Origin of the sequence: Parvibaculum sp., assembly GCF_049671045.1 — a bacterium.
Lineage (GTDB): Bacteria > Pseudomonadota > Alphaproteobacteria > Parvibaculales > Parvibaculaceae > Parvibaculum.
Genome location: NZ_JBATUH010000085.1, coordinates 1 through 42,005, shown reverse-complemented (window position 1 = coordinate 42,005; position 42,005 = coordinate 1). Strand labels below are relative to the sequence as shown.

The following is a 42,005-nucleotide window of genomic DNA, read 5'->3' as shown; positions in this document are numbered from 1 at the left end:
GTCCGGTTCCGTCGCGTCCGTCTGCGGGGCGGGCTGAGGGGCCGGGGCCTGCGCCATGGCTGCGAGCGGCGCGCCATCGGCGGACGGCGTGTCCGATTTCGTTTCGTTCGTCGAGGCGGAGGCGTCGTCGGACTTCTTCGCGCTGCGGCTGGCATCGCTGCGCTGGCGCTGATCGTCGCGGGCCGCCGATGCGCGTTCGGCCGGGCTTTCCGTGTTCCGGCGCGCATCGGCCAGATGGCGCTGGAAAGCGCCCGCATTGCCGGCGCCGGACGTGGCGGAGGCGGCGGGGGCGAGCATCGAGCCGGGATCGACCTGGCTCGAGCGGAAATTGACGGAAGATGACAGACCCATAGCGCGTGAAACCTCCGGGAGATTGACCCGCCAGAACGAAAGCAATTGGCGGGCCATGCCGGAGCGGCCGGAAGGCCAAGCAAATTCAATGGTTTGCCTATTGATATTTGGAGGCGTGCCCCGATATTCCTGCCGGGCGGGGCAAAAAATGCCGGGCATGCGGCGCCTTATCGCGCTTGCTGCCCGCGCGGCCTTGCCTATGATGCGAGCCTTCCCGCGGGCGTTGCGACCGGCTTCGATGGAAGCCCCGGCCGCCCTCGATTGCAAACCCAGAGACATGGTCATGCGTGCGAGTTTCGACGAGGCGACCGGCCTCAACAGTCTCGATCTTCCCGGGCGCCCGGAGGATACGCGGGTCGTCGTCGCCATGTCGGGCGGCGTCGATTCCTCGGTCACGGCCGCGCTCCTGAAAGAGCAGGGTTATGACGTCGTCGGCATCACCATGCAGCTTTACGATCACGGGCAGGCGGTGAAGCGGAAGGGCGCGTGCTGCGCGGGCCAGGACATTCACGATGCGCGCCGCGTCGCCGACCAGATCGGCATTCCCCATTACGTGCTCGACTATGAGGAGCGCTTCCGGCGCTCGGTGATGGAGGATTTCGCCTCCTCCTATGCGGCGGGCGAGACGCCGATCCCCTGCGTGCGCTGCAATGAGCGCGTGAAGTTCCGCGACCTTCTCGACACGGCGCGCGATCTCGGCGCGGCGGCGCTCGCCACCGGACACTACATCGCCAGCAGGCAGGGCACGCAGGGCCGCGAGCTTCACCGCCCCCGCGACGCGGATCGCGACCAGAGCTATTTTCTCTTCACGACGACGCGCGCCCAGCTCGATTTCCTGCGCTTTCCGCTCGGCGATCTGACGAAGCCGCAGACGCGCGCGATTGCCGAGCGCATGGGCCTCGCCGTCGCGGAGAAGCCCGACAGCCAGGACATCTGCTTCGTGCCCACGGGCCGCTATACGGGTGTCGTGGAGAGGCTGAAGCCCGGAGCCTCGGAGGAAGGCGACATCGTCGATCTCGAGGGGCGCGTGCTCGGCCGCCACAAGGGCATCATTCACTACACGATCGGCCAGCGCCGGGGCCTCGGGCTCGGCGCGAGCGAGCCGGATTCGCAGCCGCTTTTCGTCGTGAAGCTCGATGCGGCGCGGCGCGAGGTCGTGGTGGGGCCCAAGGCGGCGCTCGAGACGCATCGTCTCGTGCTGCGCGAGGTGAACTGGATCGGCGATGGCGCCTTCGAGGCATTGCCGGCCGAGGGACTTCGGATCATGGTGCGCGTGCGCTCGACATCGGCTGCCGTTCCGGCCCGTCTGCGGCCCATGGCCGGGGGTCGGGCGGAGGTCGAGTTCGAGGCGGGCGAGGACGGCGTCGCGCCGGGTCAGGCTTGCGTCTTTTATGACGGAAATGGCGGCAGCCGGGTTCTGGGCGGTGGTTTCATCGCCGAGGCGCATGGCCGGCCGCTCGCCCGGGCGGCGTCCGTCGCCTGAGCAGCAGACTGCGGCCGGAGTTTGACCGGGGTGGAAAATTTTCCCGGTCGGGCCGGAATAAAACGCTTGCGGGCGGACATGGGTGCTCGCAAATTGAGATTTGTCAGGCGAATGCGGGAGAATGAGTTGAACGGCATAGCGCGCATCGACGAACAGTCGGTTCTCAAGGCATATGCGCGCTGGGCGCCGGTCTATGACTGGTCGTTCGGCCCCATTGCCGATTTCGGGCGGAAAAGCGCGATCGACATCATTAACGGGCGCGAGGGATCGCTGCTCGAAGTGGGCGTTGGCACCGGCGTCGCCCTGCCGCGCTATGCGCCGCATCTCACCATCACAGGCATCGACCTCTCGCCCGACATGCTGCGCAAGGCGCGCTCGCGCGTGCGGGAGCGCAAGCTGCGCAACATCGCCGGCCTCTACGAAATGGACGCCTCGGAGCTTCGCTTCGACGATGCGGCCTTCGATACGGTCGTCGCCATGTATGTCATGACCGTGGTGCCGGACCCGGTGAAGGTGCTGGCCGAACTCGAGCGCGTCTGCAAGCCGGGCGGCGAGGTCATCATCGTCAATCACTTCGCGCAGGATCACGGCCTGCGGAGCGTGATCGAGCGCTGGATGACGCCGGCGGCCCGCGCGCTCGGCTGGCACCCCGATTTCCGGATCGAGACGATCACGCATATGACGAAGCTTGACCTCATCGAGACGCGGTCGCTGAAGCCGATGGGCCTCTTCACCATGCTGCGCTTCCGCAAGCCGCTGGAAGCCCGCGAGGCGCCGTCGCCCAAGGGCGCGGACAATCCGCCCTCCTGCTGCTGCTGAGGCGGGGTTCCGGCCTCGCGCAGGAGCAAATCTCACTTATTTTGCCGATGGTTGGGTCGGGCTGCTTGACAGGCTTTCGGCGCCGCCCTTATATCCCGGTCTCTTTCGAGGCGGGGCGCAAACAGCCCCCCGCTTCCTCGTCTTCCGGCCCTCGAGGCCCGGAACCGGGGCGGAGTAGCTCAGCTGGCTAGAGCAGCGGAATCATAATCCGCGTGTCGGGGGTTCGAGTCCCTCCTCCGCTACCATCCATCATTGATCTTCTTGTGACATTTGGCCTCGATCGCGGACCTTCTCGCGCGAAGAAGAAGCTCGTGGGCAGACGCTGCTCGCGAGGTCGAGTAACCTTCATTGATGCGTCGCGCCGCGGCGTGCTCCAACGGCCCCAGTCACGGCGACCAGGTATCGATATGCCTTTTTCTCTCCGCCGGCTTTCTTTGGATGAGATGGATCGCGTGGCCGTCATCCTCCGGACGGCCTTTGACGAGCGGCTTCCCTGGCTGGCGGGTCTTCATACGCCGGAAGAGGATCGGAATTTTTTCCGAGGTCATGTCTTCGCGCATTGCGAGGTATGGGGTGCAGTCGATGGCGACATCATTGGCTTTGTCGCGTTTCGTGAGGGCTGGATCGACCATCTCTATGTCCTGCCGGAGCAGCAAGGAAAAGGAGCTGGCGATGCGCTCCTGCAAGTCGCCAAGTCATCCCGGACGAGCCTTCAGCTTTGGACGTTCCGGAAGAACCTTGTCGCGCGGGCTTTCTACGAGAAGCGCGGTTTCGTTGCGGTCAGGGAGACAGACGGCAGCGACAATGAAGAGCATGAGCCAGACATTCTCTATAGATGGCAGATGATCGAGTGAAGCGGCGACCCGCGTAAAATCGCCTTTATGGCCGCGCTCTCACTCTCGCATCGAATTTTAACGCGCCCCGGGGCTAGCCTTTCTCCCGACAACAGGCCTCGCGCCTTCCGCGGGCATTCGGCCTTGCGATGCGGCGCGACTGGCAATTTCTGTGGTCGGGAACGATCATGTGCAGCAAGACAATCGGATGGATCCGCGGCGCCATGAGCGCCAGTTTCGCCTATGTCATCATGGCGCTGCTGCTTTTTCTCCTGGCGCTGATGATCGACATGTATCACGGGCGCGCATGACCGCCTGCGCCGGGCGGCACGGCTCTTGCCTCGCACCGGCACGAAACATTCGGCGCGGGGCGTTTTATCCCATTCCTGCGCCGAAACGGGTCATGTGTGTTGCAGGGTGGGACGGATGAAGATGTTTCCTTTCGGCCGCAAGGTTTCGCGCCGCTGGATAATGTTTGGAGGCGCGCTCGGGATCACGGGCGCGGCGCTTCTCTACGCCTTCGCCACCGCGACGCCGGCTCTTGCCTGCGCGCCGGGCGATTCAGGATCGGGCGGCGGAAGCTGGAACTGGAATTTCAACGGCAATTGGAACAGCAACTCGAACAGCAATTCCAATGGCAACTCCAATTCCAACAGCAACAGCAATTCGGTTTCGCTGCGTGTGAATGCCGGCTGACGCTGCCCGCTAGAACGGACATTCGACGGTGAATTTCATCGGCCGGCCATCGGCTGGATGCGCGAAGGCGAGCGTCTCGGCATGAAGCTGCAGGCGGTCGGCGGCGGCGAAGGCTTCGTCATGCGCATAGAAATTGTCGCCGAGGATCGGGTGGCCGAGGCTCAGCATGTGCACGCGCAACTGATGCGAGCGGCCCGTCGCCGGACGCAGGCGGAGCCGCGTCGCATGTCTCTCGCGCGCGATCACTTCCCAATCGGTCTGCGCCGATCTTCCGTTTTCGTGATCCACTCTCTGCCTCGGGCGATTCGGCCAGTCGCAGGCGATGGGAAGATCGACATGGCCGCTCTCGCCCTGGACCGAGCCCCAGACGCGGGCGATATAGGACTTCTCAGTCTTCCGCGTCTCGAATTGCAGGCTCAGATGCGCATGCGCCGTGCGATTGAGCCCCATCACGATGACGCCTGACGTGTCCTTGTCGAGACGGTGAACAATCATCGCGCCGGGAAAGGCATCTTGCGCGCGCGCCTCGAGGCAGTCGGCATGTTCGGCGGGCTTGCCCGGCACGCAGAGAAGGCCGCTCTGCTTTGCGAGCACGAGAATGTCGTCATCGCGATGGACGACGGCAAGCCATGGCTCCGTCGGCGGAGCGTAGTGGAAGGGACGAAGCGGCGCGCTTTCCATGCGGCGTATCAACAATGCGGCGGCATCAATAATGCGGGGGCGGGGGCTCGACGGGCTGGGGCCCCTGCGGCCGCTCCTCGATCGTCTGGAGGCGGAGGACGAGCGCCTTGAGGCTGCGGCCGAGCCTTTCGATCTCGGCGGATTGCGCCTGGATGGTTTCGTTCAGATCCTCGATCGCCTGATCCTGGTGGGCGATGTGCATCTCCAGCCTGTCGATGCGGTCGCTCAGGGCTTTGCTGTCTGACATGTGCTTTCAACGAGTTTGCGTTTGGCTTCTGGCGAGAGCTTCTTGATCGCGTGTTCCGCCTTCAGCGCCTCCGAGCGGCTGGGCCAGCGCTCGACGAAGAGGATGCGGAGCGGCGGAAAGCTGCGCGTGAACTTGGCGCCGCGCCCCTCCGCATGCGCTTTGTAGCGCGCGGAAACATCGACGGTGACGCCTGTATAGAGGCGGCCGCCCGCACATTCCAGCATGTAGAGGTACCAGGGCTTCGGCATCCGTTCCGGCCGGGGAATCTCCCCGTCTCGCGCGCTCGTGACTTGAACCGCGGAGCATAGCAGAGTTCCGCCGCCGGATCCTTCCGGCTGCCGCTACGTCAAATCGGAGCCTATGGCGGACCGCTCCGCCAGCCGCTAGATTTCCACGGGCAAGGGCGCTGCCCCGACAGGAAAACATGACCCGGCACGGGATCGAATAACTCCCGGAAGCCGCGCGCAGGACAAGCAGGCAGGAGACGCGAAATGACCGATTTCAAGCTGTTGATCGGCGGCAAGCTCGTCGCAGGCGATCAGACGATGGACGTCATCAACCCGGCGACGGAGGAAGTGCTGGCGAAGTGTCCGCGCGCCTCGAAGGCGCAGCTCGATCAGGCGGTGGCGGCTGCGAAGGCTGCCTTCCCGGCCTGGAGCGCGACGCCGATCGCCGAGCGCAAGAAGGCGCTCAACGCGATTGCCGACATCATCGAAAAGAACGCAGGCGAGCTTGCGCGTCTTCTCACGCAGGAACAGGGCAAGCCCATCGGCGATGCCACGGGCGAGGTTTATGGCACGGCCGCCTTCTTCCGCTATTTCACCGCGCTCGATCTGCCGGTGAAGGTGCTCGATGACAGCGAGGGCCGCCGCGTCGAGGCACACCGGAAGCCGCTCGGCGTCATTGGCGCCATCGTGCCGTGGAACTTCCCGCTCATTCTCATGGCCTTCAAGGTGCCGCCGGCGCTTCTCGCGGGCAACACCATTGTCATCAAGCCCGCGCCGACGACGCCGCTCACCACGCTGAAGCTCGGCGAGCTCATCCGCGACGTTCTTCCGGCGGGCGTTGTCAACGTCATCACCGATGCGAACGATCTCGGCGCGGCGCTCACCGCGCACCCCGATGTGCGCAAGATTTCCTTCACCGGCTCGACGGCAACAGGCGCCAAGGTGATGGCGGGTGCGGCGGCAATGCTGAAGCGAATCACGCTCGAGCTTGGCGGCAACGATGCCGGCATCGTTCTCGATGACGTGAACCCGAAAGAGGCGGCGCCGAAGCTCTTCCAGAGCGCCTTCCAGAATAACGGCCAGGTCTGCATCGCCATGAAGCGGCTCTATGTGCATGAGTCGATCTATGACGAGATGTGCGCGGAGCTGGCAAAGATCGCCGATGCCGCCATTGTCGGCGACGGCCTCAAGCAGGGCACGCAGCTCGGGCCGCTTCAGAACAGGATGCAGTTCGAGAAGGTGAAGGAGCTGATCGACGAGGCGCGCAAGGACGGCAAGGTGATCGCGGGCGGCACGCTGCCCGAGCAGTCCGGCTATTTCATCCGCCCGACCATCGTGCGCGACATCACCGACGGCGCGCGGCTCGTCGACGAGGAGCAGTTCGGCCCGGTGCTGCCGGTCATCAAGTATTCGGACCCGGAGGATGCCGTGGCGCGCGCCAATGCCTCGCCCTATGGGCTCGGCGGCTCGATCTGGTCGTCCAATCCCGATCGCGCCTATGCACTCGCCGACAAGATGGAATCGGGCACCGTCTGGGTGAACAAGCATGCCGAGCTTGCGCCGAACATTCCCTTCGGCGGCGCGAAGCAATCGGGCCTCGGCACAGAGCTTGGCGAGGAAGGGCTCGCGGAATTCACGCAGCTCAAGATCATCAACATCGCGCGTTGATTGCGGCGGCCGCTCCCGGCATCGGGGGCGGCCGTTCCTGCTTCATGAAATGAAGGCCGAAGGGCCTGCTCAGGGAGATGAGACATGCAAGTGACTGCCGCCGTCGCGCGCGCGGCCGATGCGCCTTTCACCATCGAGACGGTCGAACTGGAAGATCCGAGAGCGGATGAAATCCTCGTTCGCGTCGTCGGCGTGGGGCTCTGCCACACGGACCTCGTTTTCAAGGCGGCGGGCGTCATTGCGCTTCCGGCCGTCTTCGGGCATGAGGGTTCGGGCATCGTCGAGAAGGTCGGCGCGAACGTCACCAAGGTGAAGCAGGGCGACCGGGTGGCCATCACCTTCCGCTCCTGTGGCGCCTGCGACCGCTGCGAGAAGGGGCAGCCCGCCTATTGCCGCACCATGCCGATGCTCAACTATATCGGTATGCGGCCCGATGGTACGAAGGCCATTCAGGTGGGCGAGGAAAAGATCTCCAGCAACTTCTTCGGCCAATCCTCCCTCGCCACCCATTGCCTGACCTATGAGCGCAATGTCGTGAAGGTGCCGGAGGGCGTTCCGCTCGAACTCGTCGGCCCGCTCGGCTGCGGCGTGCAGACGGGCGCGGGCGGCATCATGCGCTCGCTCGCCTGCGAGGCAGGTTCGTCGGTTCTCATTCTCGGCGGCGGAGCGGTCGGCCTCAGCGCCGTCATGGGCGCGGTCGTGCAGGGCTGCAAGACGATCATCGTGCTCGAGCCGCATGAGGCGCGCCGCGCACTGGCGCTCGAACTCGGCGCCACCCATGCGATCGATCCTGCGGCCGCGCCCGATCTCGGCGCCGCCGTGCGAGCGATCCTGCCAAATGGCGTCGACTACGCCTTCGACACGACGGGCATTCCCGCCGTGCTGCAGGCGACGATGGCCTGCCTCGGCTCCCACGGCGTCTTCGGCATTGTCGGGGTCTGCCCGCCCGGCACGCCCGTTCCCGGCGATCTTTCGAGCGTCATCACCTATGGGCACACGATCAAGGGCATCATCGAAGGAGACAGCGATCCGGATGTCTTCATTCCCGAGATGATCGAGCTCTACCGGCAGGGGCGTTTGCCCTTCGACAAGCTCATCCGCACCTATCCGCTGAGCGAGATCAACCAGGCCATCGCCGACCAGCATCACGGCGACTGCGTCAAGGTCGTGCTCCTGACAGGGCAATGAAACCCGCGCCTGGCGCGGCGGAAGCCGCCCCGGCAGGCCACCATCAACACGCATCACAGACATTGGCAAACAGGGAATACACACGATGAAGGAAGCATGGATCATCGACGCGGCACGCACGCCGCGCGGCGTCGGCAAGATCGGCAAGGGCGCTCTCGCGGACGTTCACCCGCAGCGCATTCTCTCGACGGTGCTGAAGGCGCTGGGCGAGCGCAACAATCTCGACAGCGACGACATTGACGACGTCATCGCCGGTTGCGGCACGCAATCGGGCAAGCAGGGCGCCTGCATCGCCCGCATGGCGGCGCTCGATGCCGGCTGGAAGAACACGGCGCCGGGCTTCTCGCTCGACCGTTTCTGCGGCTCGGGCCTCACGGCGGTCAACCTCGCCGCCATGGGCATCATGTCCGGCATGCAGAACCTCGTCGTCGCGGGCGGCGTCGAATCCATGTCGCATGGCTCGACGCTTCCGCGCACCGGCGGCGCGACCATCGACAGCCACAATCTGCATCTGCGCGAGATCCATCCGCAGCCGCATCAGGGCATCTGCGCCGACCTCATCGCGACGCTCGAAGGCTTCAGCCGCGAGGAGACGGACAAGCTCGCGCTCGAAAGCCAGCGCCGCGCCGACAATGCGATCAGGAACGGCTATTTCGCGAAGAGCCTCATCCCCGTCTATCACGAGGACGGGCGCGTCGCGCTCGACCGCGAGGAGTTTCCGCGCCCCGAGACGACGCTCGAAGGGCTCGCCTCGCTGAAGCCCGCCTTCGCCGCCATGTATCAGGCGCCGCTCGATGAGGAGGGCCTCACCTACAAGAAGCTGGTGCAGAAGACCTATCCCGATATCGAGATCACCCACATCCACCATGCGGGCAATTCGTCCGGCGTGGTCGATGGCGCGGGCGCCGTCATCATTGCCTCGCCCGAATATGCCAAGGCGCATGGCCTCAAGCCGCGGGCGCGCATTCGCGCGGTCACGACGGCGGGCGACAGCCCCGAACTCATGCTCAACGCGCCCGTTCCCGCGGCGAAGAAGGCGCTGGAGATCGCGGGCATGACGCTCAAGGACATCGACCTCATCGAGATCAACGAGGCCTTCGCCGTCGTCCCGCTCAAATTCATGCGCGACCTCGACATCGACCCGGCCATCGTCAACGTGAATGGCGGCGCCATGGCGCTCGGCCATCCGATCGGTGCGACGGGCGCGATCATTCTCGGAACGCTGCTCGACGAGATGGAGCGCCGCGATCTCAATGTCGGGCTTGCGACGCTCTGCGCCGCGGGTGGCATGGCGCCGGCGACGATCATCGAGCGCATCTGATCCGCATCGCGGATTTTTGAGGCGGGGCCGTTCCCTCGGGAGCGGCCCTTGACGTTTCAGTGACCATAGCCAGGCTTGCGGCTTTCCCTTACCCTCGCCGCAAAAGCATTGCGGGAGGTTGTTTCATGGATTTTTCGCTCAGCGCCGATCAGCAGCAGATCCGCGATGCCATCTTCAGGCTCTGCGAGCCCTTTGATGACGAATACTGGCTGAAGCAGGACCGGAAAGGCGGCTTCCCGGAAGACTTCTATGCCGCCGTCGCCGCGCAGGGCTGGCTTGGGATCGCCATGCCGGAGGCCGTGGGCGGCGCGGGACTCGGCATCACCGAGGCCGCGCTCATGATGCAGGCGATCTCGGAATCGGGCGCGGGCCTCAGCGGCGCTTCCGCCGTTCATCTCAACATATTCGGCCTCAATCCCGTTGTCGTCTTCGGCACCGAGGAACAGAAGCAGCGCATGTTGCCGCCGCTCATCAGGGGTGAGGAGAAGGCTTGCTTTGCCGTTACCGAGCCCGATGCCGGATTGAACACGACAGGGCTCAAGACCTATGCCGAGCGCCGGGGCGACAAATATGTCGTCCGTGGGCAGAAGATATGGATCACGACGGCGCAGGTCGCAACGAAGATGCTGCTGCTCGCGCGCACAACGCCCTACGATCAGGTCAAGAAAAAGACCGATGGCCTCAGCCTTTTCTATACGGATTTCGACCGCACCAAGGTCGAGGTGCGCGAGATACCGAAGATGGGCCGTTCGTCGGTCGATTCGAACATGCTGTTCTTCGACGGCATGGAAATCCCTGTCGAGAACCGCGTCGGCGAGGAGGGGAAGGGCTTCCAGCTCATCCTGCACGGGCTCAATCCCGAGCGCGTGCTCATCGCCGCCGAGGCGGTCGGGCTTGGCCGCGCCGCGCTCCGCAAGGCGGCAGCCTATGCGCGCGAGCGCAATGTCTTCGGAAGGCCCATTGGCCAGAACCAGGGCATCCAGCATCCTCTGGCGAAATGCTGGGCGGAACTCGAGGCCGCCAATCTCATGGTGATGAAGGCTGCATCCCTCTACGACAAGGGCGAGGAATGCGGCGCGGAGGCCAACGCGGCGAAATATCTCGCGGCGGAAGCGGCCTATCATGCCTGCGAGACGGCGATCCTCACTCATGGCGGCATGGGCTACGCCAAGGAATATCATGTCGAGCGCTACATGCGCGAAAGCTGGATTCCGCGCATCGCGCCGGTGAGCCGGGAACTGATTTTGAGCTTCATTGCCGAGAAGGTTCTCGGGCAACCCAAATCCTATTGAGATCGAGGAGAGAGAAATGGCGGGTCTTTGGTTCGAGGAATTCGAGGTCGGGCAGATCATCGAGCATGCGATCACGCGCTCGGTGACGGAGGCGGACAACATCCTCTTTTCCACCATGACGATGAACCCGCAGCCGCTGCATATAGACTTCGACTTCGCGTCCAAGACGGAATTCGGCAAGCCGCTGGTGAACAGCCTGTTCACGCTGGGGCTGATGATCGGCATTTCGGTGCATGAGACGACGCTCGGCACCACGGTCGCCAATCTCGGCATGAGCGATGTGCGCTTCCCCAAGCCCGTCTTTCATGGCGACACGCTGCGCGTGACGACGACGGTCGAGGGCAAGCGCGAAAGCTCGTCGCGCCCGACGGCTGGCATCGTCGAGTTCACGCATCGCGCCTTCAACCAGCGCGGCGAAGAGGTCGCGATCTGCAAGCGCTCGGCGCTCATGCACAAGCGGCCGGCGAAATAGCGCCTGCCCCGGCCGCGGCCGCTGCGGGCGGCAGCCCCCTCATCGAGATTAGAAGCTCCCGGTTCCTGCTTGCCTGCCCCCAAGGCGGGTAGCGGGGGCGGCTCAACTTTTTGCGAATAGTTCGCAAAAAAGCCTTGAACGCCTGCCTGAAATCGCTAATAAGAACGATTATTAATAGCAGCTGGTCAGGGGGACCTACCAAGTGATCGAGCAAGACCTCGCCGGGAACCGCACCCGCGCCACAACTTCACGCTGCCTTTTCGCCACCACGGCGATCGGTCTTTTCATCGGCATCACGCCGCTCCATGCCGCGGAAGCGGGCACCGAGGCCGCTCCCGCTGTCGCGCAGGAGGATGGCGCGGCTGCCGAGCTGCCGGCGATCTCCGTCGAGGGGGAGAGCGGCGATGAATACAAGGTCGATACCGCCTCATCGCCCAAATTCACCGCGCCGCTTCTCGATACGCCGAAATCCGTGACCGTCGTTCCGGAGGCCGTCATCCGGGAGACGGGCGCGACGACGCTCACCGATGCGTTGAGGACGACGCCCGGCATCACGCTCGGCATGGGCGAAGGCGGCGTGCCCTTTGGCGACCGCTTCATGATCCGCGGCTTCAATGCCGAGAGCGACACTTTCGTCGACGGCATTCGCGATCCGGGTTCGCAGACGCGCGAGATCTTCGATCTGGAAGAAGTCGATGTGGTGAAGGGGCCGGGCTCGGCCTTCACGGGCGCAGGCTCGACCGGCGGCAGCATCAATCTCGTCACCAAGGCGCCGAAGGGCGAGAATTTCGCGGCCGGAAGCGTCGTCCTCGGAACCGATCATACGAGGCGCGTGACGGGCGACGTGAACTACGTGATCGACGACAGCGTGGCGCTCAGGCTCAACGCCATGTATCACGACGCGGATGTGGCGGGACGCGATGCCATCTTCATCAACCGCTGGGGTTTCGCGCCTTCGATCGTGTTCGGCCGCAAGGGGCCGACGCGCGTCACGCTCGACTACTATCATCTCCAGACGGACGATCTGCCCGATTACGGCATTCCCTATAACAAGGTCTATACGGGTGCGCCGGGCTGCACGCCGACCACAACCACCTGTTACGACTACACGGGCGCGCCGGCGGATGTCGACCGCGACAATTTCTATGGTCTCGTCAACCGCGACTTCCGCAAGACGCAGGCCGATATCGGCACGGTGCGGATCGAGCATTATTTCAGCGACGATCTCACGATCCGCAATACGACGCGCTACAGCGTCACGTCCAACGACTATGTCGTGACCAATCCCGACGACAACAACAACAACGTCGCCTGGGGCATGGTCTGGCGCAACACCAAGAGCCGCAATTCGCAGACGCAGAACCTGACGAACCAGACCGACCTCACGGGCCGGTTCGCAACGGGCTTCATCGGCCATGAATTCGCGACGGGTGTCGAGTTCAGCCATTACGAAACCACGAACAGGCCCTATACGGTCACGACAGGCGCGACGGTGACGGGGCCGCGCTGCCTCGATTACGGGCTCGGCGCACCCTATAACTGCACCGACCTCCAAAACCCCAATCCCTACGATCCCTGGGCCGGAACGATCGCGTCATCCGCTACGCTCACCACGACGAAGACGACGACGCAGTCGATCTATGCACTCGATACGCTGACGCTCACGCCGCAATGGCTTCTCAATCTCGGCCTGCGTTACGACCACTACAACGTCAAGCAGACGACGAGCCCCGTCTCGGTCAATGATGGCGAGAACGATTCCGGCTTCCTCAACTATCAGGCGGGCGTCGTCTACAAGCCGGTTGCCAATGGCAGCATCTACATCTCCTATGCGACATCGTCCAATCCATCGGGCGAAACGGGCGGCGATGGCGGCAGCAATCTCATCGCTACCAATATCAATCTCGATCCGGAGGAGAATGTCAGCTACGAGATCGGAACCAAGTGGGATGTGCTGAAGGAGAAGCTGTCGCTCACCGCGGCAATCTTCCGCACCGAGAAGACCAATGCGCGCGTGTCCCTGCCGGACGGTTCGCTCCAGCTAGTCGGCGAGCAGCGCGTCAACGGCTTCGAGCTTGGAATTTCGGGGCAGATCACCGAGAAATGGCGTGCCTTCGGCGGTTACACATTCCTCGATGCGACCATCGTCGATGACGGCACCTGCGCGACCTGCGTCAATGATGGCAATCGCTTCCCGAACGTGCCCCGGAGTAGCATCAGCCTGTGGACGGCTTATGACGTGACGGAGGATGTGACGGTCGGCGGCGGCGCGCAATATGTGTCGAAGGTCTATGGCAACGAGGCCAACACGCTTTATGTGCCTGCATATTGGCGCTTCGACGCGATGGCGGCCTACAAGCTCACGTCGAATGTGGACCTTCAGCTCAATGTCCTCAATATCTTCGACAAGCGCTATTTCGACCGGGCCTACAGAAACCATATGGCAACGGTGGCGCCGGGGCGCTCAGCCTTGCTGACGACGAATATCCGGTTCTGATCGCCGATCCGGACCGCGTAAGGAACCGCCCCGCCCATGCAATATGGGCGGGGCTTCGCCTTGAGAGCAGGACGGAGACGGAACGATGATGCTGCGCATAGAGAACATTCTGACCAAGGAGGAGGTCCGGCAGTTCCGCGAACTCATGGACAAGGCGGAATGGGTGGATGGAAATGCGACGGCCGGCACGCAATCCTCGCTCGCCAAGCGCAACATGCAATTGCCGGAAGCATCTCCCCTCGCGCGCCAGCTTGGCGATGCCATCCTCGAGGCGCTGACGCGCAACAACACCTTTCTTTCCGCCGCGCTGCCGGCCAAGATCTTCCCGCCGCTCTTCAATCGCTATGAGGGCGGGCAGGGCTTCGGCAATCATGTCGACAATTCGATCCGGCAGATCAGGGGCACGGCGCACCGCATCCGCACCGATCTTTCCATGACGCTCTTTCTCAGCGAGCCGGAAGACTATGACGGCGGCGAACTCGTCGTCGAAGATACCTATGGCACGCATGTGGTGAAGCTGCCGGCGGGCGATATGGTGCTCTATCCCTCGACGAGCCTCCATCGCGTGACGCCGGTCACGCGGGGGGCCCGCGTCGCCTCCTTCTTCTGGCTACAGAGCATGGTGCGCGACGAGGGCGAACGCACGCTCCTCTTTCAGCTCGACAATTCGATCCAGAAGCTTGCCGCCGAGCGCGGCCTCAAGGATGAGGCCGTGATCGAACTCACTGGCGTCTATCACAATCTCCTGCGCCGCTGGGCCGAAGCCTGAGACACGGCGCGACGGCCCGGCGCCGCGGCCCGGCCTCAGGAAGCCGGGACCTCGGCGAGTTTGCGTTCGAGCTCGCTCGCCTGCTTGCGGCGGCGCAGCCACATGAGCGTTCCTGTCACGGCGAGGACCGCAGGCAGAATGCCGCCCGCGAAGATCACCGCCTGCCAGGCGAGCCCCATTTCCGTGCCGTCGTGAAGCTGGCGCATGAGGCGGCTGAACCTGTCGCCGCTTGCCGCGCTCGCGCCAGGGCGTGCATTGCCGCCTCGCAGCTCGCCGCTCCTGTCATCGAACGTGACGGTGCGCGTCTCGCCGCCAAGCGCCAGTTGCACCCGCCATGCCGGATTGGGGCCGGAGGGGAAGATCAGTGCCGAAAGGCGCGCATCGGGCATCGCGGCGAGCGCGGCGCCGATCACCTCCTCGGGCGTGCGGGTGACGGGGGCGGGGAGGGCGCCGGGCCCGCCGGGTCCGCGCTGGGGCTGCGGGCTCACCTCGGCAAAGAGGCCGACGACGGACCGCGCGGTCTGCGGAAAGGAGATATAGGCGCCGGTGAAGGAGAGAATGGCGAGCGGCAGCGAAATCCAGAAACCCAGCGTGTAGTGGAGATTGCCGTTGGTGGTCGGTTGCCGCCGCCAGCGCAGCGCCTTGAGAAGGGTGCCGTTTCGCGGCCACCAGAGATAGAGGCCGGTGAGCGACGAGATGAGCATGGCGACGCCGAGCCAGCCGACGATCTGGCGGCCCTTGCCCGGTATCATCAGGCTGCCATGCAGGCGGTGCATCAGCGTCATGAAGGAGCCCCCCTGATCGGCGACATCGAGGATGCTCGCCGTGGGCGGATCGAGATAGACGGTCATCGTCAGCGGCAGGCCGCCTTCCGGGTTGGCGCCGCGCGCCGTAACGGTCACGGGGTTCCCGGGCTCGCCGGGCAGCCGCAGCGCGGTGGGCTTGAGTCCGGCCGGAAGGGCGGCCCTGGCGGCATCGAGATAGGCGGAGGGCTGCATATCGGCCGGGCCCGCGGACACGGCATGGCGGGCGGGATGGGCGAGCCTTTCGATGTCGTCGTGCCAGACGAGGATGCTTCCCGTCAGGCCCAGCAGAATCAGCGGAAGACCCAATCCGACGCCGATCCAGAGGTGAAGACTGCGCCAGAAATGCCTGAGATTGCGTCGATCGGGTGTGACCATTGGACTCTTGCCGGATAAGCCAAAACGTGGCAAAAGCTATCGCCAATGTTACTGATAATCAATCGCAATAGCGACGGCCCTTCATCCTGCCGCCGCGGGACGGAGAAAGACCTTGGTTTCCCCTTTTCTGAAACGTTATCGGGCAACGGGCTTCTGGTCGGCGGCACTCGGGCCCGCATTCTTCGCATTGCCGGCGCTCGCTGAAGGCATCGAAGCCGCGCCCGCGCAGGAAATGGTCCCCGGGGCCGCAGCGGCCGTTCCGGCGGATAGGCCGCTCGGCGTCCTGCCGGCCGACCTTTCGCCATGGTCGATGTTTCTCAATGCCGACAGCGTGGTGAAGGCCGTTCTCATCGGGCTCGTCATCGCCTCGATCCTTACCTGGACGGTATGGCTGGCGAAGTCGATCGAGCTTGCGAGTGCGCGCAGGCGCATGCGCGGGGCGCTCGCGTCGCTGCGCAATATTGCCGGCCTTTCGGAAGCGTCCGCCGCGCTTCAGCGCACGGATGGCGAGATGCAGGCTCTCGTTCAGGCGGCCGAGGTGGAGATTCGCCTCTCGGCGGATGTGTCGGCGACCGACAAGGACGGCATCAAGGAGCGCGTCGTCTCGCGCCTCGAGCGCATCGAGGCGGCGGCCGGGCGGCGCATGTCGGCGGGAACCGGCATCCTCGCCACCATCGGCGCGACGGCGCCCTTTGTCGGCCTTTTCGGCACGGTCTGGGGCATCATGAACAGCTTCATCGGCATTTCGCAGTCGCAGACCACCAATCTCGCCGTGGTCGCGCCGGGCATCGCCGAGGCGCTGCTCGCCACCGCCATCGGCCTCGTTGCCGCCATTCCGGCCGTCATCATCTACAACATGTTCGCCCGTTCGATCGCGGGCTACAGGGCGCTTGTCGGCGATGGCGCGGCGGAAGTGCTGCGTCTCGTCTCGCGCGAACTCGATCGCCAGGACAGGCAGGACAGGGGCGAGACGGTGAAGCTCGTCAGCAAGGCCGCGGACTAGAAAGATGGCGATCCGTCTCAAGCACGCCAGCGACGATCTCGCGGAGAATCACGAGATCAACGTCACGCCCTTCATCGACGTGATGCTCGTTCTGCTCATCATCTTCATGGTGGCGGCGCCGCTTGCAACCGTCGATGTGCCGGTCGATCTGCCGGCCTCCACGGCGGAGCAGCAGCCGCGCCCGCAGAAACCGATAATCGTCACGCTGAAGCAGGATCTTTCGCTCGCCCTCGGCAATGACATGATCGCGCGCGACGCGCTCGGCGCCGCGCTCGACGGCGCGGCAGGCGGCGACAAGACGCAGCGGATTTTCCTGCGCGCCGACAAGTCCGTCGACTATGGCGATCTGATGAATGTGATGAACGACCTGCGGGCGGCGGGCTATCTCAAGGTCGCGCTGCTCGGTCTGGAAGCCATGCCGGGCAGATGAGCGTCGCATTCGCATCGGAATTTCCTGATACGGACGGCGCGGGCGCGAGCCGGCGCTGGGGCACGAGTTTCGTGGCCGTGGCCGCGTTTCATATCGGCCTCGGCGCGGCGATGGTGATGTGGCATCCCGTGGCCGAAATGCCCGAGGCGCCGCAGCCCGCATTGTTCATCGACATGATGCCCGTTCCGGCCGCGGTGCCGGAGCAGCTGGCAACAAAGGTTGAGGAGCCGCCCAGGGTTCAGGAGCCGCCGAAAATCGAGAAGGCCGAGGTCGCGCTGCATCGGAAGAAGCTGAAACCGGAAAAACCAAAGCCGGTGAGCGAGCCGCGAAAGACCGAACAACCGGCGGCGCAACAGCAGCCCGACAGGCCAGTGGCAGCGGCCTCGCGTCCGGCCGGTCCGAGCGCGGCCCAGATCGCGGCGAAGCAGAATTATATCTCCCATCTCTTTGGGCATCTGGAGCGCTACAAGCGCTATCCGGCCGCCGCGCGCCGCCGTCATCAGGAAGGCACGGTCCATCTCCGCTTCGCGATGAATGCGCGCGGGTATGTCACTTCGGCGCGCATCGAGAAGGGCTCCGGCTTTTCCGCGCTCGATCGCGAAGTCATAGAAATGATCCGCCGGGCTGAGCCGCTGCCACCGCCGCCGCCCGAAATGCCTTCGGAATATGTCCTGCCTCTGACCTTCGTGCTGAAGTGATCAGCCGAAGCGGCCGGTCACATAGTCGCGCGTGCGGACGTTCGAGGGATTGGTGAAGATCTTTTCCGACGTGTCGAACTCGATCAGCTCGCCGAGATACATGAAGGCCGTGTAGTCCGACGCCCGCGCGGCCTGCTGCATGTTGTGGGTCACGATGACGATGCAGAATTCCTCGCGCAGCTTTTCGATCAATTCCTCGAGCTTTGCGGTCGAAATCGGATCGAGGGCCGAGGCGGGCTCGTCCATGAGCAGGATTTCCGGTTTCACGGCAATCGCGCGCGCGATGCAGAGGCGCTGCTGCTGGCCGCCCGAAAGGCCGGTGCCGAGCTGGTGGAGCTTGTCCTTCACCTCGTCCCAGAGCGCCGCCTGCGAAAGCGCCCAGTGAACGCGCTCCTCCATATCGGTATGCGAGAGGCGCTCATAAAGCCGTATGCCGAAGGCGACATTCTCGAAGATCGACATGGGGAAGGGCGTGGGCTTCTGGAAGACCATGCCGATTTTTGTGCGCAGCCTGGTCAGGTCGAGCGTGCGGTCGAGAATGTTGTCGCCATCGACCATGACCTGCCCGGTCGCGCGCTGGCCGGGATAGATTTCGTAAATGCGGTTGAGAACGCGCAGCAAGGTCGATTTTCCGCAGCCGGAAGGCCCGATGAAGGCCGTCACGCGGCGGTCGGGAATCGAGATGTTGATGCCCTTCAGCGCCTCGTAATTTCCGTAATAGAAATGCAGATCCCTGACGCCGATCTTTTCGGGATGGCTTTCGACGGCTTCGCCGCGCAACGCTTCTGTCAGCGAGGGGGTGAGCGGCTGGTGCGTGGTCACGAGCGGCGTGTCCTTTTCTTGGTCAGTACGCGGGCGACGATGTTGAGTGCGAGCACCGTCGCGGTGATGAGAAGCGCCCCGCCCCATGCAAGCTCGCGCCAGTCGGCATAGGGGCTCATGGCGAACTGGAAGATGACGACAGGCAGGTTCGCCATCGGCGCGTTGAGGTCGGAACTCCAGAACTGGTTGTTGAGCGCCGTGAAGAGAAGCGGCGCCGTTTCGCCGCTCACACGCGCGACCGCCAGCAGAACGCCCGTCAATATGCCCTGGAAGGCGGCGCGATAGCTGACCTTGACGATGATCTTCCATTTCGGCGCGCCGAGGGCTGCGGCCGCCTCGCGCAGCGCGTCCGGGATCAGGGACAGCATGTCCTCGGTGGTGCGCACGATGATGGGCAGCGCGATGATCGCAAGGGCGACGATGCCGGCAAAGGCCGAGAAATGCCCCATGCGCAGGACGACGATGCCATAGACGAAGAGGCCGATGATGATCGAGGGCGCGCTGAGAAGCACGTCGTTGATGAAGCGCACGAAGCTCGCGATCCGGCTTCCGCGCCCATATTCCGACAGATAGGTGCCGGCAAGGACGCCGACCGGCGTGGCCGCGAGAATGGCGAGCGCGGTCATGACGGCGCTGCCATAAATGGCGTTCAGAAGGCCGCCCGCGCTTCCCGGCGGCGGCGTGCTTTCGGTGAAAAGCGAGGGCTTCATCGCCTTGAGGCCGTTGCTCACCAGCGTCCAGAGAATCGCGCCAAGGACGAAAAGAATGATCGCCGTGGCCGCGAGAGAGATCGCGGTCATGGCGATGTTGACGAGGCGGCGGGACTGTACGCGCGTCATCACCGGCCTCCGCTCTTTGCCCGCTCGGCGCGAAGCAGAAGCCGCCGGCCGACCGCCAGAACGACGAAGGTGAGAAGGAAGAGGACGAGGCCGAGCGCGACGAGGGCCGATGTGTAGGTGTCGCTCACCGCCTCGGTGAACTCATTGGCGAGCGCGGCGGAGATCGTCGTCGCCGGATCGAAGAGCGAGGTCGGCAGGCGGTGCGAATTCCCGATCACGAAGGTGACGGCCATGGTCTCGCCCAGCGCGCGGCCAAGGCCCAGCATGATCGCGCCGACGACGCCCGTGCGGCAGTAGGGAAGGACCACCTTCCAGACAACCTCCCAGCGTGTGGCGCCAAGGCCGTAGGCGCTTTCGCGCAGTACGGTGGGCACGCTCTCGAAGACGTCGCGCATGACGGCGGTGATGAAGGGCAGGATCATCAGCGCGAGGATGAGGCCCGCAAGCAGGATGCCGATGCCGATCTGCGGGCCGGAAAAAAGAGCGCCGATGATGGGGAGCGGGCCGAGCCAGTCGGCGAGCGCGGGCTCCACATGCGACTGGAAGAGGGGAGCGGCGACGAAAAGGCCCCAGATGCCGTAGATGATGCTCGGAATGGCGGCGAGAAGCTCGATGGCGATGCTGAGCGGCGCGCGGAGGCGGTAGGGACAAAGCTCGGTCAGGAAGAAGGCGACCGCGAAGCTGCATGGAACGCCGATGGCAAGCGCGACGGCGGAGGTCACGAGCGTGCCGACGAGCGGCACGAGCGCGCCATACTGGTCGGTCACCGGGTTCCATTTGGCGGTGATGAGGAAGTCGAAGCCGAAAAGCTTGAGCGCGGGCGCCGCCCCCTGAACCAGCACCACGATGACGCCGCCGAGAACCAGAAGCACCAGCGCCATCGAGGCCCAAGTGATGACCCGGAAGGCGCCGTCGCCAATGGCGGCCTGCCTGATGCGGCGAAGGCGGGTCAGGTCTGGAACGTCGGTGAGCGCCATGTCGATCGAACTCTCGGCTATCGCAAATAGGGCGGCGTGCCACACCTCGGCGCGCCCTGGGTGGTGTTGCCGCTCCCGGAAGGAGAGCGATGGGATGAACTAGAGAACGGGTTTGCCCGAACCGTCCACGATCTCTTTCCAGCTTTCCCTGACGAGTTTTACGACACTCTCCGGAAGGGGAACATAATCCAGTTCCTTCGCCATCGGGCCGCCATGCTCGTAAGCCCAGTCGAAGAATTTCAGGACTTCCTTCGCGCGCTCGGGTTTCGCCTGCGTCTTGTGAACGAGAATGAAGGTCGCCGCCGTCATCGGCCAGCTATCGGCGCCCGGCTGATTGGCGAGGATGAGGTGGAACCCCGGCGCGTTCTTCCAGTTGGCATTTGCCGCGGCCGCCTGGAAGGCTTCATAGCTCGGCGCCACGAACTTGCCGTCCTTGTTCTGCATTTCGGCGTAGGTGAGGTTGTTCTGGAGCGCGTAGGCATATTCCACATAGCCGATCGAGCCTTTCGTCTGCCCGACCATGGCCGCCACGCCTTCATTGCCCTTGCCGCCAAGTCCGGCGGGCCATTCGACCGCGGTGCTGACGCCGACCGCGCCCCAGGCGGGCTCCACGGCGTTGAGATAGTAAGTGAAGTTGTAGGTCGTGCCGGAGCCGTCTGAGCGGTGGACGACGGCGATGGAACTATCGGGAAGCTTCAGATCCTTGTTGTCGGCGGCAATGGCGGGATCGCTCCATTTCTTGATCTCGCCGAGATAGATTTTCGCCAGTACGGGGCCGGTCAGTTTGAGTTCGCCGGGTTTAAGGCCGGGAATGTTGACCACCGGCACTACCCCGCCCATGACGGTCGGAAACTGGACGAGATCGGCTTTCGCAAGTTCCTCGGAGGTCAGCGGCTTGTCGGAAGCGCCGAAATCGACCGTTCTGGCGCCGATCTGCTTGATGCCGCCGCCGGAGCCGATCGACTGATAATTCATGCTTATGCCGGCCTGCTGCTTGTAGGCTTCGGCCCATTTTGCATAGACGGGGTAGGGGAAGGTCGCGCCCGCGCCTGAAATGTCGGCTGCTTCGGCGGTCGCGGCGAGGGCCAGCGTGGAGAGTGCGAGAAGGCTCGCGCGGCCCAGCTTTCCGAGAGATTCCATCATGGCTTCGTGCTCCCTTTTCCAGCCTTGCGGAACTGCGCCATCTGACTACGACGGTTTAGTAACAGTTTTATGACGCCGGGGGTAATGGATATCCGGGGTGACCCATGCCCCCGAAGCGGGTATGAAGCACGATTCTCAGGGCTTTTCCGGGATCGAGTGCCTCCTCCACGCGCGGAGGCGGTCTTTTTGCGCATATAATGCCGGTCTTCTTGGCGGTTCATGGGAGGCGCTGGGATGAAGGGAATTTTGCGCCCCGCGATCGGGGGCTTGGCACTTCTCGCGAGTCTCGCGCTTGCGGCCAATGCGGTTTCGGAGACGAGGCAGCCCGTGCCGAGCGCATCGGGTCGCGCCGCATTCGCCGTCGCCAGCCGGTCCGTTGCCGATGGCGCGCGACTCGCCACGCTGAGGCATGTCTATGACAAGCATGGCTGCGGCGGGGCGAATGTCTCGCCGGAGATTTCGTGGTCGGGCGCGCCCATCGGCACGCGCAGCTATGCCGTGACGCTTTTCGATCCGGATGCGCGGGCGGGCAAGGGCTGGTGGCACTGGATCGTCGTCAATATTCCGGCCTCGGTCACGCATCTCGCGGAGGGCGCGAGCGGACACGGCATGCCGGATGGCGCCGCGGAGGGCACAACCGATTTCGGCACGCCCGGCTATCAGGGGCCATGCCCCCCGCCCGGCGATGGGATGCATCATTATGTGCTGACGGTTCACGCGCTGGGCGAGACGTCGCTGCCGGTCGATCGGGCGATGCCGGTGGCAGAGGCCGCGCTCGCCATTCGCGATCATGCGCTGGCCAGCGCGTCCCTCACATTTCTCTATGGGCGCCACACGGCAGAATAGGTCTAGCGCTTGCCGTTGCGATAGGTCCAGGCGAGCCACAGGACGACGAGCGCCGCCATGACGCCAGCGAAAAGGAGGAGCGGCCACCAGCCTTCCTCCTGGTCGATCATCTTCCATGCCGAGACGGCGAATATGCCGGGAAGCGTGAGCATGGGGGCCCAGATCAGCGCCGAGGCGATATTGGCGATCCAGAAGCGATGCGCCGGCATGCCCATCATGCCCGCGACGAGCGGGACGACGGCGCGGACGGGGCCGAAGAAGCGGCCGATGAAGATGCTCTTGCCGCCATGGCGGGCGAAGAATTCATGGCCCGATCGCAGCAATTCGGGGCGTTTGGAGAAAGGCCAGACGCCGGGAACGATGTGGCCGAAGCGCCGCCCGAGCCAGTAGGAGATGCCGTCGCCGAGGCTCGCGCCCGCAACGCCGCCAAGGATCAGCGGAGCGACGGGGATGATGCCCTCCGGCACCAGCGCGCCCGCCGCGATCATGATCGCCGTGCCCGGCACAAGAAGGCTCAGAAAGGCGAAGGACTCGCCAAAGGCGACGAGGAAGATGATCGGCCCCGTCCATTCCGAATGGAGACGGATGAAGCCGATCACCTGTTCGATATAGCTTCCGTCCATCAGGAGGCGAAGGCGTAGGGCCCGCCGCGTTCGAGCGCGCGCCGATAGGCGGGCCGCGCCTGCAGCCGCGCGAGGAGATCGAGAAGGTTCGGATAATCCTTGAGGAAGCCGCGCAGCTTCGCCGCTTCGAGAACGAAGGAGTTCTGAATGTCGGCGGCGCTGAATTCGCGGCCGAGCAGATAGCCGCCCTTTTCAATCGCGCCGTTCATGTAGGAGAGGTGGTTCGCGATCTCGCCGAAGATGCGCGGATGAAGCGGCGCGCCGGCATCGCCAAGGCGTCCGACATAGAGCGCGAGCAGAAGCGGCAGCATGGCCGAGCCTTCGGCGAAGTGCATCCATTGCAGATATCTGACGAAATCCGGCGAGCTTTCGGCGGGCATGAGCCGGCCCTGACCGTATTTGCGAACCAGATATTCGATGATCGCTCCCGATTCCGCGACGACGAGATCGCCATCGGTGATGACCGGCGACTTGCCGAGCGGGTGAATGTCCTTGAGTTCGGGCGGCGCCAGGTTGGTCACGGCATCGCGCTGATAGGGGACGATCTCATATGGGACGCCCAGTTCCTCCAGCAGCCAGAGAATGCGTTGCGAGCGGGAATTGTTGAGATGGTGAACCTTGATCATCGTTGCGCTCCTTGCCGCGCTCGCAGGCGTTCCGGCCGCCTCGGCCGCGGGCTCGCCTGCGGAATGGACATGAACACGAATGAACGCCACGAGATCGTCGATGGCGCGTCGTGCTTCCGGAAGAATATTGGCCATGAGGTGCCAGACATGCGGCACTTTCGGCCACACGTCGAGCTTCGCCGCGACGCCGGCCGCCTGCATCTTGTGCGCCATGCGTACGGAGTCATCGAGCAGCATTTCCGTGTCGCCGACCTGAAAGAGCGTCGGCGGAAGGCCCGCCACATCGCCATAGAGCGGCGAGAGGAAAGGATTGCGCAGATCGGCGCCCGGCGCGTAACGCGGCTCCAGCGTGTGCATCATCTCCTCGACGAAGAGCGCGTCCGCTTTCGCATTGGTGTGAATGGTGCTGCCGGTGGCGGTGAGGTCGGTCGCGGGCGAGAGGCAGAAAAGCGCCGCGGGCAGCGGAATGTTTTCAGCCTTGAGACGGAGCGCCAGCGCCAGAGTGAGATTGCCGCCTGCCGAATCGCCGCCGATGACGATGGAGGAGGGCGGCACCTTTTCGATCAGCGCGCGATAGGCGGCAAGGCAATCGTCGAGACCGGCGGGGTAGGGATGCTCGGGCGCGAGGCGGTAATCGACCGCATAGACCGGCATGCCGAGCTTCGCGGCGAGGCGCCATGTGAGCGGACGGTGCGTGCGCGGCGAGCCCGCGACCCAGCCGCCGCCATGGATGTAGAAGACCGCGCCTTCCGAAGCGACGGCCCTGGCGGTCAGTTTTTCCACCGTCACGCCGCCAAGCTCGATCGGCTGCTGCACGATCTCGGCCGGGAGCTTCGCGCTTAACGGCTCCTGCGCCTCCATGACGGGACGGAGCGTCATCACGTCCGGCACCTTCCTGAAGCGGCGTTTGATCTGGTAACGCAACAGGAGGTTCATGGCGTAAAGCTGAAGGCTCATCGGTTCCTCTTGCCCCTGGCCGGGGCGCTTGACGGGCGGGACGCCGTAACGATGCAAGCGGCCGCGCCGCCGCCTGTCAAGAAAAGAGCGGGGGAGCGCCGCGCCCGCCTCAGCTCCGCGCGGGCAGGGGCCTCAGGCGGATCACGCGGAGGAGCATGGCGACGGCGGCGAATTCGAGAATCCCCGCCACGAAATAGGCCGCGCCCGGAAAGTGGACGGGCGCCGCGGGCGATGTGAAGTAGCCGAAAAGCTGCGTCATCACGAAGGGGCTGACGATGGCGGTAATGCTCGAGATGCTGGCGAGCCCACCCTGCAACTCGCCCTGCGCGTTGGCGGGCACTTGCCCCGTCATGATGCCCTGAAGCGAGGGATAGGCGATGCCGGAAAGCGCGCTCGGCACCATGAAGAAATAGACGACCCAGGCATAGGGCGCGAAGGCATAGCCGAGGAAGGCGATGCCTGAAAATGCGAGGCCGATATAGGCCGCGCGCCTTTCGCCGAGGCGCGGCACGATCTTTCCGATGAGCCCGCCTTGCACGATCGCCATCATGAGACCGACGGCGCCGAGCGAATAGCCGATCTCGCGCGGGCTCCAGTCGAACTTCTCGGCGCCGTAGAAGCTCCAGACGGCTGGAAGCGAATTATGCGCGAGATAGTGGAGGAAGAGCACGCCCGCCATGCCGAGCACGACGGGATAGCGGCGGAGCGCCATGAGCGCGCCGAGCGGGTGCGCGCGGGCCCATGAGAAATCGCGTCGGGTGGATTTCGGCAGCGTCTCGGGCAGGACGAAATAGCCATAGACGACGTTCACGAGCGCGAGGCCGGCGGCGGCGAAGAAAGGCATGCGGACGCCGAAATCGCCAAGCAGTCCGCCGATGATCGGGCCGATGATGAAGCCGAGGCCGAAGGCGGCGCCTATCAGGCCGAAATTCTGCGCCTTCCTTTCGGGCGGGCTCACATCGGCGACATAGGCATAGGCGGGCGTGTAGGAGGCGCCGGTGATGCCGGCGACGAGACGGCCGAGAAAGAGCCAGCCAAGCGTCGGGGCGAGGCCCATCAGCGCATAGTCGATGCTGAAGGCCGCGAGCGAGAGAAGAAGCACGGGCCGGCGCCCGAAGCGGTCGCTGAGATTGCCCATGATGGGCGCGCAGAAGAACTGCATCCCGGCATAGACGACGGCGAGCCAGCCGCCATAGAGCGAGGCAGTGGAAATGTCGCTATCCGTCAGCTCCACAATGAGTTGCGGCAGCACGGGCAGAATGATGCCGAAGCCGATCGTCTCGATCAGCACCGTCACGAAGATGAAGGCCATTGCCCGCCCGGCCGATGAAGATGCCATTCCGCTCGCCTCGTTCGCTGGGCGGGCAGTCTAGCCCGGCCGGGCGAATGCGATAACGCCAAATGGCGCTGAAGCGGCGGCATCCCGGATGCGCTTCTCCACCCCAAATGCAAATGGCCGGGCACTAGGCCCGGCCATCCGTGTCACAAGATCGAAAGGATCTTACGCGACCGAGAGGTTCGCGGCGGACGTCTTGCCCTTCTCGGTGACCAGCTCGTAGCTGATCTTCTGACCCTCGTTCAGGGTGCTCAGTCCGGCGCGCTCGACGGCGCTGATGTGCACGAACACATCGCGGCCGCCATCGGACGGCTGAATGAAGCCATAGCCCTTCTGAGCGTTGAACCACTTCACGGTACCAGTAGCCATATAGGTCTCCTTGCGCACTTGCGTGCGGAAATAACCGCGCTTCCATCGCGCGGCTGTGATGACAACCTGATTTTTGGAAGTGTCTTGAGTGGCCCGAAGGGCAAATCAGCCAAGGCAGGCCAAAATGTCGATTGCGGACGAAGGAGACAGGATTACCTGTCCCAAGTCAACCGTTTAGGCTGGCGGGTCCGCTCCCGTGTCAGGCGCTTGTGTGCCAAACGCCTGAAAATACGGGAGAATCCCAGGGCTTGCGCGGGTGAACTACCCCGCCTGGATCATCTCTCGATATGCTTGCGGACGAAGGTAACGGCGTAGAGAAGTTCGCCGTCGAAAAGATCTCGCGGTGCGCCGAGCCCTTCGATCATCTGGAACTTCCGGCGCACGATCTGTCCTTCCATGCGGTAGCCCTTCTCGCTCATGTTCCGGCGATGAAACTCCATGGCCGCGGGCGTGAAATCCTTGGCGAGCACGGTGATGCGCTCGGGCAGATCGTCGGTGTTCTTCTCGTCAGCCATGCCGGTGTCTCTGTCGTCCTTGATCGAGGGGTGGGCGCCCGCCGGGCGGGTGCGGGCCGCAGTATGGGACGAGCGTTCGGCCTTGTCGAGTATCGGAGGGCTCCGGCGGGAAGGGATGAAGCGCCGCGCCGGGCTCAGGCGCTGCCGCTCAAAGAAAAAGCGCGGTGCCTGCGCACCGCGCTTTCGTAGAACGCCGCGCGCCCATCAATTGTTGGGGCGCAGATAATAGCCGGTGCCCTGCCAGTTCATGTCGCGGGAGAGATTCTCCTGCTGCTGCTGGGTTGCGCCGAAATTCGATGTCGCGAAGGGATCGTAGGGATTGGCCGAACCCGTCGTCGTCCGCGTGGAGAAGCTGAAGCCGTTCTGCGACTGCTGCTGGTCGTCGGGGCTCGCGAAATTGGCGCCATTCGAGCCCTGGATCTCATAGGTCGTGTAGGCGAATGACGGCGCGGCGGCGATCAACATACCGGCGGCGGCCGCCAGGGCGGCAAGGGTCATCCTGTACATGTCGTCACTCCCGAATCGATAAAGGTCTCTCATGAGAGAAGTGCGTTGGCGCAAGCTCATACCGCCCCGCTGGCGGTGTCAAGAAAGCGCGCATTAAATTACAAACCGTTACCCATATTCCGGTGGCCGGGGGGCCGTTCCCGCCACAATTCAGACAAATTGCGGCGGGTTTTCGCCCGGATCAGAAGCCTTCGAGCGTCGCGTAGCGATCGCGGTGGAAATTCGCGTCGCCGAAGGTCGCGGCCGCCACGCGGGCCCGCTTCATGTAAAGGCCGATGTCGAACTGGTCGGTCATGCCCATGCCGCCATGCATCTGCAGCCCTTCATTGGTGACGAGGCGGGCCGTATCCGAAAGCCGCGCCTTGGCGAGGCTCGCGGCCTGGGGCACGTCGTTGCGCCGCGCCTCGAGCGCGGACAGGCCGTCGAGCACGACGGAGCGGCAAAGCTCGATCTCGGAGAACATCACAGCGGCGCGATGCTTCAGCGCCTGGAAGGAGCCGATGGTGACGCCGAACTGCTTGCGCTCCTTCAGATAGTCGAGCGTCTGGTCGAAGACCGCCTGAACGAGGCCGAGCATCTCCGCGGAAAGGCCGATGCGCGCGATGTCGAGTACCTGCTCGAGCACGTCGTTGCCGCCATCGACCGAGCCGAGCACGCTGTCGGCGCGCACGATCACATTGTCGAGCTCGACATTGGCGGCGTTGCGGCTGTCGACCATATGCGTGCGCGTGACCTTCACGCCCTGCGCCTTGGGATCGACGAGAAAGAGCGTCACGCCGGACTTGTCATTGACGTTGCCGGAGGTGCGCGCCGCGACGATGAGCCGGTCGGCGACATGCCCGTCGAGCACGAAGGTCTTCCTGCCGCTGATGCGGAAGGACGAGCCCTCGCCGACGGCGCGCGTCGCGATATGCGCCGGGTTGTGGTGCGGCCCTTCCTCGAGCGCGAGCGCCATGATGAGTTCGCCAGCCGCGATGGCGGAGAGAATTTCCTGACGCTGCGTTGCGCTGCCGGCAAGCTGCACGGCCGAACCGCAAAGCAGAACCGTCGAGATGAGCGGGCTTGCGGCGAGCGTGCGGCCCGCCTGTTCGAGCACGAGGCCGAGGCCGACGGGGCCGAAATCGGAACCGCCATATTTCTCGGAAATCAGAATGCCTGCGAAGCCGAGATTGGACATCTCCTTCCAGACGTCGCGGTCGAAGCCGGCGGGGTCGTTCGTATCCCTGAGCTTGCGCAGATTGGCGATGGGAACGCGCTCCTGAAAGAACTGCGTCGCCGTATCGCGTAGAAGCTGTTGCTCCTCGGTGAGTGCCAGTGCCATCGAATTCGACTCTTTGATTTTCTGGTTGAAAGCGGGAGGAGGGAGCCGCGCTCACCTTCGCGGGAGCGCGGCTTGCCCGGTTCAGTCCGGCAGGCCGAGCACGCGCTTGGCCACCACGTTGAGCTGCACTTCGGATGTGCCGCCCTCGATGGAGTTGCCCTTGGAGCGCAGCCAGGATCGGGTGATGCCGATTTCCTCGTTGCTGAAGCCTTCGCCTTCCCAGCCGAGCGCCTGCGTGCCGAGAATCTCGAGCATGAGTTCATAGCGGCGCTTGTTGAGCTCGGTGCCGTAATATTTGAAGATCGAGGAGGCAGCGCCCGTGCCCGTGCCCGCCTTCGCTTCCTCGGCGGTGCGCTGCAGCGTGAGCGCGAAAGCCTTGCCATCCATCTTCTGCTGGGCGATGCGCTCGCGCAGCGCGGCAGATGCGACGCGGCCACTCGCTTCGCCGAAATAATCCTTGGCCAGCGATTCGAGGCTTGCCGAGCTTCCGACGCCGGAGCCGAGCCCCATGCCGGAAATCATGTCGCGCTCGTGCTGAAGCAGGCGCTTGGCGATCGTCCAGCCCTTGTTCAGCTCGCCGACGAGATTCTTCTTCGGCACCTTCACATCGGTGAAGAAGGTTTCGCAGAAGGGCGAGGCGCCGGAAATCATGCTGATGGGACGCGCCTCGACGCCCGGCGTCGCCATGTCGAAGAGGATGAAGCTGATGCCTTCATGCTTCTTCGTCGTGTCCGTGCGCACGAGGCAGAAGATCCAGTCGGCCTTGTCGGCGTAGGAGGTCCAGATCTTCTGGCCGTTGACGAGATAGTGGTCGCCCTTGTCCTCGCACTTCGTCTGAAGGCCGGCGAGGTCGGAGCCCGCACCCGGTTCCGAATAGCCCTGGCACCAACGGATCTCGCCGCGCACGATGGGCGGCAGGTGCTCGCGCTTCTGTTCCTCATTGGCGAATTCGAGAAGCGCTGGCCCGAGCATCCAGATGCCGAAGCTCGAAAGAGGCTGGCGCGCCTTGATGCGCCGCATTTCCTGCTGGAGAACGAGGTTCTCTTCCTTGGTGAGGCCGCCGCCGCCATATTCCTTCGGCCAGGTGGGCGCGGTCCAGCCGCGGCTCGCCATGCGGTCGAGCCAGACCTTGGAGTCCGGATTTTTCCATCTCGCATTGCGTCCGCCCCAGGGCGTTTCATCCTCGGGCATCGGCGTGCGCATGGAGGGCGGACAGTTCGCCTCCAGCCATTCGCGCGTTTCCTGTCGGAACGTCTCGAGCGGTTCCATTGCTGTTTCCTCGTTCGTCGCTTGTAATATCTTGATTGTTACAGAATATCAGCAGTCCCGGCCGAGGCAATTGCCAATGGCCGCGTAGCGGCTGCCAAATGAAGCCTGCCGCGAATATTGGCAGGAGAGGCCTCAGGATTTGAGGTAGCGCTGCACCTCGGGGCGGGCGCGAAGCTGACGCGCCCATTTGCGCAGGACGCCGACAAGGCGCGGCTCCTCGACGCCGAGCTGCGCCATGGCGACGCCGCCATTGACGCTTTCGCGATAGTCGCTGATGAGCCCGTCCCTGAGTTCGAAGCGGCTCATGCCGTCGATGACGATCTCGTTGCCTTCATAGGCCGGGAGCGTCGAGGTGAATTTCGACAGCGACCAGGCATAACCGAGATTGCCGTTGCAGACGGGATCGATCATCCGCCAGTCATAATCGCGCGCATCGCGATGGAAGAGTTCCGTCAGCATATGCGCGATCTCCGCGCGGCCCTTGTGATCGCCATAGATGTAGTCGTGATAGACCGCATCCTCGGTGAAACATTCGGCGAATGCCTTGCCGTCGCCCGCGCTGGCGGCGGCGGAGAAACGCGTGAGAAGCGCGGCGAATTCGTCCTGGTTCATGGGCTTGCTCCCCTGCATTCGCGTCATGGCCGGACGGGCCGGCCATGACGTCTCGTCGTTCATAAGTCCCGATAGGGGAGGATCAGGCCATGCCGAGTTCCTGCTTGGCGAACTCCGTCACGCCCTTGTAATCCGCCTTGCCGTTCGGCGCGCGGAAGGGGACGGCGCCGATGATGATGCGCTTCGGCGTCTTGTAGCCCGCGAGCTGTTCACGCACATGGGCGCGCAGTTCCGCCTCGTCGAAGCTCTGCCCGCTGGCGATCTTGACGACGCCGGTGACGGCCTGTCCCCATTTCTCGTCGGGAAGGCCGATGACGAGCGCATCGTCAACGGAGGGATGCGTCTTCAGCGCTTCCTCGACTTCCTCGGGATAGACCTTCTCGCCCGCCGTGTTGATGCAGACCGAGCCGCGGCCGAGAAGCGTCAGCGTGCCGTCCGTCTCGACCGTGCACCAGTCGCCGGGGATCGAGTAGCGTTCGCCATTGATCGTGCGGAATGTCTTGGCCGTCTTTTCCTCGTCCTTGTAGTAGCCGACGGGGATGGGCGCCGCCATGGCGATGATGCCGGGCTTGCCGCTGCCGGGCTCGACCGGCTGGTCGTTCTCGTCGAAGACCTTGCAGCGGTCGCCGATCTGGAATTTCGCCGTCTGGATTTCGCCCGCCGCCGTCATCATCGAGGCGCCGAAGCCGACGCCTTCAGAGGCGCCGAAGCTGTCCGTCATGATGCCCTGCGGAATGTGCTTCAGCAGGCCGCGCTTCACTTCCGTCGACCACATGACGCCCGACGAGATGATGGTCACGATGCTCGACAGGTTGTATTTGCCAGGCGCTTCCTCCAGCGCGCGAAGCATCGGCTTGGCGAAGGCGTCGCCGACGATCGCGATCGTCTGTACCTTGCGGCGCTCCACGGCCGCCCAGAGTTCTTCCGGGTCGAGCGAGGGGCTCTCGAGAGTGACGATGCAGCCGCCGCTCATTACCACACTGAGCGAGCTGAGAAGCCCGGTGCCGTGCATGAGGGGGCAGGCAGGAAGATGCGGGCCCGCGGGGCCGGTGGCCTTGATCGCCTCGATCAGCGCGTCCATCGTTTCGGGTACGGGGCCGAGCTTGCGGCCTGCGGCGAGCTGGATTTCGCGCAGGTCGTCATGCCGCCACATCACGCCTTTGGGCATGCCGGTCGTGCCGCCGGTATAGATGAACAGGAGATCGTCGGGCGAGCGCTTGATGTCGAGCCTTTCGCCGGAGCCCGTTTCGGCGAGCGTTTCATAACGCTCCGCGAAGGGAGCGATGTCGTTCGAATCGCTCACCTCGATGAAGGTGCCCACCTTCTTCAGCCGCGGGCGAAGCTCCTCGATGATGTCGCGGAACTCGGAGCCATAGACGACCGTCTGCGCGTCCGAATTGTCGAAGATGTAGAAGACTTCCTCGGCCTTGTAGCGATAGTTGACATTCACCTGTGTCAGCCGCGCCTTGAAGCAGGCATTGAGGAGTTCCATGTATTCCGGCCGGTTGCGCATGTAGAAGGCAACCTTGTCGCCCGGCTTCGCGCCGCGTTCGATGAGGGCGCGGGCGAGATTGTTCGTGCGGCGCGTCGACTCGCCCCAAGTGATGGTGCGGTCGAGATGCGCGAAGGCCGGCGCGTCCTGAGGCAGGACCGGCGCAATGGCGTCGAGAATGTCGCCGAAATTCCAAGGCATGGACTGTCTCCCCATAGGTTTCTTGATTGCTCGGCCGCTGTGGCCTGATTTTGTTTGGGTGGATGATACAGGGAAATGACGGCACGTCACGCATCGGAGGTGCGGGAGCGCCGGATAGCTGTTTTTTTGGCTTTCAATTTTGTCAGCAGTGTTTCGATCCTGCGGAATCGGGCCTCCACACCTGGCACAGGGTTTTTCCCGTCAGCGCCATGTCGAGCGCGCCGCTACGCGCAAGTCTGGTGATGGCGTCGAAGAAAGGGCCATCGATGCGGACGGCGGTATTGGCGTTATAGACGCCGTTATAGGCATCGCCGATTTGCGTGACCAATGCGTTCAACTCTGTCGCATTGACGGCGATGACGAAGGGGCGGCCATTCAATATGACCATGAGCGGGCCGCCGGACCAGCCGGGCGCCATGCCGCAATCATGGTTGAAGGCGCGCGAGTCGAAGCGGTTGATGTCGGCATTCATCTTGTGCCTCGGGCCGCAATGGTCGGAGACCATCAGCGGGCCGATTTCGCCGTTGTGTCCGGCAAGCATGAACTTTGTGCCGCTCGCTCGGCGCGCGTCGGCGTCCTCAGGGTACATGATGAGGGGTTCGAGAGGCTGATATTTCAGCGGGGCCTTGTGCTCAAGCAGAGCGACGGCCCAGTCCTCGTTCCAGTCGGTATCGGGGCGCGCCGTGCCAAGCAGTGTGATGGCGACGGGTATTGCGTCGGTTTGATGGCCTCCGGGCCAGAATTGGCAATGGGACAGTCGTTTGTCGTCGCTGGTCAGGAAGGCATGGGCGACAGTGATGATGATGTCGCGGTGGTGCGAGCCGTGCGGCGCGACGAGGGTGGCGGTCGGACGGCGCGTGCTGCCTTCGCAGGCGATGAGGCCAACGGCGGAAAGATTGTCGGCGTCGGTCAGAAGGCGGCGGTAATCCTTGCCGAAGACATTGGCGCGGGCGAAGTGAACGGGCGTCAGCGCGAGCACGAGACTCGCGGCCGCGATCCACATCAGCAGATGCTTCTCGCCTGAAAGTTTCATGCGCTCCTGCTGGATAGCCGGAACCACGTATGAAGGCGAAGACTAGCATGTTCGGGGCTTGCCGCGCTGCCTCGCAATTCGCGTCGCGATGCGGAGAAGCAGGGCCGCCACGGCGAGGGCGAAGAGGACGACGTAGATGACGCGCGGCTCCTGCGGCGCGTCCTTCGTCACCCGGCCGAAATAGCTGAAGGTGAAGATAAGCCAGATGTCGTAGAGGCCGATCCAGTGAAGCCAGCCCCAGGCTTTCGTGCCCAGCTTGCGCACCGACCAGTCGTTGGAGGTCAGCGCCATCAGCGCGATCAGCACATAGGCGCCGCCGCCGCCGAAAAGTGTGACCATGCCGGGCATTTCACCGCTGACAACCGAAAAACCTGTCAGCGCTGTGAGATGGACGAAATGGGCAAGCGCGAAGGAGAGGCCGAGATGGCGGCGTCGCGCGCGCATCCAGCGCGTCATCGGAGAGGGGAACCAGTAGACGAGGCTCGATGCCAGGAACGGTGCAAGGAAGATCAGGAAGGAAAGCCGGGCCGTGTAGCGGGCGGCATGGAGCAATCCATCGGCGCCTGTGCCCCAGCATGCGAATGAGGTGGCAAGGATGGCGACATCGGCGGCGATTACTGTTGCGTAGAGCCTCCCGGGAATGGCGCGGGGCGATATGGAAGGCAGGGTGGCTTCGAGCGTCATCTGGCCCCACTTTCATACAGCCTGTATGATATACAGGTTGTATAATCGACATTCCGTTTTCATACAAGCTGTATAATTTTGTCCGAAACGCGCAACGCACCGGCCAAGAGACCGTCAAAGAACAGGGAAAGGCTGCTCGCGGCGGCTCGAAAGCTCTTTGCCGAGCATGGCTATGCCGGGACGGGCACTGAAGACATCGTGCGCGAGGCGGGCGTCACGCGCGGGGCGCTCTATCACCAGTTTGCGGACAAGCAGGATCTTTTCCGGTCGATGCTCGAGCGGATGCTGCCGGAGATCGGCCAACGGCTCTTCGATGAAACCATGTCGCGGATCAGCAGCGACAGGGAAGACCTGAAGGTTGGCTGTCAGGTGTTGCTCGGGATTTACGCAGACCCGGAAGTGCGGCGGCTTTTTCTGATCGAGGGACCGGCGGTGTTGGGGCTTGCGGGCTGGAAGGCTCTGCAAGCGCCGCTCTCGACGCTGTTCCTGCATCACGCGCTTCAGCATCTCGTCGATGAGGGGACGTTAGGGCAGGGCGAGCTGGAGCCGGTTGCGGAATTGCTGGCGGGCGCCTTGCAGCAGGCGGGGCTGGGGATCGGCAATGCCGACGATCCGCAGGCGGCGCGGGAAAGATATGCGGCCGGGCTGGATCTGATTGTCGATGGGTTGATGCGGCGGTGAAGGGTCGCTGACGGTCCTTCTTTCAGGCCGGACAAACCCGTTCGGAATGCGCAACAAAAAAGGCGGCTCGCTGGAGCCGCCTTTTCGTATTGCCTGTTCGCGCGCTTATTCGGCCGCCGACATCTTGTCGAGCGAGTAGTCGCGGTTGCCCTGACCGTTGATCTGCAGAAGGTACTTGATGCCTTCCTCGGCGATGTCGTCGCCGACCATGCGGTCGCCTTCGAGGTGAAGTTCCTTCATGTCGATGAAGGCGGCGTAGTTGCCGGCGGTGCGGTTCGTGATGATGCCCGCCTTGAGCAGCGTCTTGATCAGCACGCGGAAGATGTTCGTCGTCTCCTGCATCTCCTGCCGGATGTTGACGTCCGTCAGCGCTTCCATGAACGCGCCCTGCACCCACTCCCAGTCGAGACCGACGGCGGTGTAGATGTGCTTCTTCTGCTCGGGGCTGCCGAGGTTGTAGAGCAGGACCTCGAAGACGTGCCAGGCCCAGTCCTCGATCTGGTCGCGTTCGGCCGGATTGAGGTTCGGGATGGTCTTGTCAGCCCAGATCTTGCCGAACTTGTGGTGGAACGCCTCGTCCGTCATGGTGAGCTGCATGAGCTTCACCATCAGCGGGTCGCGGCTGATCTTGTAGAAGGTCGCGAAAGCGCCCATGGCGAGGCCTTCGACGAGCATCTGCATGCCGACGATCTTCTTCCAGACGAGCGGCGAGAGCACGAGCTCGGTGAGGATGTTGCCGAGCGCGGGGCCCACCTGCACGGGCTTGCCCCAGCGGGCCTTGATGTAGTTCGAGAAGCCCGCGACGTGGCGCGCTTCTTCACGGGTCTGGTTGGCGGCATATTCCTGCGCGCCCGGATCGCGGAGAATGTGGCAAAGCGAGGCCGAGAGCGCGAGCGCGCCGGCTTCGCCATGAAGGATCGAGGAAAGCGACCACTGAACGTCGAGATTGACGAGCTTGATCTTCTGCTTCTCGTCGAGCTTGTCGGCCACCGCGGTCTTGAGGTCGGTATTCTGCGCGGGGTCGATCAGATACTCGTTTTCCATGTCGAAGGGCTGGGAGAAGTCGATGTACTTCTTGTCCATCGGATCCCAGAAATGATCGTGCGTCGCCGAGATGATCTTGTCGAACGCCGTCGAGCGCTTGCCATAGCGGTCGACATCCATCATCGAGGGAAAATCGTCGGGGGCGACGGCTTCGTATGCCGGATCGACGGTCAGGTTCGTCTCAGTGTTGGTCATGTTCCTCCTCCAGGCCCGAATGGCTTCCTTGGTTTGACGTCTTCGTCTTCACTGGGGCGGAACTCGACCGAACGAGGCGGGCGCGGCGTCCAACCCTCATTGAGTATCAATATAACGTGGAGGGTTAATGGATGCAAAAAATAATGACGCTCATGTCATTTTTTTGTTCCGGCCGGGCGGGGCGCCGAAATTGCGGGATCGCGGCGCGGCGGATGGCTAAGCTCTGACGGCAAGTGGGAGAGATAAAAATACATGCGGAAATCGGGATTTGCGGACACGGCTCATGGCCGGCTCGCCTGGGTCGAATCCGGGGGCGAGGGGCCGGCGGTGCTCTTCATTCACGGCAATTCGGCCTGCAAGACCTATTTCGGCCGCCAGTTCGAGAGCGAGATCGGCCGGCGCTACCGCCTGATCGCCTTCGACCTGCCGGGCCATGGCGAAAGCTCCGACGCGCCGGACCCGGAAAGGACCTATTCGATCCACGGTTTCGCCGATGCGGCGATGGCTTTCCTCGAGGCGCGGGGTATTGGCCGCGCCGTCATCGTCGGCTGGTCGCTCGGCGGTCATATCGCGCTCGAATTGCTGGCGCGCTGGCCGGGCACGGTCGCGGCCTGGATCACCGGCACGCCGCCCGCGGGGACGGCGGATATGCAGTCGGCCTTTCTACCGTCCGAGAATATGGGCCTCACCTTCAAGGAGAGCTTCACCGAGGAGGAGGCGCGCTCGCAGGCGCAGGCGGGCGTGGGGGCGGGCGTGCCGCTCGAGCCCTGGATGCTGGAGGCCGCAATGCGCGCCGATGGCCGCTTCCGTCCGCTGATGCTCAGGTCGATCATCGAGGGCCGGGATCTCGACGGGCGCGAAATCGCCGCCACCGCGCCCCAGCCGCTCGCCGTCGTTTCGGGCGGGGCGGAGCCCTTCGTCAACAATGCGTTTCTGACGTCGCTTGCCTACCGGAACCTCTGGGACGGCAAGGTGCATATTCTCGACGGGCTCGGCCACATGCCGTTCTGGCAGGCGCCGGAGCGGGTCAATCCGCTTCTCGCCCGTTTCCTCGACGAGGTTGCCCGCTAGGCATGTCCGCCTTGTGCGCGACGAGGCGGCGCGTCGGAGAAGGGCCGCGATAGCCCTCCATCTCGACGAGGTGGATGGGCTTCAGGATGGCGGCCAGCACGCGCTCATAGAGCAGTTCGGCGGTGACCGGCTTCACGATGTAGTCGGTCACGCCATTGTCGCGCGCGCGGGTCACGAGTTCCTTGTCCCTGTGGCCGGAGATCATGAGCACGGGCAGGTCGGCGTCCGCGCCTTTCCTCCCGCTCATGGCGCGGATGGCCCGCGTCATCTCATAGCCGTCCATGGGCTGCATCGTGCCATCGGTGATGATGAGGTCGAAGTCGCCCGAGGCGAAAAGCCCGAGCCCCTCCTCGCCGCTTGCCGCGCAGGCCACGTCGCCAATGCCCATGGTTGCGAACAGCGCGACCAGCAGCCGGCGCATCTCCGCGCTGTCGTCGACGATGAGAACTCTCAGCGAGCGCAGAAGCTCGTCCTGCGCCTGCGGGCCGCCGTTCATCCGTAGGATCTTTCGTCGGTCTTGGAGGCTTCGGTGAGCTTTTCCAGCGAGCGGAGCGTTTCGTCGGCAAGTGCCGGATCGCAATCCGCGTTCTGCAAGGCGTCGTACATCGCCTCGACATGGAAGCGCATGATCGTCGGGTCGAGCGATTTGCGCGTTTCCATATAGCGGCAGAGCGAGTCCGCGAAGCGTCCGACGATGGCAAAGCCGAATGTGCCCGCAATGCCGCGCACTTCATGGGCGAGGCTGTAAAGCTGGCCGCGCGCCTCGGCCGATCCCGCCATGCAGGCAGGCTCGATAAAGGCGAAGAGCGAGCCGACCTGAGCCTTGATCGTGCCGGCATATTGGGTGCCGAGGTCCCGGATCGTCTGCTGCATCTGTTCGAGGATGCGGGGGTCGAGACGGATCGGAGCGGCATAGTCCGCGCCGAGCTTTCGTTCGGCGATCGAGGGCAGGCGCAGGAAGCGCGCGCTGATATCGGGAGCGGTGGCGTCGTCCATATGGCTGCTCCTCATATATAGGCGACGGCGCTGCGCCGATCGGGCCCTTCGAAGGGCTCGTCGCCGAGGCGGCGGTCGGGGCTTGCCAATGCGGACGGCGGAATGAAATCGCGCGGCCGGTTCAGCACGCCGAGGAGGCGTTCATAGAGAAGGCGCGGCGAGATCGGCTTGCAGAGGAAGTCGGTGACGCCGAGATCGCGCGCCCGCTCGACAGCGGAAAGCTGGCTGTGGGCCGAGACCATGATGATCGGCACCGCGCAAAGCTCGCTCTCGTCGAGAGTGCGCAGCTTGTGCGTCAGCACGAAGCCGTCCATCGGCTTCATCGCCGCATCGGTGATGACGATGTCGGGCTTGTGCGTCAGGAATTTCGACCAGGCTTCCTCGCCGTCGGCCGCGAGAAGAATGTGCCGTACGCCGATCACTTCGAGAAGCCGCGAAATGAGCCGGCGCATATGGATGCTGTCGTCGACGACGAGCACCGTCAAAGTCTCGAATATGGATCGAGCCATGCTAACCCCCGAACCGGAGGCAATTCAGGACTGGCGGAAATTGGCCAGCCCGGCTACTAGCTCCGGCACTCATGCAACGATATGCGCGCCCGGCATGCGCCATCTCGCCATGTGGCGAAAGGCATTCTGGGTCGCAAGGCGCCCCACGCGCCTGAGGGAAAGCATAGTCAACAGGTCTTAAAAAAACCGTAGCGTGGACGGATCATCTAGGCCGATGGCGGCGATCAGGCGCGAGCGGTCACGATCCAGGCGGCGCCGCCAAGCGCGATGCCGCTCTCCGTGCGATGCTTGAGCAGCGCCTCGCGCACGGCGTCGCGCGCGCGGGCGCGGACATCTTCGGGCGCATCCGCGATGAGGCGGGCTATCGGTCCGATCTCGATCGACTGGGTCAGCGCTTCCTCGATGCCGCCCTCGGGCGTGCCGATGGCCATGGGCGCATCGAAAGGCTCGATGGCGATGGAGCTGAAGCCAGCGCGTTCGAGGATCGAGAGAACATGGCTGCGATCCGCGAAGGCGAAGGGGCCTGGCGTTCCGGGCGGCGTCGGCGCGGGCGGCTGCACATGGGCGAGGGCGGCGGCGAGCGGTACCTTGACCCAGTCATTCTCGCCGAGCGCCCGCCAGCAGATGAAGGCGAGCCGGGCGCCGGGTTTCATGCCGCGGCGCAGATTGGCGAAGGCCGATGGCGGATTGTCGAAGAACATGACGCCGAAGCGCGACATGAGAAGATCGAAGCTGCCGGGTTCGAAAGGATAGGAGGAGGCGTCGGCGACCTCGAAGAGGGGGGAGAGGCCGAGCATGGCCGCGCGGTCGCGGGCCCGCGCCACCATCGGCGCGGATATGTCGATGCCCATTACGCGCCCCTCGCGCCCGACCTGCCGCGCCAGTTCGAGCGTCGTCGCACCACAGCCGCAGCCGATGTCGAGCGCATGTTCGCCGGGTTTCGGCGCCGCGACCTCGAGGATAGCCCTGCCGAAGGGAGCGAGGACGCGGTCGAGGCGATCCTGATTGGCGACCCATTTCGCGCCGACGACGCCGTTCCAGGCTTCGATCTGTTCGGCATTGGCGCTCGCGGCTGCTGGATTGCCCGTCATCGTCTCATCCTCCCTGATGCTTTGCGAAAGCTAGCATAAGGAGGTGGCCATGGCGCGAACGCCGTTGGCACCGCCGCGCGAATTATGAGGGGGGTCAGCCTGCGGGCTGCGTTTCGGCTTGTGCGGCCCGCTCGGCGAGCCTGTCGGCGAGTTTGTGAAGCCTTTCCTCGACCTCGGCGATGCTGAGATCGACGGGGCCCAGTTCCTCCTCGGCGGGCGGCATGGCGTCCGCGCCCGTCGGAAGCGCCGCCTCGATGACGCGGGAGCCCGCGGCGGACTGAAGGCGCTGGAGACGCTCCGAGAGAAGAGCGGCGTGATCGGCGAAGCGGGCGCTCACGCTTGCCGCGAGGGCCTGCGCCGCGACGATCTCGGCGGCGATGGTTGCAAGCTCGGCATCCTCGGCAAAGGCCGAGCGCGGGGGCGAGAGCGCGAGACCGCCGGGGCCCGTCGTCAGATTGGCGATCTGGACCGCGATGCTCGCGCGGCCGCGTTCGTCGAGCGCGATGTCGAAGGCGGGCGAGCGGCCGCCAATCAGCCGTCCATTGATGAGGTTGACGCGATTGTGCGAGGCGGAGCCGACAAGCGCGTCGATCTCGGCGCGCACATCGTCATAGCGCCCGGCAAAGAGCGCGCGGCGCCCGGCATCGCTTGTCGCCTGCGCGGCGGAGACGAGATCCCGCGCCTCGCCGAGCTTGTCGCAGACGGCGTCGATCGCGAGCACGGCCGTCTCTATGGTGGAAAAGGCGGTCGCGATGCGCTGGCCGATTTCGGCGGCGAGCGGCGAACCGGACGCGGCGGCCACATGGCGCAAGGCGCGTGCAACCGCGCTGCGCGGCGCGCGCGGCCTGTCCGGCGGCGGCCCTTTTCTCTTCCGCCTCTTTTTTCTTTTGCCGCCCGTGAACAGCGAAAGAAAGCCCATGCCCAACTCACCCCCGACGGCGCATGCCCAATTTCTTCCCGCGAGGTTAACGCAGCATGTGTTGATGGCTTCTAAACGGCCGGGCGGGCGGCCTGTCCTCCATTTGGCGATGCGGCGCGGAAAACATGGGATAGGCTTCGTTCATGGCGAATCTTCCTCTTCCCGTCTGGCGCGTGATTCGGCCCATTACGCGCCTTTATTTCCGGCTCAGCCGCCCCCTGACGGCAGGGGTGCGCGGGCTCGTGCGCGACGAGCGCGGGCATGTGCTTCTCGTCCGTCATTCCTATGTCGATGGCTGGTACCTGCCGGGCGGCGGCGTGGAGCGCTCGGAAACCATGCTGACCGCGCTCACCCGCGAGCTGGACGAGGAAGCGGGAATCATCCTGCGTGCCCGGCCCCGGCTCTTCGGGCTCTATGCCAATTTCCGCGAGTTCAAGTCCGATCACGTCGCGCTCTTTGTGGTCGAGCACGGGACCTATGAGCGCGTTGCGCGGTCAAGCCTCGAAATCGCGGAATATGATTTTTTCGCGCCCGGCGCCCTGCCCGAAGGAACGACGCCGGGCACGCGGGTCCGCATAGGCGAGGTAACGGGCGGGCTGGAGCCCGCCGAATTATGGTGACAGGCTTCAGGCCGTAGCAGGCCGCCTGTGCCACCAGGGGCTTGCCGCCTCGAGCTGACCCGCGAGACGGAAGAGCGTCGCCTCGTCGCCGAAGCGGCCCGAGAACATGACGCCGATGGGAAGGCCCTCCGCATTCCAGTGCAGCGGCACCGACATGGCCGGCTGCCCGGTCATGTTGTAGATGCCGATATTGGGCACGGAGTCGGCGCTGGCCGCGAGATAGGCGCCGATATCGTTCGACATGGTGTTGAGAACGCCGAGCTTCAGCGGCGGCAGGCCGAGCGTCGGCGACAGGTGAACATCGTAGCGCTCGTGATAGGCGGCGAATTCGCGTCCCATCTGGTGCATGTAGAGGATCGCGCCCGCATAGTCGGCGCTGCTGCGCGTTGCCGAGTTTTCGGCGATGAGGCGCGTGAAGACTTCGATGTCGTCCTGCGAGGCCTCGCGTCCGAGCTGCGCGGCGCGGGATCTGAGCGCGAACGCCACATTGGCGCCGATGATGGTGATCTGATGCGTGGCCATTTCCTGCACGTCGATCTCGGGCTCCGCCTCCTCGACATGATGGCCGAGATCGGCGAGGAGCTTCGCGGTCGCTTCGATCGCGGCCACGACATCCTTGTGGCAGGCGCTTCCGTTTGGCCGCCGGGTGGTGAAGGAGATGCGCAGGCGGCCGGGCTCCGTCGTCACTTCGCTGAGATAGGAGCCGCTATAGGCGGGCGCATCGTAGGGATCGCCGGGGGCGTTGCCATGCGTCGCGTCGAGCATGGCGGCACTGTCACGCACCGAGCGCGAGACGACATGCGAGATCGACATGCCCGACCAGCCCTCGCCGCGATCGGGGCCCATGGGCG

The 42,005-nt window shown here is 64.3% G+C and carries 47 protein-coding genes, 1 tRNA gene and 1 pseudogene; 20 read left to right on the top strand and 29 right to left on the bottom strand.

The features are described 5' to 3' along the window. Nucleotides 1–351: hypothetical protein (locus tag WBG82_RS10225; RefSeq protein WP_424424425.1), on the bottom strand; the 351-nt coding region annotated here is incomplete at its 3' end. Nucleotides 352–634: 283 nt separating this feature from the next. On the opposite strand from WBG82_RS10225, the gene mnmA reads away from it, so the two are divergent. The 6 genes from mnmA (at nucleotide 635) to WBG82_RS10195 (ending at nucleotide 4,182) form a co-directional block, all read left to right on the top strand. Further along, nucleotides 635–1,834 (top strand): tRNA 2-thiouridine(34) synthase MnmA, encoded by a 1,200-nt coding sequence (mnmA, locus tag WBG82_RS10220; protein WP_424424424.1) that lies wholly within the window; start codon nucleotides 635–637, stop codon nucleotides 1,832–1,834. A 126-nt stretch (nucleotides 1,835–1,960) separates the two neighbouring features. Then, nucleotides 1,961–2,653, top strand: coding sequence for a class I SAM-dependent methyltransferase (locus WBG82_RS10215; RefSeq protein WP_424424423.1), 693 nt, complete (start codon nucleotides 1,961–1,963; stop codon nucleotides 2,651–2,653). Between the two features lie 168 nt (nucleotides 2,654–2,821). Beyond that, nucleotides 2,822–2,898, top strand: a tRNA-Met gene (locus WBG82_RS10210). Between the two features lie 162 nt (nucleotides 2,899–3,060). Continuing rightward, nucleotides 3,061–3,507: a GNAT family N-acetyltransferase gene (locus WBG82_RS10205; protein ID WP_424424427.1), complete on the top strand. Its 447-nt coding sequence runs from the start codon at nucleotides 3,061–3,063 to the stop codon at nucleotides 3,505–3,507. A 167-nt stretch (nucleotides 3,508–3,674) separates the two neighbouring features. Beyond that, on the top strand, nucleotides 3,675–3,797 hold the full coding sequence (locus WBG82_RS10200) for a hypothetical protein (RefSeq protein ID WP_424424422.1): 123 nt from the start codon (nucleotides 3,675–3,677) through the stop codon (nucleotides 3,795–3,797). Nucleotides 3,798–3,912: 115 nt separating this feature from the next. After that, on the top strand, nucleotides 3,913–4,182 hold the full coding sequence (locus tag WBG82_RS10195; RefSeq protein WP_424424421.1) for a hypothetical protein: 270 nt from the start codon (nucleotides 3,913–3,915) through the stop codon (nucleotides 4,180–4,182). Nucleotides 4,183–4,191: 9 nt separating this feature from the next. Here the strand turns inward: WBG82_RS10195 and WBG82_RS10190 are convergent, their stop codons facing one another. Genes WBG82_RS10190 through WBG82_RS10180 form a run of 3 tightly spaced genes read right to left on the bottom strand, consistent with a single transcriptional unit; the run spans nucleotide 4,192 to nucleotide 5,358 of the window. After that, nucleotides 4,192–4,863, bottom strand: coding sequence for a pseudouridine synthase (locus tag WBG82_RS10190; protein WP_424424420.1), 672 nt, complete (start codon nucleotides 4,861–4,863; stop codon nucleotides 4,192–4,194). A 25-nt stretch (nucleotides 4,864–4,888) separates the two neighbouring features. Further along, nucleotides 4,889–5,110 (bottom strand): SlyX family protein, encoded by a 222-nt coding sequence (locus tag WBG82_RS10185; protein WP_424424419.1) that lies wholly within the window; start codon nucleotides 5,108–5,110, stop codon nucleotides 4,889–4,891. Then, the gene (locus WBG82_RS10180; protein WP_324301603.1) at nucleotides 5,089–5,358 is read right to left on the bottom strand and encodes a GIY-YIG nuclease family protein; all 270 of its coding nucleotides are present in this window, start codon (nucleotides 5,356–5,358) and stop codon (nucleotides 5,089–5,091) included. The genes WBG82_RS10185 and WBG82_RS10180 overlap by 22 nt, the downstream gene beginning before the upstream one ends. Before the next feature lie 243 nt (nucleotides 5,359–5,601). Here WBG82_RS10180 and WBG82_RS10175 point away from each other — a divergent pair, with 243 nt between their 5' ends. The 7 genes from WBG82_RS10175 (at nucleotide 5,602) to WBG82_RS10145 (ending at nucleotide 14,544) form a co-directional block, all read left to right on the top strand. Continuing rightward, nucleotides 5,602–7,005: an aldehyde dehydrogenase family protein gene (locus tag WBG82_RS10175; protein WP_424424418.1), complete on the top strand. Its 1,404-nt coding sequence runs from the start codon at nucleotides 5,602–5,604 to the stop codon at nucleotides 7,003–7,005. Nucleotides 7,006–7,089: 84 nt separating this feature from the next. After that, nucleotides 7,090–8,193 (top strand): NAD(P)-dependent alcohol dehydrogenase, encoded by a 1,104-nt coding sequence (locus WBG82_RS10170; RefSeq protein ID WP_424424417.1) that lies wholly within the window; start codon nucleotides 7,090–7,092, stop codon nucleotides 8,191–8,193. A gap of 85 nt (nucleotides 8,194–8,278) precedes the next feature. Continuing rightward, a complete protein-coding gene (locus tag WBG82_RS10165) occupies nucleotides 8,279–9,514 on the top strand; it encodes an acetyl-CoA C-acetyltransferase (RefSeq protein WP_424424416.1) in 1,236 nt (411 codons plus the stop codon). 125 nt (nucleotides 9,515–9,639) lie between these two features. Then, a complete protein-coding gene (locus WBG82_RS10160; protein ID WP_424424415.1) occupies nucleotides 9,640–10,806 on the top strand; it encodes an acyl-CoA dehydrogenase family protein in 1,167 nt (388 codons plus the stop codon). Nucleotides 10,807–10,822: 16 nt separating this feature from the next. Continuing rightward, entirely contained in the window at nucleotides 10,823–11,278 is a 456-nt protein-coding gene (locus WBG82_RS10155; protein ID WP_424424414.1) for a MaoC family dehydratase, read from the top strand. A 202-nt stretch (nucleotides 11,279–11,480) separates the two neighbouring features. Further along, the gene (locus WBG82_RS10150) at nucleotides 11,481–13,775 is read left to right on the top strand and encodes a TonB-dependent receptor (RefSeq protein WP_424424413.1); all 2,295 of its coding nucleotides are present in this window, start codon (nucleotides 11,481–11,483) and stop codon (nucleotides 13,773–13,775) included. A gap of 85 nt (nucleotides 13,776–13,860) precedes the next feature. Beyond that, nucleotides 13,861–14,544, top strand: coding sequence for a Fe2+-dependent dioxygenase (locus WBG82_RS10145; protein WP_424424412.1), 684 nt, complete (start codon nucleotides 13,861–13,863; stop codon nucleotides 14,542–14,544). Between the two features lie 35 nt (nucleotides 14,545–14,579). Here WBG82_RS10145 and WBG82_RS10140 read toward each other — a convergent pair whose 3' ends face one another. Continuing rightward, complete coding sequence (locus WBG82_RS10140) at nucleotides 14,580–15,725, bottom strand: PepSY-associated TM helix domain-containing protein (RefSeq protein ID WP_424424411.1); 1,146 nt, start codon at nucleotides 15,723–15,725, stop codon at nucleotides 14,580–14,582. Between the two features lie 112 nt (nucleotides 15,726–15,837). Here WBG82_RS10140 and exbB point away from each other — a divergent pair, with 112 nt between their 5' ends. The 3 genes from exbB to WBG82_RS10125 are packed head-to-tail and all read left to right on the top strand — an operon-like array spanning nucleotide 15,838 to nucleotide 17,856. Next, nucleotides 15,838–16,728, top strand: a complete 891-nt coding sequence (gene exbB / locus WBG82_RS10135; RefSeq protein ID WP_424424410.1) for a tonB-system energizer ExbB — start codon at nucleotides 15,838–15,840, stop codon at nucleotides 16,726–16,728. 4 nt (nucleotides 16,729–16,732) lie between these two features. Beyond that, entirely contained in the window at nucleotides 16,733–17,158 is a 426-nt protein-coding gene (gene exbD, locus WBG82_RS10130) for a TonB system transport protein ExbD (protein ID WP_424424409.1), read from the top strand. Beyond that, nucleotides 17,155–17,856 (top strand): TonB family protein, encoded by a 702-nt coding sequence (locus WBG82_RS10125; protein WP_424424408.1) that lies wholly within the window; start codon nucleotides 17,155–17,157, stop codon nucleotides 17,854–17,856. Before exbD ends, WBG82_RS10125 begins: the two co-directional genes overlap by 4 nt. Here the strand turns inward: WBG82_RS10125 and pstB are convergent, their stop codons facing one another. From pstB to pstS, 4 genes are all read right to left on the bottom strand, one after another. Continuing rightward, nucleotides 17,857–18,678 carry a phosphate ABC transporter ATP-binding protein PstB gene (pstB, locus tag WBG82_RS10120; protein ID WP_424424407.1) on the bottom strand — a complete coding sequence of 274 codons (822 nt, stop codon included), beginning with the start codon at nucleotides 18,676–18,678 and terminating at the stop codon, nucleotides 17,857–17,859. Then, the gene (gene pstA, locus WBG82_RS10115) at nucleotides 18,675–19,517 is read right to left on the bottom strand and encodes a phosphate ABC transporter permease PstA (RefSeq protein ID WP_424424406.1); all 843 of its coding nucleotides are present in this window, start codon (nucleotides 19,515–19,517) and stop codon (nucleotides 18,675–18,677) included. Before pstA ends, pstB begins: the two co-directional genes overlap by 4 nt. Further along, nucleotides 19,517–20,494, bottom strand: a complete 978-nt coding sequence (gene pstC / locus WBG82_RS10110) for a phosphate ABC transporter permease subunit PstC (protein WP_424424405.1) — start codon at nucleotides 20,492–20,494, stop codon at nucleotides 19,517–19,519. Before pstC ends, pstA begins: the two co-directional genes overlap by 1 nt. A 99-nt stretch (nucleotides 20,495–20,593) precedes the next feature. After that, complete coding sequence (pstS, locus tag WBG82_RS10105) at nucleotides 20,594–21,637, bottom strand: phosphate ABC transporter substrate-binding protein PstS (protein ID WP_424424404.1); 1,044 nt, start codon at nucleotides 21,635–21,637, stop codon at nucleotides 20,594–20,596. A gap of 267 nt (nucleotides 21,638–21,904) precedes the next feature. On the opposite strand from pstS, the gene WBG82_RS10100 reads away from it, so the two are divergent. Further along, a complete protein-coding gene (locus WBG82_RS10100; protein WP_424424403.1) occupies nucleotides 21,905–22,483 on the top strand; it encodes a YbhB/YbcL family Raf kinase inhibitor-like protein in 579 nt (192 codons plus the stop codon). A gap of 2 nt (nucleotides 22,484–22,485) precedes the next feature. Here the strand turns inward: WBG82_RS10100 and WBG82_RS10095 are convergent, their stop codons facing one another. The 13 genes and pseudogenes from WBG82_RS10095 to WBG82_RS10035 all read right to left on the bottom strand — a co-directional run bounded on the left by WBG82_RS10095 (nucleotide 22,486) and on the right by WBG82_RS10035 (nucleotide 34,028). Next, nucleotides 22,486–23,106 carry a DedA family protein gene (locus WBG82_RS10095; protein ID WP_424424402.1) on the bottom strand — a complete coding sequence of 207 codons (621 nt, stop codon included), beginning with the start codon at nucleotides 23,104–23,106 and terminating at the stop codon, nucleotides 22,486–22,488. Beyond that, nucleotides 23,106–23,732 carry a glutathione S-transferase family protein gene (locus tag WBG82_RS10090; RefSeq protein ID WP_424424426.1) on the bottom strand — a complete coding sequence of 209 codons (627 nt, stop codon included), beginning with the start codon at nucleotides 23,730–23,732 and terminating at the stop codon, nucleotides 23,106–23,108. Before WBG82_RS10090 ends, WBG82_RS10095 begins: the two co-directional genes overlap by 1 nt. Nucleotides 23,733–23,882: 150 nt before the next feature. Next, nucleotides 23,883–24,593: pseudogene (locus WBG82_RS10085) on the bottom strand (alpha/beta hydrolase); the annotation flags it as partial. Nucleotides 24,594–24,798: 205 nt separating this feature from the next. Then, entirely contained in the window at nucleotides 24,799–26,028 is a 1,230-nt protein-coding gene (locus tag WBG82_RS10080; RefSeq protein ID WP_424424401.1) for a TCR/Tet family MFS transporter, read from the bottom strand. 162 nt (nucleotides 26,029–26,190) lie between these two features. Beyond that, entirely contained in the window at nucleotides 26,191–26,394 is a 204-nt protein-coding gene (locus WBG82_RS10075; protein ID WP_324299406.1) for a cold-shock protein, read from the bottom strand. A 275-nt stretch (nucleotides 26,395–26,669) separates the two neighbouring features. Beyond that, a complete protein-coding gene (locus WBG82_RS10070) occupies nucleotides 26,670–26,909 on the bottom strand; it encodes an AMP nucleosidase (RefSeq protein WP_424424400.1) in 240 nt (79 codons plus the stop codon). 204 nt (nucleotides 26,910–27,113) lie between these two features. Beyond that, nucleotides 27,114–27,416, bottom strand: coding sequence for a hypothetical protein (locus WBG82_RS10065; RefSeq protein WP_424424399.1), 303 nt, complete (start codon nucleotides 27,414–27,416; stop codon nucleotides 27,114–27,116). 181 nt (nucleotides 27,417–27,597) lie between these two features. Continuing rightward, nucleotides 27,598–28,737, bottom strand: coding sequence for an acyl-CoA dehydrogenase family protein (locus tag WBG82_RS10060; RefSeq protein WP_424424398.1), 1,140 nt, complete (start codon nucleotides 28,735–28,737; stop codon nucleotides 27,598–27,600). An 81-nt stretch (nucleotides 28,738–28,818) separates the two neighbouring features. Then, entirely contained in the window at nucleotides 28,819–30,006 is a 1,188-nt protein-coding gene (locus WBG82_RS10055; RefSeq protein ID WP_424424397.1) for an acyl-CoA dehydrogenase family protein, read from the bottom strand. A gap of 132 nt (nucleotides 30,007–30,138) precedes the next feature. Continuing rightward, complete coding sequence (locus WBG82_RS10050) at nucleotides 30,139–30,618, bottom strand: nuclear transport factor 2 family protein (RefSeq protein WP_424424396.1); 480 nt, start codon at nucleotides 30,616–30,618, stop codon at nucleotides 30,139–30,141. Between the two features lie 82 nt (nucleotides 30,619–30,700). Then, on the bottom strand, nucleotides 30,701–32,311 hold the full coding sequence (locus WBG82_RS10045) for an acyl-CoA synthetase (protein ID WP_424424395.1): 1,611 nt from the start codon (nucleotides 32,309–32,311) through the stop codon (nucleotides 30,701–30,703). Nucleotides 32,312–32,453: 142 nt separating this feature from the next. Then, complete coding sequence (locus WBG82_RS10040) at nucleotides 32,454–33,344, bottom strand: trypsin-like serine peptidase (RefSeq protein ID WP_424424394.1); 891 nt, start codon at nucleotides 33,342–33,344, stop codon at nucleotides 32,454–32,456. Between the two features lie 42 nt (nucleotides 33,345–33,386). Continuing rightward, a complete protein-coding gene (locus tag WBG82_RS10035) occupies nucleotides 33,387–34,028 on the bottom strand; it encodes a hypothetical protein (protein ID WP_424424393.1) in 642 nt (213 codons plus the stop codon). Nucleotides 34,029–34,106: 78 nt separating this feature from the next. Between WBG82_RS10035 and WBG82_RS10030 the strand changes: the two genes are divergently transcribed. Next, entirely contained in the window at nucleotides 34,107–34,709 is a 603-nt protein-coding gene (locus WBG82_RS10030) for a TetR/AcrR family transcriptional regulator (RefSeq protein ID WP_424424392.1), read from the top strand. 105 nt (nucleotides 34,710–34,814) lie between these two features. On the opposite strand, the gene WBG82_RS10025 is transcribed toward WBG82_RS10030, so the two are convergent. Continuing rightward, nucleotides 34,815–35,948, bottom strand: coding sequence for a ferritin-like domain-containing protein (locus WBG82_RS10025; protein WP_424424391.1), 1,134 nt, complete (start codon nucleotides 35,946–35,948; stop codon nucleotides 34,815–34,817). 252 nt (nucleotides 35,949–36,200) lie between these two features. Between WBG82_RS10025 and WBG82_RS10020 the strand changes: the two genes are divergently transcribed. Further along, nucleotides 36,201–37,019: an alpha/beta fold hydrolase gene (locus WBG82_RS10020; RefSeq protein ID WP_424424390.1), complete on the top strand. Its 819-nt coding sequence runs from the start codon at nucleotides 36,201–36,203 to the stop codon at nucleotides 37,017–37,019. Here the strand turns inward: WBG82_RS10020 and WBG82_RS10015 are convergent. From WBG82_RS10015 to WBG82_RS09995, 5 genes are all read right to left on the bottom strand, one after another. Beyond that, a complete protein-coding gene (locus tag WBG82_RS10015) occupies nucleotides 36,976–37,515 on the bottom strand; it encodes a response regulator (RefSeq protein WP_424424389.1) in 540 nt (179 codons plus the stop codon). The two genes, WBG82_RS10020 and WBG82_RS10015, sit on opposite strands and share 44 nt — an antisense overlap. Continuing rightward, nucleotides 37,512–38,015: a hypothetical protein gene (locus WBG82_RS10010; protein ID WP_424424388.1), complete on the bottom strand. Its 504-nt coding sequence runs from the start codon at nucleotides 38,013–38,015 to the stop codon at nucleotides 37,512–37,514. The genes WBG82_RS10015 and WBG82_RS10010 overlap by 4 nt, the downstream gene beginning before the upstream one ends. 11 nt (nucleotides 38,016–38,026) lie before the next feature. Beyond that, nucleotides 38,027–38,524 (bottom strand): response regulator, encoded by a 498-nt coding sequence (locus WBG82_RS10005; RefSeq protein WP_424424387.1) that lies wholly within the window; start codon nucleotides 38,522–38,524, stop codon nucleotides 38,027–38,029. A 224-nt stretch (nucleotides 38,525–38,748) separates the two neighbouring features. Then, the gene (locus WBG82_RS10000) at nucleotides 38,749–39,615 is read right to left on the bottom strand and encodes a class I SAM-dependent methyltransferase (protein ID WP_424424386.1); all 867 of its coding nucleotides are present in this window, start codon (nucleotides 39,613–39,615) and stop codon (nucleotides 38,749–38,751) included. A gap of 94 nt (nucleotides 39,616–39,709) precedes the next feature. Beyond that, nucleotides 39,710–40,426 (bottom strand): hypothetical protein, encoded by a 717-nt coding sequence (locus tag WBG82_RS09995; RefSeq protein ID WP_424424385.1) that lies wholly within the window; start codon nucleotides 40,424–40,426, stop codon nucleotides 39,710–39,712. Between the two features lie 251 nt (nucleotides 40,427–40,677). Here WBG82_RS09995 and WBG82_RS09990 point away from each other — a divergent pair, with 251 nt between their 5' ends. Further along, on the top strand, nucleotides 40,678–41,154 hold the full coding sequence (locus WBG82_RS09990) for an NUDIX domain-containing protein (protein WP_424424384.1): 477 nt from the start codon (nucleotides 40,678–40,680) through the stop codon (nucleotides 41,152–41,154). 6 nt (nucleotides 41,155–41,160) lie between these two features. On the opposite strand, the gene WBG82_RS09985 is transcribed toward WBG82_RS09990, so the two are convergent. Then, nucleotides 41,161–42,005: amidase (locus tag WBG82_RS09985; protein WP_424424383.1), on the bottom strand; the 845-nt coding region annotated here is incomplete at its 5' end.

What these genes read in the sequence shown, in the direction of transcription:
- mnmA (WP_424424424.1), top strand. Translation starts at nt 635, where the DNA reads ATGCGTGCGAGTTTCGACGAGGCGACCGGCCTCAACAGTCTCGATCTT.
- WBG82_RS10205 (WP_424424427.1), top strand. Translation starts at nt 3,061, where the DNA reads ATGCCTTTTTCTCTCCGCCGGCTTTCTTTGGATGAGATGGATCGCGTG.
- WBG82_RS10200 (WP_424424422.1), top strand. Translation starts at nt 3,675, where the DNA reads ATGTGCAGCAAGACAATCGGATGGATCCGCGGCGCCATGAGCGCCAGT.
- WBG82_RS10195 (WP_424424421.1), top strand. Translation starts at nt 3,913, where the DNA reads ATGAAGATGTTTCCTTTCGGCCGCAAGGTTTCGCGCCGCTGGATAATG.
- WBG82_RS10190 (WP_424424420.1), bottom strand. Translation starts at nt 4,863, where the DNA reads ATGGAAAGCGCGCCGCTTCGTCCCTTCCACTACGCTCCGCCGACGGAG.
- WBG82_RS10185 (WP_424424419.1), bottom strand. Translation starts at nt 5,110, where the DNA reads ATGTCAGACAGCAAAGCCCTGAGCGACCGCATCGACAGGCTGGAGATG.
- WBG82_RS10180 (WP_324301603.1), bottom strand. Translation starts at nt 5,358, where the DNA reads ATGCCGAAGCCCTGGTACCTCTACATGCTGGAATGTGCGGGCGGCCGC.
- WBG82_RS10175 (WP_424424418.1), top strand. Translation starts at nt 5,602, where the DNA reads ATGACCGATTTCAAGCTGTTGATCGGCGGCAAGCTCGTCGCAGGCGAT.
- WBG82_RS10170 (WP_424424417.1), top strand. Translation starts at nt 7,090, where the DNA reads ATGCAAGTGACTGCCGCCGTCGCGCGCGCGGCCGATGCGCCTTTCACC.
- WBG82_RS10165 (WP_424424416.1), top strand. Translation starts at nt 8,279, where the DNA reads ATGAAGGAAGCATGGATCATCGACGCGGCACGCACGCCGCGCGGCGTC.
- WBG82_RS10160 (WP_424424415.1), top strand. Translation starts at nt 9,640, where the DNA reads ATGGATTTTTCGCTCAGCGCCGATCAGCAGCAGATCCGCGATGCCATC.
- WBG82_RS10155 (WP_424424414.1), top strand. Translation starts at nt 10,823, where the DNA reads ATGGCGGGTCTTTGGTTCGAGGAATTCGAGGTCGGGCAGATCATCGAG.
- WBG82_RS10145 (WP_424424412.1), top strand. Translation starts at nt 13,861, where the DNA reads ATGATGCTGCGCATAGAGAACATTCTGACCAAGGAGGAGGTCCGGCAG.
- WBG82_RS10140 (WP_424424411.1), bottom strand. Translation starts at nt 15,725, where the DNA reads ATGGTCACACCCGATCGACGCAATCTCAGGCATTTCTGGCGCAGTCTT.
- exbD (WP_424424409.1), top strand. Translation starts at nt 16,733, where the DNA reads ATGGCGATCCGTCTCAAGCACGCCAGCGACGATCTCGCGGAGAATCAC.
- WBG82_RS10125 (WP_424424408.1), top strand. Translation starts at nt 17,155, where the DNA reads ATGAGCGTCGCATTCGCATCGGAATTTCCTGATACGGACGGCGCGGGC.
- pstA (WP_424424406.1), bottom strand. Translation starts at nt 19,517, where the DNA reads ATGACGCGCGTACAGTCCCGCCGCCTCGTCAACATCGCCATGACCGCG.
- pstC (WP_424424405.1), bottom strand. Translation starts at nt 20,494, where the DNA reads ATGGCGCTCACCGACGTTCCAGACCTGACCCGCCTTCGCCGCATCAGG.
- pstS (WP_424424404.1), bottom strand. Translation starts at nt 21,637, where the DNA reads ATGATGGAATCTCTCGGAAAGCTGGGCCGCGCGAGCCTTCTCGCACTC.
- WBG82_RS10095 (WP_424424402.1), bottom strand. Translation starts at nt 23,106, where the DNA reads ATGGACGGAAGCTATATCGAACAGGTGATCGGCTTCATCCGTCTCCAT.
- WBG82_RS10090 (WP_424424426.1), bottom strand. Translation starts at nt 23,732, where the DNA reads ATGATCAAGGTTCACCATCTCAACAATTCCCGCTCGCAACGCATTCTC.
- WBG82_RS10080 (WP_424424401.1), bottom strand. Translation starts at nt 26,028, where the DNA reads ATGGCATCTTCATCGGCCGGGCGGGCAATGGCCTTCATCTTCGTGACG.
- WBG82_RS10075 (WP_324299406.1), bottom strand. Translation starts at nt 26,394, where the DNA reads ATGGCTACTGGTACCGTGAAGTGGTTCAACGCTCAGAAGGGCTATGGC.
- WBG82_RS10070 (WP_424424400.1), bottom strand. Translation starts at nt 26,909, where the DNA reads ATGGCTGACGAGAAGAACACCGACGATCTGCCCGAGCGCATCACCGTG.
- WBG82_RS10065 (WP_424424399.1), bottom strand. Translation starts at nt 27,416, where the DNA reads ATGTACAGGATGACCCTTGCCGCCCTGGCGGCCGCCGCCGGTATGTTG.
- WBG82_RS10060 (WP_424424398.1), bottom strand. Translation starts at nt 28,737, where the DNA reads ATGGCACTGGCACTCACCGAGGAGCAACAGCTTCTACGCGATACGGCG.
- WBG82_RS10055 (WP_424424397.1), bottom strand. Translation starts at nt 30,006, where the DNA reads ATGGAACCGCTCGAGACGTTCCGACAGGAAACGCGCGAATGGCTGGAG.
- WBG82_RS10050 (WP_424424396.1), bottom strand. Translation starts at nt 30,618, where the DNA reads ATGAACCAGGACGAATTCGCCGCGCTTCTCACGCGTTTCTCCGCCGCC.
- WBG82_RS10045 (WP_424424395.1), bottom strand. Translation starts at nt 32,311, where the DNA reads ATGCCTTGGAATTTCGGCGACATTCTCGACGCCATTGCGCCGGTCCTG.
- WBG82_RS10040 (WP_424424394.1), bottom strand. Translation starts at nt 33,344, where the DNA reads ATGAAACTTTCAGGCGAGAAGCATCTGCTGATGTGGATCGCGGCCGCG.
- WBG82_RS10035 (WP_424424393.1), bottom strand. Translation starts at nt 34,028, where the DNA reads ATGACGCTCGAAGCCACCCTGCCTTCCATATCGCCCCGCGCCATTCCC.
- WBG82_RS10025 (WP_424424391.1), bottom strand. Translation starts at nt 35,948, where the DNA reads ATGACCAACACTGAGACGAACCTGACCGTCGATCCGGCATACGAAGCC.
- WBG82_RS10020 (WP_424424390.1), top strand. Translation starts at nt 36,201, where the DNA reads ATGCGGAAATCGGGATTTGCGGACACGGCTCATGGCCGGCTCGCCTGG.
- WBG82_RS10015 (WP_424424389.1), bottom strand. Translation starts at nt 37,515, where the DNA reads ATGAACGGCGGCCCGCAGGCGCAGGACGAGCTTCTGCGCTCGCTGAGA.
- WBG82_RS10010 (WP_424424388.1), bottom strand. Translation starts at nt 38,015, where the DNA reads ATGGACGACGCCACCGCTCCCGATATCAGCGCGCGCTTCCTGCGCCTG.
- WBG82_RS10005 (WP_424424387.1), bottom strand. Translation starts at nt 38,524, where the DNA reads ATGGCTCGATCCATATTCGAGACTTTGACGGTGCTCGTCGTCGACGAC.
- WBG82_RS10000 (WP_424424386.1), bottom strand. Translation starts at nt 39,615, where the DNA reads ATGACGGGCAATCCAGCAGCCGCGAGCGCCAATGCCGAACAGATCGAA.
- WBG82_RS09990 (WP_424424384.1), top strand. Translation starts at nt 40,678, where the DNA reads ATGGCGAATCTTCCTCTTCCCGTCTGGCGCGTGATTCGGCCCATTACG.